The organism is Micromonospora sp. BL1 (assembly GCF_003667485.1).
Taxonomy (GTDB): domain Bacteria; phylum Actinomycetota; class Actinomycetes; order Mycobacteriales; family Micromonosporaceae; genus Micromonospora; species Micromonospora tulbaghiae.
Genome location: NZ_RCVK01000155.1, coordinates 1 through 56,184 on the forward strand (window position 1 = coordinate 1; position 56,184 = coordinate 56,184).

The window sequence follows — 56,184 nt, forward strand, 5'->3', positions numbered from 1 at the left end:
GGTGGGGTGGCCCCGGGTGTGGGGCGCGGTGGGCGCTGCGTCAGGATGAGACCGATACGCAGGCACAGCCGAGGAGCTCACGATCGCCAGAAAGCCTCAACCCGAGGGCGGCCAGGCCCCCGTCGTCCAGCGGATCCGTATCCGGTACGCCAAGCGTGGGCCGCTGCGGTTCACCTCGCACCGGGACTTCGCCCGGGCCTTTGAGCGTGCGCTGCGCCGGGCGGGCGTACCGATCGCCTTCTCCCAGGGGTTCACTCCGCACCCGAAGATCTCGTACGCCTCGGCCGCGCCGACGGGTGTGGCGAGCGAGGCCGAGTACCTGGAGATCGGGCTCCGTGAGCCGGTCGACCCGGGGCGGCTGCGTGAGTCGCTCGACGCCGCGCTCTCGCCCGGGCTCGACGTGCTCGAGGCGGTGGAGGCCGCCGGCGGCAGCCTGGCGGACCGGATCGAGGCGTCGTACTGGCGGATCGAGCTGCCCGAGGTCGATCCGAAGGTGCTCGCGGAGGCGGTGGCCGCCTTCACCGCCGCCGAGGAGATCCAGGTCGAGCGGATGACCAAGCAGGGGCGGCGTACGTTCGACGCCCGAGCGGCAGTGGTATCGATCGATGCCATGGCTCCGGCTGAGACGCCTTCCGGGGCGGCGGCCGTACCGTGTGCGATACTCGAACTGGTCGTGCGGCAGGTCACCCCGTCCGTTCGGCCCGATGACGTCCTGTCCGGCCTCCGCGCGGTGGCCGCCTTGGAGCCGCCGGTCACCCCGAAGGTGATCCGGCTGGCGCAGGGCACGCTGACCGCGCAGGGCGAGATCGTCGATCCGTTGGACGCGGATCGCGACGGGGCAACCATCGGAGAGCGCTGACCGTCGGTCAACGCTCTGGCAGGCAGACTTCGGCGGTCGCGCGTTTGCGTGCCCGGCGGAAACACCTTTGCGGCAACCCTGCGTGGCAGCGCTCACCCGCGCCCGGGGCGGCCAGAACTGGAGAACGTCCATGCTCGAGAACGAGCCCGAGGGCGGCGAACGGACCGGCGCAGAGCCGGCCGGGACGACCGCCGACAGTGCCGCCACCGCCTCCGGCAGCGCTGACACAACCGCCTCCGCCCGCACGGAGGGTGCCTCCTCCGGCAGCGCCGACGGCGCCACCGCGGAAGGTGTCGCCACCGGGGAAGCTGGCGCCACCGTGGAAGGCGGCACCACCGCGGAAGGTGTCGCCGAGACCAAGCCGCCGGCCCGTAAGCGGGCCAGCCGCCGCAAGGCCGCTCCGCTGAACCAGCCGGAGCAGACCGACGCGCCGGTCGAGGCGTCCACGACGGTGACCGGCAGCGGCGAGTCGCCGCAGGCCGAGGTGCTCGCGCCGGTGGCCGGCGAGTTGGACACCGCGCCGAAGACCACCCGGCGGCGTCGTAAGGCGACGCCGGCGAAGGCGGTCGAGGAGCCGGTGGCCGCGGCCGGGGTGGAGGCCGCCTCGGAGGAGGTCGTGCCGCCGGTCAAGGTGACCCGGACCCGTCGCCGCAAGGCCACGCCGCCGGCCGCCGAGACGGTCGCGCCGGACGAGACCGCCGCAGGGCAGGCCCCCGCGGACGGGGTGATCGACGGGCCGGTCTCCGCGCCCGGGGGCGACCTGATCGCCGAGGGACGCGCCGACATCGACGGCGGCGAGACCACCACGGGCGAGACCACCACGGGCGGAGCCGTCACGGGCGGAGCCGCCACCGGGGAGACTGCAGGGCAGGCCCCCACCGGCGAGCGCACCGCCGGCCGACGCACCGCCAGGGGCAACCGGACCGCCGCCGGCGACCAGGCCACCGCCGGCGACCGGACCGCTACCGGAGACAAGGCTGCCACCAGCGAAAACAAGGCCGCGCGCGGCGGCAAGGTGAGCACGGGCGGCGCGGCGGTCACCGGCGGCACGGCCGGCATCGATGAGACCACCGGCGAGGACGTCGAGGACGCCGAGGCCGAGAGCGTTGCGGACGCGAGCGCCTCGGCTGCGCGTACCGAAGAGGTCAACCTGGCCCGCAGCGGCGGCCCGGCGGACGCGACGGGCGTGGTGTCGACGGGCGCCGCAGTGCCGCGCGCGGCCGAGGAGCCGGCCGAGACGCCGCCGGCCACCGGCCGCCGGCGTCGTGCCGCGCTCTCCGCGCCGACCGTCCTGTTCATGGCGCCGCAGCCCGACGAGGCACCGGCCGTCCAGGTGACGTACCCGGCGGCGGAGGAGCCGATCGAGGAAGCCGTCGAGACCGGCCGGCGCCGCCGTCGCGGCCGCCGTGAGGTCGAGCCGGTCGAGGCCGAGGTCGAGCCGGAGGTCGCCGAGGAGGAGCCGGCCGCCGAGGCCGAGGAGGCAGCCGAGGCGGACGAGGACGACGAGACGGCCGCGGGCCGGCGTCGCCGCCGCCGGGGCCGCCGGGGTCGTGGCCGGGGCAAGGGCGGCGCGGACGACGCCGACGACGAGGACATCGACGAGTCCGGCGCGGCCGAGACCGCCGAGGGCGAGGCCGAGGAGTCCGCGGAGGACGAGGAGGCCGAGGGCGAGGGGATGACCCGCCGCCGTCGCCGTCGTCGCCGCCGGGGCGCCGGCGAGGCGGACACCGCCGCCGAGGACGGCGTGCCGACCGTCGTCAAGATCCGTGAGCCGCGCAAGCCGGTCGACGAGGTGCAGGGTGTCTCCGGTTCGACCCGGCTGGAGGCCAAGCGGCAGCGCCGCCGGGACGGCCGCGAGCAGCGGCGTACGCGGCCGCCGATCCTGAGCGAGTCGGAGTTCCTGGCCCGTCGCGAGGCGGTGGACCGGGTGATGGTGGTCCGCCAGCGCGGCGACCGCACCCAGATCGCCGTGCTCGAGGACGGCGTGCTCGTGGAGCACTACGTCACGCGGAACTCGTCCGGCACCATGGCCGGCAACGTCTACCTGGGCAAGGTCCAGAACGTGCTGCCGAGCATGGAGGCGGCCTTCGTCGACATCGGGCGCGGGCGCAACGCGGTCCTGTACGCCGGTGAGGTCAACTGGGACGCCACCGGCCTGGAGGGCCGGGCCCGCTCGATCGAGCAGGCGCTGCGCTCTGGCGACTCGGTGCTGGTGCAGGTGACCAAGGACCCGATCGGGCACAAGGGCGCGCGGCTGACCAGCCACATCGCGCTCTCCGGCCGGCACCTGGTCTACGTGCCGAACGGTAACGCCTCCGGGATCAGCCGCAAGCTGCCCGACACCGAGCGCAAGCGCCTGCGGGACGTGCTGAAGAAGCTGGTGCCGGACGGCGCCGGGGTGATCGTCCGGACCGCGGCCGAGGGCGCCAGCGAGGACGAGCTGGCGCGCGACGTCAAGCGGCTCCAGGCGCAGTGGGAGGACATCCAGGCCAAGTCGACCGAGGGTGGCGCCCCGGTGCTGCTCTACGAGGAGCCGGACCTGGTCATCCGCGTGGTCCGGGATCTCTTCAACGAGGACTTCCGCGAGCTGGTCATCGAGGGCGAGTCCGCGTACGGCGAGGTCGAGTCGTACCTGTCGCACGTGTCCCCGGACCTGGTGGCGCGGCTGCGCCGGCACGCCGGGGTGGCGGACGTGTTCGCCGAGTACCGGATCGACGAGCAGATCCTCAAGGGGCTGGACCGGAAGGTCTTCCTCCCCTCGGGCGGCTCGCTGGTGATCGACCGCACCGAGGCGATGACGGTCATCGACGTCAACACCGGCAAGTACACCGGCTCCGGGGGCAACCTGGAGGAGACGGTCACCCGCAACAACCTGGAGGCGGCCGAGGAGATCGTGCGCCAGCTCCGGCTGCGCGACCTCGGCGGCATCGTGGTGATCGACTTCATCGACATGGTGCTGGAGTCGAACCGGGAGCTGGTGCTGCGCCGGCTCACCGAGTGCCTCGGCCGGGACCGGACGAAGCACCAGGTCACCGAGATCACCTCGCTCGGCCTGGTGCAGATGACCCGCAAGCGCATCGGCGCGGGCCTGCTGGAGGCGTTCAGCGAGACCTGCGAGTGCTGCAAGGGCCGGGGCGTGATCATCCACACCGAGCCGGTGCCGGAGAAGCCGCGCGGCGGGGCGGGGGAGAAGGTCAAGGCGGTCGCCTCGGCGGTCGCCGCGCCGGCCGAGGAGAAGGGCCGCCGCCGGGGCCGCAAGGCCGCCGCGGAGAAGCCCGCGGTGGAGGCCGCGCCGGAGCAGCCGGCCGCGCAGGCCGCCGCCGAGCCGCCGGCCGCACCGGTCGCGCCGGAGCGGACCGTCGCCGAGGTGGTCGAGAACGACGACGACTACTACGACACCCAGGGCTACGACCTGTCCCGGTTCGAGACGGGCACGCCGGCCGCCCCGGCGGTCGCGGACAGCCAGGAGGGCGACTCGGCCCGGCTGGCCGCCGCCGACGACCCGGACGCGATCGGTGACGGTGACAGCGACGACGACAGCGGCGCCCCGCGTCGGCGGGCGCGTCGTGGTGGCGCCCGGCGGCGTACCCGGCCGTAAGGCCTTACGGCGCTGACCTGCGCGAACAGGGCCCCCGATCCGCCGGGAGAAGGCGGGGCGGGGGCCCTGTCGTGCCCGCCGGGCCGGGCGGGGAGGCGCCGACCGGCAGCCCGGTTTGGGCGGCGGCCCGGGTATGGCGTAGGCTTGCCTGCGGCGCACTTTGGTGTGCCGAGTTCCCGCGTGCCCGCGCCGCCGGTGTCACGGCTCCCGGCGAGACGCCGTGGGAACGACCGTCGACGGTGTGACAGCCGGCAACGGTGCAATAGACGCCAGCAGCCTCAACGACAGGGAGTCCGCCTCCGATGTACGCGATCGTCAAGACCGGCGGCAAGCAGTACAAGGTCGCCGAGGGCGACGTGATCGAGGTCGAGAAGCTCGCCGGTGCCCCCGGCGACGCGGTGAAGCTCACCGCGGTGCTCCTCGTCGACGGTGACGACCTGGTGACCGACGCGGCGAAGCTCGCCAAGGTCGCGGTGTCCGGCGAGATCGCCGCGCACACCAAGGGCCCGAAGATCCGGATCCACAAGTTCAAGAACAAGACCGGCTACCACAAGCGCCAGGGTCACCGCCAGCCGCTGACCCAGGTCAAGGTGACCGGCATCTCCAGCGGGAAGTAGGTCGTCCTCCAATGGCTCACAAAAAGGGTGCGTCCAGCTCGCGTAACGGCCGTGACTCCGCGGCCCAGCGACTCGGCGTGAAGCGCTTCGGTGGTCAGGTCGTCAGCGCGGGTGAGATCCTCATCCGTCAGCGTGGCACCAAGTTCCACCCCGGTGACCTGGTCGGCCGTGGCGGCGACGACACGCTGTTCGCGCTGGCCGCCGGTTCGGTGCAGTTCGGCACCAAGCGCGGTCGCAAGACCGTCAGCATCGTGCCGCAGCAGTAGTTTTCCGGCGAAGCGGGCCGCGGACCTCTGAGTCCCGGCCCGCTTCGCCTTTTCACGCGCGGGGCGGACCCCGCTGGAAGGATTGGCGTCGTGACGACGTTCGTTGACCGGGTCGTCCTGCACATGCAGGCCGGCGACGGCGGGCACGGCTGTGTCTCGATCCACCGGGAGAAGTTCAAGCCGTTCGGCGGGCCGGACGGCGGCAACGGCGGCCACGGCGGCAGCGTGTCCCTGGTGGTCGACGCGCAGGTCACCACGCTGCTCGACTTCCACTTCCGGCCGCACCTGAAGGCCGAGAACGGCAAGGGCGGCGCCGGCTCGAACCGGGACGGCGCCAACGGCCGTGACCTGGTCATCAAGGTGCCGAACGGCACAGTGGTGCAGAGCCTCGACGGTGAGGTGCTGGCCGACCTGGTCGGCGTCGGCACCACGTTCGAGGCGGCCCGGGGCGGCCGGGGCGGGCGCGGCAACGCCTCGCTGGCCAACGCCCGCCGCAAGGCGCCCGGCTTCGCGGAGCTGGGTGAGCCCGGCGACCGGCTCGACGTGGTGCTGGAGCTCAAGAGCGTCGCCGACGTGGGCCTGGTCGGCTTCCCGTCGGCCGGCAAGTCGTCGCTGATCTCGGTGATCTCCGCGGCCAAGCCGAAGATCGCCGACTACCCGTTCACCACGCTGGTGCCGAACCTGGGCGTGGTCCGGGTGGACAACCACACCTTCACCGTCGCCGACGTGCCGGGCCTGATCCCGGGTGCGGCCAGCGGAAAGGGCCTGGGCCTGGAGTTCCTCCGCCACGTCGAGCGCTGCGCCGTGCTGGTGCACGTGATCGACACCGCGACGCTGGAGCCCGGCCGCGACCCGCTCGCCGACATCGACGCCATCGAGTCGGAGTTGTCCCAGTACGGCGGCCTGACCGACCGGCCCCGGCTGGTCGCGCTCAACAAGGTCGACGTGCCGGACGGCAAGGACCTGGCCGACATCGTCCGCCCCGACCTGGAGGCCCGCGGCCTGCGCGTCTTCGACATCTCGACCGCCACCCGCGAGGGTCTGCGCGAGCTGACGTACGCGATGGCGGAGCTGGTCGACCAGGGCCGCCGCGCCGCCCCGCCGGCCGAGCCGACCCGGATCGTGATCCGCCCGAAGGCGGTCGACGACGCCGGCTTCACCATCGAGGCCGAACCGGACGGCTCGTACACGGTGCGCGGCAGCCGGCCGGAGCGCTGGGTCAAGCAGACCAACTTCGACAACGACGAGGCAGTGGGCTACCTGGCCGACCGGTTGGCCCGCCTCGGCGTCGAGGAGAAGCTCGCCAAGGCCGGCGCGCAGGCCGGTGACCTGGTGCGCATCGGCGACCGGGAGTTCGACTGGCAGCCGACGCTCTACGCCGGCGTCGACTTCGTGCCCGGCAACCGGGGCACCGACGTGCGGCTGGAGGAGAAGTCGAACCGTCCGTCGGCGTCGGACCGGCTGGCGGCCCGCAAGGCCCGCCGGGTCCGGCCGGAGGACGAGGTCGAGGCCGCGCCCGCGGCGGAAGCGGACGCCGAGTAGCCGTTTCCGGGTCGGTGGCGGGAAACCTGCGCGAAATCCGGCCGATCTAGCGTACGGGCATGTTGATCGAGTCCCGTCCCGCCACCGATCCGGAGATCGCCGCGCTCGTCGTCGCCCAGCAGCGTGAGCTGCGTGACGCGGACGGCGGGCTGGACGGGCAGGTCACTGTCGTGCACACCGACATCCGCTACCTGGCGGCCGTGATCGGCGGCCGGGCGGTCGGCTGCGGCGGGCTCCAGGCGCTCGACGCGGACACCGGCGAGCTGAAGCGGATGTACGTGCGGCCGGCGTACCGGGGTCGGGGCATCGCCCGGCAGTTGCTCGTGGCGCTGGAGGAGCTGGCGTTCCGGCAGGGGCACCGCACGGTGTGCCTGGAGACCGGCACCTACCTGCCGGCCGCGATCGGGCTCTACCGGTCCAGCGGGTACGAGCCGATCCCCGTCTACGGCGAGTACGTGGACAACCCGTACAGCGTCTGCTTCGCCAAGCGGCTGCCGGTCGCGGCCTGATCGGCGGCCGGGCGCTCAGGCGCTGGTCTGCGCGTGCGGCGCGGTGACCGGCTTGGACTCCGGGCTGGCGTGCTGGCGCAGCACGATGCTGAGCAGGATCAGCACGCCCACGGCGAGGAACTCGCTCTGCCAGTTCTGCATGGACTGGAACCAGAAGTCGCTGGTGCCGAGGAACTGCCACGCGCTGATCGGGGCGGCGCCGCTCTCCAGAGCCTGCTCCTGGTTGTAGGCGGCCACGCCGCCGAACAGGTGCCCCAGGAACGCACCCCCGAAGATCATCAGAAGCGCGATGGCCAGGCTGTTGCGGTAGACCACGAGCGGCAGCCCGCCGACGCGTACCGGCCACGGCGAATCGGGGCGGGCGTGGTCGCGGTTGTCCTCCGGCCGGTCCGTCTGGTCCTCCGGCTTCGACTCGGCCGAGCCCTTCTGCACCAGGTACGCGGTGAGCAGCACGTAGCCGCCCATCTGGAGGAACTCCGACTCCCAGTTCTCGAACACCGCCTCGGCGAAGTGCCCGGTGCCGAGATAGGCCCACCAGCTCAGCGGCTCGGCGCCGTACTGGCTCAGCTCCTCGTTGTGCACCTGCCAGCCGAAGACGCTCTGCAGCAGCAGGAAGACCAGGAACGCGCCGAGCATGGCTATCGAGAGCATGTTGTCGCGCAACCACCGTGGCATCGCCGGACCTCCTCGACCCGCTCGCGGTTGCCCTCCTGCCCGGCGCCGGGCCGGGGCAAACGCCCGCTCGGCGTGTCGCGCCTGGTCAGGGGCGGTCGAAGGGTGCCTCCACCCGGCTGCCGGTGCCGAGGTTGTTGTTGAGCAGCAGGCCGGCGGCGAGCATGCCGAAGCCGAGGGCCAGGTGCAGCCAGTTGTCGGCGTCGTTCACCGGCACGAAGTTCACCGCGGTGTCCCGGTCGATGGCGAAGCCGTACAGCCACAGCACCAGGTAGAGCGCGCCGCCACCGGCGAGGAACACCCGCGCGCCGCCCAGCCGCCGGGCCATCAGCAGACCGACCAGCCCGAACGACAGGTGCAGCAGGTTGTGCAGCACCGACACCTGGAACACCCCGAGCAGTTTCGCCTCGGAGTGGTGCCCGGCGAACGTCATGTCGCCGTAGTGGGTGGTGATGCCGGGCACGAAACCGAGCACGCCGATCAGCGCGAAGAGGGCTGCCGCCGCGAGCGCGACCTTCTGCACCGCAGGCCGGGCGGACGCGTGTTCGCGCAGGTCACGTGCCATCCCTGTCACCCCCGTGGGACTCGCCGCCGCCCGGGTGGGCAGGCACCTCATTGTCTGACCGGGGTGGGGCGCTCCCGCAGAGAATTCACGAATCAGGCATGGACCCGTCGACCTGGGGTAGGGCGATTGTCACGCGGAAACAATCCGCGTACCCCCCGAAGACACCCGCTGGGAACACACGAGCGGAAGGGACACCATGACTCAGGATCTTTCTCCCAGTTCGGCCACGTACCAGTCGACGAACGGTGGCGGCGTGCGTGACCAGGCCCGCCAGGTCGGCTCCGACGCCGCAAGCGCGGGCGGCGCGGTCGCGCAGACCGCCAAGGAGCAGGGCCGGGAGGTGGTGGGCGAGGCCAAGCGGCAGGCCCGCGACCTCTACGGCGAGGCCCGCGGTCAGGTCACCGCGCAGGCCGGTCAGCAGCAGCAGCGCGCCGCCAGCGGACTGCGGTCGCTGGCCGACGAGATGCGCACCATGGCGCAGCAGGGCGGCGGCTCCGGGCCGGTGACCGAGCTGGCCCACCAGGCGGCCGAGCGCGTGCAGGGCGTGGCCGGCTGGCTGGAGCAGCGCGAGCCGGGCGACCTGCTCAACGAGGTGAAGAGCTACGCCCGCCGCAACCCGGGCACGTTCCTCGTCGGCGCGGCGCTGCTGGGCGTGGTCGCCGGGCGGCTCACCCGCAACATCACCGCGCTCGGCGACGACAGCACGGCGCGGCCGGCGTACGACCCGGACCGCACCGCCGTCATCCCGACCGCGCGCGAGGTGCCGGACCAGGTGCCGCCGGGCGGCTACCTCGACCCGACGCCGGGCAGCTACGCCGAGCCGGACCCGGGCTACTCCGCGCCGGGTGCGACCTACCCGACCGGCGGCGCCCCGAACACCTGGGCCGACCCGGCCGGTGGCACCGGCCAGCCGCTGCCGCCGCCGGAGCGCACCGACCCGCTGCCGGGTGTCCCGTCGACCGGCGCTCCCCGCCCGTGACCGGCCGCACCGGCAGAAGGGAGGCGACGGCATGACCGTACCCACGCAGGACCCCGGCTATCAGGCGGCGGGCGCCCCGCCCCACGCCGACGAGGTGCGCAGCAGCTCGATCGGCGACCTGATGCGTCAGGTCACCACGGACCTGTCGACGCTGATGCGCCAGGAGGTCGAGCTGGCCAAGGCCGAGATCCGCCAGGAGGGCAAGAAGGCGGGCAAGGCCGCCGGCCTGTTCGGCGGCGCCGGTTTCGGCGGCTACATGGTGGCGCTCTTCGTCTCGATCGCGATCTGGCAGTTCCTCGACAACGTCATGGACTCCGGGCTGGCCGCGCTGATCGTGGCCGTCATCTGGGCCGCGGTCGCCGCGGTCCTGTACTCGATGGGCAAGAAGAACGCCGAGCGGATCCGCGGCCTGAAGCAGACCAACGACAGCGTGCAGCGCATCCCCGACGCGCTCAAGCCGCACCCGGAGGGAGTCACCCGATGAGCACCGATCCCGAGCAGATCCGCCGCGAGATCGAAGCCACCCGCAACAACCTCAGCTCGGACGTGGACGCCCTGGCGTACAAGGTCAGCCCGAGCCGCATCGTCGACGACCGCAAGCAGCGCGTGCGCAGCGCGCTGACGAACGTGAAGGACAAGGTGATGGGAACCGCATCGGACCTCGGCCACAGCACCGGCCACGCCGCCCACTCGGTGGGCGACCACGCCTCCTCGATGGCCTCCACGGTGGGCGACAAGGCGCAGTCCGCCGCCGCCACGGTGAGCGACGCCGCCCACCGGGCGCCGCAGGTGGTGCGGCAGAAGTCCGAGGGCAACCCGATCGCCGCCGGCGTGATCGCCTTCGGCGTCGGCATGCTGGTCTCCTCGCTGATCCCGGCCACCCGCCGCGAGCAGCAGGTCGCCGCGCAGGTCAAGGAGAAGGCCGCCGAGCACGGCGGCGTCGTCAAGGAGAAGCTGGGCGAGGTCGCCACCGAGCTGAAGGAGGAGCTGCGCGAGCCGGCGCAGCACGCCGCCGAGTCGGTGAAGGCCACCGCGCAGGACGCCGCGCACACGGTCAAGGACGACGGCCGCGCCGCCGCCCAGGACGTCCGGCACAGCGCCGAGCACGCCCGCGACGAGGTGCGGTCCTGACGGTCCGCTCCCGCGTCCGGAAAGGGCCCGTCCGATCGACGATCGGAGGGGCCCTTTCCGTGCCGGTGACCGTTCAGCGTGCCGCCCGCTCGGCGTGCAACGGTGGGGGCAGCGCGCCGGTCTCCACCCACAGCACCAGATCGTCGGGGCGGCGCCGTGCCGTCCGTCGGCGCAGGAGGCGGGTGGGGTTGGCCGCCGTCCGCAACCGGACGCCCGCGTAGGGCACCCCGCCGCGCAGCCGCCGGCCCACCGCCAGCCAGGCGCACAGGCCGCGTTCCAGCACCCAGGCGGGCGCGGCCAGGCTCGTGTGCGCCGGGAAGACCCGGGTGCCGCCGGCCCGTCGCCGGCCCAGCTCCGCCACTGCCACGGTCGCCAGTCCGGCGCGCAGCAGCAGCCCGGGCCGGCGGGTGGCGAGCGCGACCGCCGTCGCCGGCAGCACCGCCAGCGCGGCCAGCAGCCACACCGGCCGGGCCGTCTCGTCGTACGCCTGGCGGACGCGCTGCCCGAGGAAGTGCGCGGCGGTCGGCGGCAGCCGCCGCACGTACAGCCACGCCGGGGTGGCGGTGCTGCCGCCGTACGCGCGCACGGTCCGGACCAGCTCCAGGTTCTCGAAGAGCACGTCGGGGTCGTAGCCGCCCATGGCCAGGAACGTGCTCCGCCGCACCGCGAGCGTGCCCGGCCAGTCGCCGCCGAACACGCGGGCCAGCAGCGTCCGGCCGGTGTCCCACCAGGCGTGCCAGGGCAGCGGGTCGAAGTGGTTCTGCGGCCGGACCAGGTCCACCCCGTCCAGCATCTGGTGCACGGCGCACAGGGCCGCCCGGTCGTACCGGACGTCGTCGTCGGCGATCACCACGTGCTCGTGCCGGGCCAGCGCTACGCCGGTGAGCACGCCGAGCACCTTGCCGTTGCGCCCGCGCAGCGCCGGATCCGGCGGTACGTGCCGCACCAGAGCGTGCCAGGCGGCGGCGTGCCGGGCGAACAGCTCCGGCGCCGATCCGTCGACCACCACCACGTCGACCCAGCGGCTCAGCTCGCGCAGGTACCCGGTCAGCTCGTCCAGGCCGCTGTCGTCGTGGGCGCGCAACGGCAGGACGTACGCCATCGGCAGCCGGACCGGCGCGGACGCGGCGCCCTCGTCGCGCGGCTGCGCGGCGGTCGGTCGGGTCACGTCGCCTCCTTCGGGTCGGGTGACGCGACTTGCCCGGAATGCGGCTGCTGAAACCGTTTCGGGCGCGCTGCGCCGGGTAGCGCACCCGGATACGGACGGTCCGAGTCGGGAGGAGACGTGATGCCCAGCAACGCGACGAGATGGGCGCTGGCCGGCGCCGCCGCGGTGACCGCGCTCGGGGTCACCCGGACGGTGGCCCGGCGGCGGCACCGGCACCAGCCCGACCGGGAGGACGGCTGGTACGTGGTGCGCCGCGGGATCACCGTGAACCGGCCGGTGGACGAGGTCATCGGCTTCTGGACCGACCGGGAACGGCTCGACCGGGGCCTGGCCGAGTGGGCGACGCTGGAGCAGCTCGACGCGAACCGGTGGCGCTGCGTGGCGGCCGACCCGGCCGGCGGCGGCACCGAGTGGCGGGCCGAGATCACCGTCGACGGCCCGGGCCGGTTGAGCTGGCGGGTCACCGACGGGCCGGTGGCCCAGCGCGGCCGGATCGAGCTGGCCGCCGCCCCGCAGGACCGGGGCACCGAGATCCGGGCCGAGCTGCGGTGGCGCTCCGGTCCGATCCGGCGGGCGGTCGGCCTCGTCGGCGGCAGCGACCCGGACCTGGGGCTGCGCACCACGCTGCGCCGGATCAAGTCGCTGATCGAGACCGGGCAGGTGCTCGACACCCGGCACGATCCGTCCGGGCGCAGTCCGCGGCAGGAACGGGCGACGGACAAGGTACGCGAGAAGCTGATGGCGGGAGGACGACCGTGAGGGCGTTGTGCTGGGAGGGCGTCGGCAAACTGGCCGTGCGGGACGTGCCGGAGCCGACCATCAGGTCCGGCGGTGACATCATCGTCAAGGTCCGCGCGAGCAGCGTCTGCGGCTCCGACCTGCACCTGATCAACGGCTACCTGCCGGCGATGCGCGAGGGTGACATCCTCGGCCACGAGTTCATGGGCGAGGTGGTCGAGACCGGCCCGGACGTGCGGCGCATCTCAGTCGGTGACCGGGTGGTGGTCGGGTCGGTGGTGGCCTGCGGCTCGTGCTGGTACTGCCGCACCGAGCAGTTCTCGCTGTGCGACAACTCCAACCCGCAGCCGGTCTTCACCGAGAAGTTGTGGGGCCACTCGCCCGCGGGCATCCTCGGCTACTCGCACGCGGCCGGCGGCTACTCGGGCAGCCACGCCGAGTACATCCGGGTGCCGTTCGGCGACGTCGGCGCGTTCACCGTGCCGGACGGGGTGCCGGACGACTCGGTCGTGTTCGCCTCCGACGCCATGCCGACCGGCTGGATGGCCGCCGACTTCTGCGACCTCAAGGGCGGCGAGGTGGTGGCGGTCTGGGGCGCCGGCGGTGTCGGCCAGATGGCGGCCCGGTCCGCGCAGATCCTCGGCGCCGAGCGGGTCGTGGTCATCGACCGGCTGCCGGAGCGGCTCGCCACCGCTTCGCAGCGTCTCGGCGTGGAGACGATCAACTACGCCGAGACCGACGTGCTGGAGGCGCTGCGCGAGATGACCGCCGGGCGCGGCCCGGACGCCTGCATCGAGGCCGTCGGCATGGAGTCGCACGACGTCGGCCCGGCGTACGCGTACGACAAGGCCAAGCAGACGGTACGCGCGCAGACCGACCGCCCCACCTCGGTCCGGCAGGCGATCATGGCGGCTCGCAAGGGCGGCACGGTGAGCATCGTCGGCGTGTACGGCGGCCTGGTGGACAAGTTCCCGCTCGGCGCGGCCATGAACAAGGCCCTGGTGCTGCGGATGGGGCAGATGCACGCCCAGCGCTACATCCCGATGCTGCTGGACCGGGTCGCGGCCGGCGAGATCGACCCGGGCTACCTGGCCACCCACCCGATGTCGCTGGAGCAGGGCGCCCGGGGCTACGAGATCTTCGAGAAGAAGGAGGACGGCTGCCTGCGTACGGTGCTGCACCCGCAGGCCGCCTGACCGCCCGCCCGTCGGCGGGGGATGGAGTGAGCGATGGTGGACCGGATAGCCGACCCGTGGGGGCCGCGTACGCCGTACGGGCCGGGGGAGCGCTGGCCGGTGCGGGTCGACACGTTCCTCGCCGACGGGCACACCGAGGCGGACGTGCAGCGCTGGGTGCCGAGCGCCTCGATCCTGCACTCCAACGGCGACGCGCTCGACATCGCGGTGGTCGACGACCGGATCGTCGGCGTACGCGGGCGCGCCGGGGACCGGGTCAACCACGGCCGGGTCGACCCGAAGGACCTGTACGGCTGGCAGGCCAACCACAGCCCGGACCGGCTGCGCCGGCCGCTGGTCCGTGAGGGCGACCGGCTGGTCGAGACGGCCTGGGACACCGCGATGGGGCGCGTCGTGGCCCGGTCGAAGGAGCTGTGGGAGGGGCCGGGCGGCTGGGGGCACTTCGGCTTCTACACCAGCGGCCAGCTGTTCCTGGAGGAGTACTACGCACTCGGCGTGATCGGCAAGGCCGGGCTCGGCACGCCGCACATGGACGGCAACACCCGGCTGTGCACGGCGACCGCCGCGGCGGCGCTGAAGGCGTCCTTCGGCGCCGACGGACAGCCCGGCTCGTACACCGACGTGGACCACTGCGACGCCATCGCGCTCTGGGGACACAACGTCGCGGAGACCCAGACCGTGCTCTGGATGCGGATGCTGGACCGGCGGCGCGGGCCGAACCCGCCGGCGGTGCTCGCGGTCGACCCGCGCGCCACGCCGGTGGCCCGGGAGGCCGACGTGCACCTGGCCCCGCGCAACGGCACGAACGTGGCGCTGCTCAACGGCCTGCTCCGCGAGCTGATCCACCGCGGCCGGTACGACGAGGCGTACGTCGGCGCGCACACGCTCGGCTTCGACGAGCTGTGCCGGGTGGTCGAGGACTACCCGGTCGCGAAGGTCGCCGAACTCTGCGACCTGCGGCCCGCCGACATCGAGCGGGCCGCCGAGCTGCTCGGGGAGTCCGAGCGGCTGGTGTCCACCGTGCTGCAGGGCTTCTACCAGTCCAACCAGGCCACCGCGGCGGCCTGCCAGGTGAACAACCTGCACCTGATCCGGGGCATGCTGGGCCGCCCCGGCGCCGGGATCTACCAGATGAACGGCCAGCCCACCGCGCAGAACACCCGGGAGACCGGCGCCGACGGAGACCTGCCGGGCCTGCGCAACTGGGAGAACCCGGCGCACATCGCCGAGCTGGCCCGGCTCTGGAACGTCGACGTGGACACCATCCCGCACTGGTCGCCGCCGACACACGCCATGCAGATCTTCCGGTACGCCGAGCAGGGCTCGATCAAGCTGCTCTGGATCTCCGCCACCAACCCGGCGGTGTCCCTGCCCGACCTGGCCCGGATCCGCCGCATCCTGAGCAAGCCGGACCTTTTCGTGGTGGTGCAGGACATCTTCCGCACCGAGACCGCCGAGCTGGCCGACGTGGTGCTGCCGGCCGCCACCTGGGGCGAGAAGACCGGCACGTTCACCAGCGTGGACCGCACCGTGCACATCTCCGAGAAGGCCGTCGAGCCGCCCGGCGAGGCGCGCGCCGACCTGGACATCTTCCTCGACTACGCGCGCCGGATGGACTTCCGGGACCGCGACGGCAACCCGCTGATCCGGTGGACCGGGCCGGAGGAGGTGTTCGAGGCGTGGAAGGAGTGCAGCCGGGGCCGGCCCTGCGACTACACGGGCATCACGTACGAGCGGCTGCGCGGCGGCGGCATCCAGTGGCCGTGCGACGAGGCGCACCCGGACGGCACCGAACGTCTCTACACCGACGGCGTCTTCCACACCGACCCGGACGACTGCGAGACGTACGGCCACGACCTGACGACCGGCGCGGAACTGCTGGCCGACGAGTACCGGGCGAAGGAGCCGCGCGGCCGGGCGTTCCTGCACGCCGCGCCGTACCAGTCGTCGCCGGAGGTGCCCAGCGACGACTATCCGCTGCTGCTCACCACCGGCCGGACCGTCTACCAGTTCCACACCCGTACCAAGACCGGCCGGTCCACCCAGCTCGACCACGCCGCGCCGGAGTCGTGGCTGGAGCTGAACCCGTCCGACGCGGAGCGGCTCGGCGTCGGCGAGGGCGACCTGTGCCGGATCGAGTCGCCGCGCGGCGTGGTCCGTGCCCGCGCCCGGCTCTGCGGGGTCCGCCCCGGCGTGGTGTTCCTGCCGTTCCACTACGGCTACTGGGACACCGGCGACGGCGCCGCGCCCGGCGAGGGGCGGCACGACCGGGCGGCCAACGAGCTGACTGTCACCGCGTGGGACGCGGTCTCCAAGCAGCCGATCTTCAAGGTCGCAGCGGTCCGCGTGGTCAAGGAGGCCGGCTCCGACGGGCGGCCGGCGCCCGCGCCCACCGTCGGCGCGGCCGCGCCACCCGCCGGATCCGGCATCCCGGCCACCGTCGGCGGTCCCGCCGCCGAGGCGTCGTCGAGGGAGGAGTGACATGCAGCTCGCGCACTACCTGGGGTTGCTGCACCGGGCACAGGACCGCCTCGGCGACGCGTTCACCGAGGTCGGCGCCGCGCACCGGGACGAGCCGGACGTCTTCCACACCTGTGAGCGGCTGGCCGAACGGTGTCACGCGCACGCGGCGGCGCTCGCCCCGTTCGCCCGCCGGTACGCCGAGGACGCGCCGGCCGAGCCGGACCGGCTGCACTCCGAGCTGTTCTCCGGCACCCGTACCGGGCCGATCGGGCTGCTGCGCGACCTCCAGGACCTCTACCTGATGGCCGCCGAGTGCGACATCTGCTGGACCGTGGTGGGCCAGGCGGCGTACGGCGCCCGGGACACCGAGCTGCTCGCCGTGGTGCGCTCGTGCGAGCAGGAGACCGCGATCCAGCTCAAGTGGCTGCGGACCCGGATGAAGCAGGCCGCGCCGCAGGCGCTCGTGGTCGCGTCCTGATCAGACGGCCCGGCGTACCCCCTCGGCCGGGCGCACCCCGTCGAGCACCAGCCCGCCGGGCGGCAACGCCGGCATGGCGCCGAGGTCGAGCGCCAGGTCCTGCGGCGGTACGCGGTAGGTCATCGCGCCGGTCAGGTTCGTCACCGCCCGCTTCATCAGCTCGATCGTGATCCACTCACCGGCGCAGCGGTGGCCGGTGTAGTGGTCGCCGCCGCCCTGCGGGACCAGGCCGAACGGGTCGTCGCGCCACCCGGCGAAGCGCTCCGGGCGGAACCGTTCCGGCTCCGGCCACACGTCGGGGTGGTGGTTCGTGCCGTACAGGTCGAGCAGCACGCGCCGGCCCTGCGGGAACGAGTACCCGCGCCACTGGAACGAGCGGCGGACCCGGGCCGCGGCGACCGGGAAGAACGGGTAGTAGCGGCGTACCTCCTGCACGAACTGCTCGGTCGCGGCGTCGTCGCCGGGTAGCCGGTCCCGCCAGTGCGGGTGGTCGTGCAGCGCCAGCGCGGCGAAGACCACGTACCGGTCCACGGCGACGGTGGGGCGCAGCACGTTCAGCAGCTCAACGGCGGCGATCCGGCGCGGCAGCGGCAGGCCCCGTTCGTCCCGGTGCCCGGCCACGACCGCCAGCGCGCTGCCCTCCGGGGCGGGCACCGCGCCCGCGCGTACCCGCTCGATCAGCTCGCCGGCCCAGCGTTGCGCGTGCCGGCGGCCGAGCCGTCCGCGCCAGTGCCGGGGGCCCAGCGCGGCCGGCGCCTCGATCATCGCGTGCATCTCGGCGGTGCGGCGCGGCACGTCGGCCTCGGCCAGCGGCACGCCGGCCCAGGCCCAGACCGTACGGGTCAGGATCTTTCCCACCTCGTCGTAGAGCACCACCGGGCCGCCCTCGGCCCAGTCGGGGATCCGGGCCCGCCACTGCTCGTCGAAGGTCTCCCCGAGGCGGCGGATCGCGGCCGGCGTCATGATCGACATGAACATCGCCTTGCGGACCAGGTGGGCCTGCCCGTCGAGGCCCTGCACGCCGCCGACGCCGGTGAGCGTGCGCTGCCCGCGCATCGGCATGGCGCCGCGCCGGACGAACCGCTCCTCGTCGTAGAACAGCTCGGCGGCCTCCCGGCCGCGCAGGCAGATCGTCGGCTCCAGCAGCAGCCGGGTCTGGAAGACGTCGGTGCCGAGGCGGTCGCAGCGGTCGCCGACGAAGCGGTAGCCCTCCCGCAGGAACGCAATCGTGCTGTCCGGGCTCCGGTCGCTCGGCATGGTGCTCATCTGGGCTGCTCCTGACGCGGTTCGGCGACCCTGCCTACCTACCCGGGCCGACGCGGCCGAACCCTCCATTCCAGCAGCTCCGGCCCTTCGGGGGAGGGGCCGGCCACGAGGGCGGGTGCTGGCCCCTCCCCGGGCGCGGAAAAGCTGGTTGGCTCGGGTTCGCGGGCCGGCGGCGACCGGTCCGCCACCCGCCGGCGCGACGTCCGGCGGGCGTCACCGGCGACGGGGGAGGGCACGGATGCGTGACGACAGGGCGGCACGACGGCACTTCGAGGCGTCGGCCCGGCTGCGCGGCGACGGCCGCGACGGGCCGCTGATCGGGGCGCTCCGGCGCTCCGCACCCCGCCCGCCGCGCCACTTCACCGTGCACCTGGGCTTCGCCGCCGCCGATCCCGCCGTCGCGCGGGAGCACGCCGTGGCGTACGCCGAAGCGCTCGGCCTGCTCCGCCCGGAGCTGGCGCTCGGGGCGGCGGCGCTGTCCCCGGCGGACGCCTGGCACCGCGCCGAGCGGCTGTTCTGCGACGCCGTCGGGCCCGACGGCGAGCGCTGCGCCGACGTGGCCGGTCACCCCGGCTTCCACCACGCGCCCGGTCCGGGCGGCCTCGGCTGGGGCGACGGTGACTGAGGCGCGCTCAGTCCAGGTCGAACTCGCCGTCCTGGGCGCCCGCGACGAACGCGTCCCACTCGGCCTGCGTGAAGACCAGCACCGGCCCGTCCGGCTCGGCGGAGTTGCGCATGCCGATCAGGTCGTCGACGAATGCCACTTCGACCGCTCCCTCGGAGGTGTCGCCCTCTGCCCGCTGCCAAACCGCCCGGGAGAGGTCGAAATCGCCCTTGGGGTGCTGACCCATCGCTGCTCCTCCATCGCCATGCGTAACGAGAAGGCCCGAGCGGACCTCATCGGGCAGGATAAGCGGATGCCGAGCCTCACCCGTGCAGAGGCGACCGCGCGCCGCGCGTCGATCGCTGTCGAGTCCTACGATGTGGACCTCGACCTGACCGGCGACGCCGAGCGGTTCCGCTCCGCCGTCACCATCCGGTTCCGGGCCACCCCCGGCGCCGAGACCTTCGTCGACGTCAAGCCGCGCCGACTCCTCGCCGCCCGCCTCAACGACCGCGACCTCGACCCGGCCCTGCTGGCCGGCGACCGGCTCCCGCTGACCGGCCTGGCCGCGACCAACACGCTCACCGTCGAGGCCGAGATGGCCTACTCCAACACCGGCGAAGGCCTGCACCGCTTCGTCGACCCGGCCGACGGCGAGACGTACCTCTACGCGATGTCCTTCCTGGACGACGGGCCGCGCATCTTCGCCGCGTTCGACCAGCCCGACCTGAAGGCACCGGTGACGCTGACCGTCACCGCGCCGCCGGAGTGGACTGTCGCCGCCAACGGGCCACTCGCCGACCGGCCCGCACCCGGGCGCTGGGAGTTCGCCCCCACCGAGCCGCTGGCCACGTACTTCGTCTCGCTGATCGCCGGCCCCTGGCACGTGCTGCGCGCCGAGCACGACGGCATCCCGCTCGGCCTCTACTGCCGGCGTTCGCTCGCCGCCCACCTGGACGCCGACGCCGAAGAGATCTTCACCGTCACCCGGCAGTGCCTCGACCGCTTCCACCAGCTCTTCGCCGAGCGCTACCCGTTCGGCAAGTACGACCAGGCGTTCGTGCCCGAGTTCAACGCCGGCGCGATGGAGAACCCGGGCCTGGTCACGATCCGCGACGACTACGTCTTCCGCTCCGCTGTCACCGACACCCAGCGGGAGCTGCGCGCCACCACCATCGCCCACGAGATGGCGCACATGTGGTTCGGTGACCTGGTCACCATGAGCTGGTGGGACGACCTCTGGCTCAACGAGTCCTTCGCCGAATACCTCGGCACCCGGGTCACCGCCGAGGCGACCCGGTTCGACCGGGCGTGGACCACGTTCGCGAGCCGTCGCAAGGCGTGGGGCTACACCGCCGACCAGCGCCCCTCCACCCATCCGGTGGCACCGGAGGAGGTCGCCGACGCCGCGCAGGCGCTGCTGAACTTCGACGGCATCTCGTACGCCAAGGGCGCCAGCGTGCTGCGCCAGCTCGTCGCCTGGCTCGGCGACGAGGCGTTCCTGGCCGGGCTGAACGCGCACTTCGCCGCGCACCGGTTCGGCAACGCGACGCTCGCCGACCTGCTGGCCGCTCTGGGCGCGGCGAGCGGTCGCGACCTGGACGGCTGGGCGGAACGCTGGCTGCGCCGTGCCCAGGTGAACACGCTGCGGGTCGACACCGCCGTGGACGCCGACGGCCGGTGGACCGACGTGGCGATCGTGCAGACCGCCCCGGCGAGCCACCCGGTGCTGCGGCCGCACCGCATCGGCGTGGCCCAGCACACCGCGGACGGCCCGGCGTACCGGTTCGAGGCCGACCTCGACCCGGACGCCGACGGCGGCCGTACGCCCCTGCCCGAGCTGGTCGGGCGGCCCGCCACCGGGCTCGTGCTGCCGAACGCCGGTGACCTGACGTTCGCGAAGATCCGGCTCGATCCGGCCTCGGCGGACGCGGTGCCGCTGCTGCTTCCCGCGATCGACGATTCGCTGGCCCGGGCGCTGCTCTGGACCGAGACGCTGGACGCGGTCACCGACGGGGAACGGCCGGCCGGCGCGCTCGCCGAGCTGATCGGGGCGGCGCTTCCGGCCGAGACCGAGGTGACGATCGTCGAGGACGTGCTGCTGCTCAGCCGCCGGCTGATCGACCGCTACCTCGATCCGCTCGCCCGTGACGCGGCGCTGCTGCGGGTGGCGAACGCCTGCGCGGCGCTGCTCGACTCGGCACCCGGGGGCGGCTCGTTGCAGCTCGCCGCCGCGCGCGGTCTGATCGGCGCCACCACCGACACCGCGATGCTGACCGGCTGGCTGGCCGGGGAGGGCGTTCCGCCGGGGCTGGCGATCGACGCCGACCTGCGCTGGGCGGTGCTGCGCCGGCTCGTGGTGCTCGGCGCGGCCGGGACGCCGGAGATCGACGCCGAGGCCGACGCCGACCGCAGCGCCACCGGCGCCGAGCAGGCCGCCGCGTGCCGGGCCGCGCTGCCCGACGCCGACGCGAAGCGCGCCGCCTGGGAGATCGTCACCCGCAGCACCGAGCTGTCCAACCGCCTGGTCGAGGCGACCGCAGAGGGCTTCTGGCAGCCCGAGCAGGCCGAGCTGACCGCCGGCTACGTGGAGCGCTACTTCGCCGACATGCCGGCGGCGGCGCGTCTGCGTACCGCGTGGGTGGCCGACGCGGTCACCGTCGCCGCGTACCCCCGCTACGCCGTGGCGCAGACCACCCGGGAGACGGCCGCGGCGCTGCTGGCCCGCGACGACCTGACGCCCGGCCTGCGGCGGTGGGTGACCGACCTGGACGACGACATGCGCCGGGCGCTCGTGGCCCGGACGGCGGTGGCCGCCGCGTCGGCCTGACCGGAGCCACGCCGGGCGGGCTCATCCGCCCGGCGTGGCCGACCCCGCCCGGGCCCGTGCGGGGCGCGGCCTACGATCGCTGGGTGGAGGAAGACATCCGGCGGGTCGGCATCATGGGCGGCACGTTCGACCCGATCCACCACGGGCACCTGGTGGCGGCGAGCGAGGTGGCCGACCGGTTCGGTCTGGACGAGGTCGTGTTCGTGCCGACCGGGCAACCATGGCAGAAGGCGGAGGAAGCGGTCACCCCGGCCGAGGACCGCTACCTCATGACGGTGATCGCCACCGCCTCCAACCCGCGTTTCCAGGTGAGCCGGGTCGACATCGACCGGGGCGGTCCCACCTACACCGTCGACACGCTGCGCGACCTGCGCGCCGAGTACGGCCCGAAGGCGCAGCTGTTCTTCATCACCGGCGCGGACGCCCTGGAGCGCATCCTCTCCTGGAAGGACCTGGACGAGGCGCTCGAACTGGCCCACTTCATCGGCGTGACCCGGCCCGGTTTCGAACTCACCGACAAGCACCTGCCGGCCGACTCGGTGAGCCTGGTGCAGGTGCCCGCGATGGCCATCTCCTCGACCGACTGCCGCGCGCGCGTCGCCCGCGGGGAGCCGGTGTGGTACCTGGTGCCCGACGGTGTGGTGCAGTACATCGCGAAACGGCGCCTCTACCAGCGGTGATTCGCCCCCGTACGTCCCGGTTCATGCCTGAAATCGACCAGAACTGACAAGTCGGCACACCGCCGGGTGTGAGAGGCTTGGAGGGTCGCACGGTTGATCGAAGGAGAACGGTGACAGTTTCCGAACGCGCGCACGAGCTGGCGATGGCCGCCGCCCAGGCCGCGGCCGACAAGAAGGCACAGGACATCGTCATCATCGACGTGGGCGACCAGCTCGCGATCACCGACGCGTTCCTGCTGGCCGCCGCTCCGAACGAGCGTCAGGTGCTCGCCATCGTCGACGCCATCGAGGAGCGCCTGCTGGAGCTGCCGGAGAAGGCCAAGCCGGTGCGCCGCGAGGGCGAGCGGGGCGGCCGCTGGGTGCTGCTCGACTACGTCGACATCGTGGTCCACGTCCAGCACACCGAGGAGCGCGAGTTCTACGCGCTCGACCGGCTCTGGAAGGACTGCCCGCAGATCCCGTTCACCGATCGCGACCTGGCCGACTCGGCCGCCGGCACCGCCACCGCCGAATGACCCGCCTGATCGTCTGGCGGCACGGCAACACCGACTGGAACGCCGCGAGCCGGGTCCAGGGCCAGACCGACGTGCCGCTCAACGACCTCGGCCGGGAGCAGGCCCGCGCCGCCGCGCCGGTGCTGGCCGCGCTGCGCCCGGACGCGATCGTCGCCAGCGACCTGCGCCGGGCCGCCGACACCGCCGCCGCGCTCGCGGCGCTGACCGGGCTGCCGGTACGCTCCGACGCCCGGCTGCGCGAACGGCACTTCGGCACCTGGCAGGGCCTCACCCTCACCGAGGTGGCCGAGCGCTACCCCGACGAGTACGCCCGCTGGCGAGCCGGTGACCCCGACCCCGGCGCCGGCATCGAGCCCCTGGGCGACCTGGGCGCCCGGCTCGGCGCCGGGTTCCAGGACGCGGCCGACCTGGCCGTCGGTGGCACCGTCGTGGTGACCACCCACGGCGGTGGCGCCCGGCAGGGCGTCGGCCACCTGCTCGGCTGGGACCACACGGTGCTGCGCAGCCTCGGCTCGCTGGCCAACTGCCACTGGACCGAACTGCGCCACGACGACGTCCGGGGCTGGCACCTGCGCGCGCACAACGTCGGCCTGATCACCCAGCCGGCGCTCACCGACGCGGTCTGACACCTCCGGCCCCGGCACGTCACAGCGCCATCGGCTAGCGTGCCGGTCATGCCCGTCGCGGTCGTCACCGACTCCACCGCCTACCTGCCGCCCGACCTGGTCCGCGCACGCGGACTCACAGTCGTCCCGCTCACAGTCGTCCTCAACGGCGCGGAAGGGCTGGAGGGCGTCGAGACCTCCCCGGCCGACGCCACCCGCGCGCTGAGCGGCCGGCGGGTCTCGGTGAGCACGTCCCGGCCCGCGCCGGAACAGTTCGCGCAGGTCTACCGCGCGCTGCTCGCCGAGGGCGCCGACGGGGTCGTGTCGGTGCACCTGTCCGCCGAACTGTCCGGCACCGTCGAGGCCGCCCGGCTGGCCGCCGCCGAGGTCGGCGACGACCGGGTCACAGTGGTCGACAGCCGATCCACCGGCATGGGCCTCGGCTTCCCGGCGCTCGCCGCCGCCGCGGCCGCCGCGCAGGGAGCAGACCTGACCGGGGTACGCGACGCGGCGCTGGACGCGGTCGCCCGTACCACCATCTACTTCTACGTCGACACGCTGGAGTTCCTGCGCCGGGGCGGCCGGATCAACGCGGCCGAGGCGCTGCTCGGCACCGCCCTCTCGGTCAAGCCGATCATGCACATGCCGGACGGCGCGATCGTGGTGAAGGACAAGGTCCGTACCGCCAGCCGGGGCGTGGCACGCCTGATCGACCTGGCAGTCGAGGCAGCGGACGACGCCGAGGTGGACCTGGCCGTGCACCACCTCGCCGCGCCGCAACGGGCCGAGCAACTGCTGGCGGCGCTGACCGAGCGGCTGGGCGACCGCCTGCACGACACGTACGTCACCGAGGCCGGAGCGGTGGTCGCCGCGCACGCCGGACCCGGGCTGGCATGCGTGGTGGTGCACCGCCGCACGTCCTAGGGTGGCCGGATGAGCCCACTGTCGTACGTCGTCACCGGCGGCGGGCGCGGCGTCGGACGGGCCATCGTCGAACGGCTGGCCGCCGACGGGGGCACAGTGGTCGTGGTCGAGCGGGACACCGGCGCGCTGGACTGGCTGGCCCGGCATCCGCTGGCCGACCGGCTGCACGCCGTGACCGGCGACGCCGGCGACGAGGCGGTCACCGGCCGGGCCGCCGACCGCGCCGAGGCGTACGCGCCGCTGGCCGGCTGGGTCAACAACGCCGCCGTCTTCCGCGACGCCGACCTGCACCGCGCGCCCGCGAGCGAGGTCGTCGACCTGATCGCGCTCAACCTGCGCCCCGCCGTCGCGGGAGCCGGCACCGCCGTACGCCGGTTCCTGGCCGCCGGGTCCGGCGGCGCGATCGTCAACGTCTCCTCCCACCAGGCCCGCCGGGCGGTGCCCGGTGCGCTGCCGTACGCCACCGCGAAGGCCGCGTTGGAGGGGCTGACCCGGGCGCTCGCCGTCGACTACGGTCCGCGCGGCATCCGCGCCAACGCCGTCGCGCTCGGCTCGATCCACACCGAACGGCACGCCGCCTACCTGGCCGGACTCGACCCGGCCGGGGTGGCGCACGTCGACGCGGAGATGGCCCGGCTGCACCCGCTCGGCCGGATCGGGCGTACCGACGAGGTGGCCGAGGTGGTCGCGTTCCTGCTCTCCGAACGCGCCTCGTTCGTCAACGGTGCGACGGTGCCGGTGGACGGGGGACGGGCCGCGCTGGGCCTGGACCCGGAGGCGCGCTGAGCTTCGCCTCCCGGCTGCCCTAGCACAGTCAGGGTTTGATCGGGTTGTTGTCCACAGTGCTCCCGTCGTCCACAGGTGAGAGTTCACCGGCCGACGGTTGACGAGCCGTCGCCGTAGCGTCCCGAGCCGTGCCAGACGACGACGAGACGACGGTACGGCGGCGGCTCGCCCGGCTGTTCGGCGGCGCTGATGCGGCAGGTGCCGCCCCGCCGGCTCTTGTCGGCCGTCCGCGCCGGCCCATCGGCGCGATGATGCCGGAGGCGCTGTCTCCGCCCGAGCCCTGGCGGTCCTTCGAGCCGGGTCTCGAACCTGGGCCAGGTGGGACCGGGCTGGATTCCGCCCCTGGGCGCGGCCCTGGTGCGTTCGGGCCGGACTCCGAGGATCGGTCCGGCTCTGCGCGCGGGCCTGGTGGGGCCGGTCTGGAATCCAGGGCTCGGCCTGGTTCGGGATCCGGCGGTGGGCTGGGCTCGGAGGATCGGCCCGGTTCGGGTTCCGGGCGTGTGACAGGTGCGGGCGAGCCGGGCTACGGGCTGCGACCAGCTCTCCCGGAGCCTGACGGCGTGTGGGAGCAGCCATTCGGCGATCCCGCGTCCGTTGCGACGGACGCCGAGATGGACCGTCCATCGGCGTCCGTGCGCGGTCTGGTGTCCCGGCTGCCCGGCCCAGGGGCGTTCGACCCCGGCCGGCGGGGTGTGCGGGCGCTCGCGGCCGTGGCGGCAGTGGTGGTCGTGGTGGCCGCCGTCTGGGCGTGGCGCTCACGTCCCAGCGCCGAGCCCGTCCAGCCGGTAGCGGCGTCCGCCGAGGCACCGGTGAGCGCGGCGACCGAAGCCGTTCCCGGGGTGCCCGCGCCGGCCGGCTCACCCGGTCAGGTGGTCGTCGCGCTGGCCGGCAAGGTCCGGCGTCCCGGCCTCGTCCGCCTCCCGGCCGGCGCGCGGGTGGCCGACGCGATCGAGGCGGCCGGTGGCGCGCTGCCCGGTGTCGACGTTGCGCTGCTCAACCCGGCTCGCAAGGTCACCGACGGGGAGCTGATCCTGGTCGGCGTCACCGCCCCGCCGGGGCAGGCCGGACCCGCCACAGCGGGCGGCGGTGCGCCGGGCGGCTCGGCGGCGCCCGCCGGCCCGGTCAACCTCAACACCGCGACGCTGGCCCAGCTCGACGCGCTGCCGGGCGTCGGGCCGGTCCTCGCCCAGCGGATCCTCGACCACCGGGACCGCAACGGCGGGTTCCGGTCCGTGTCCGATCTGCGCCAGGTCGACGGCATCGGCGACGCCCGGTACGAGCAGCTCAAGGAACTGGTGACGGTGTGAACCGCCGACGCCCCCTCGATGGTGCCGCGGCCGACCGCGACGTGCCCGATCTGCGGCTGGCCGGGTTGGCGGTTGCGGCCTGGCTCGCCGCGCTGGCCGGGCTGCACCTCACGGTCCGGGTGACGGTGTGGATGGCCGTCGTCGCCGCCGCGCTCGCCCTGCTCGCGGGCCTGCACCTGTGCGGCGTGCTGGGCCGGCCGGGTGCAACGGTCCGCCGCTACGGCTGGATCGCGGTCGCCGTACTGCTCGGCGTGCTCTGCGGCGCGGCCGCCACCGGCGCCCGGGTCGCGGTCCGCGACGCCGCCCCGGTCCGCGCGCTCGTCACCGATCGTGCCCCGGTCACCGCCGAGCTGGTGCTCCGCGACGACCCCCGTCCGGTACGCGGTGCGCCCGGCCGTCCACCGATGCTGCTGGTCCGCGTGGATCTGATCCGGCTCACCGGACCCGACGGCGCTCGCGTCACCGGTCCCGTCCGCGCGCTTGTGCTCGCCACCGATCCGGCCTGGCGTCCATTGCTGCCCGGGCAGCGGGTCACCAGCCGGGGACGGCTGTCCGCCCCGCGTGGCGGCGACCTCACCGCCGCCGTGCTCTCCACCGCCGACCCGCCCACGCTGCGCGGCGACGCGTCGTGGCCGCAACGGGCGGCAGGCGTGCTGCGCGCGGGGCTGCAACGGGCCTGCGAGCCGCTGCCCGACGCGCCGGGCGGGCTGCTGCCGGGGCTCGTGGTGGGTGACACCAGCCGGCTGCTTCCGGAGGTGGAGGAGGACTTCCGGGCCACCGGGATGACGCACCTCAACGCGGTGTCCGGTGCGAACGTTCGCTAGGGGTAGTGCTACGGTACCACGTCATGGGGGAGACGAGACCGGGTCTGCGGGCCGCAGTTATCGCCGTCATCTACGCGCGGGTGAGCGACGACGACAAGAAGCGGCGCAGGTCGGTCGGCGAGCAAGAGCAGGAGTGCCGGCAAGACGCAGACGACCAGTCATGGACGGTTGCTCGGGTCTTCGTTGACAACGACCGTTCGGCCAGCCGCTACGCCCGCAAGCAGCGGGAAGAGTACGTCAAGTTGCTCGACTACCTCGCCGCTGAGCACGTCGATGTGCTGATCCTGTGGGAGTCGTCGCGTGGTGGGCGGGAGCTTGAGGGTTGGGCTGGCTTGCTCAACCTGTGCCGTCGCCATCAAGTCCGCATCCATGTCGTTACCCATCGGCGGACGTACGACCTTGAGAATCCTCGGGACTGGCGCACCCTCGCAGAGGACGGCGTTGATTCGGCGTACGAGAGTGAGAAGACGCGAGAGCGAATCTTGCGATCTGTGCGCGCCAAGGCTGCCAGCGGGAAGCCGCACGGCAAGCTGCTCTACGGCTACCGGCGGACCTATGACGACCGGGGTAACTTCATCGCTCAGGTCATCCATGAGGAGCAGGCCGAGGTGATCCGGGAGGCTGCTCGGCGGGTGGCCAGCGGGGAGCCTTGCCGGTCGATCGCACTGGACTTCAACCGTCGAGGTATCCCTACGCCGAGGACCGGCGAGAAGGGGTGGCAGCTCAGTCAGATCGGCCGGATGTTGCAGAACCCTGGGTACATCGGCAAGCGGGTCCACCTCGGCAAGATCGTGGGTGACGCCGACTGGCCACCCCTGCTCGATGCGGAGACGTATGCCGTGTGCCGGTCGATCCTGACCGATCCGCGGCGGAAGACGCAGCGGGATACCGCCGTGCGCCATCTGCTCTCAGGGCCCGCACTCTGCGACGTATGCGGTTCTCGGCTGCGGGTGCAGAAGAACCGGACGCACTACGGCTATGTGTGCGCCGCGCAGTTCTGCGTCTCGGTGAAGACCACCGTGCTTGAGCAGTTCGTGGTGGCTGTACTCATGGCCCGCTTGGCACGGCCGGATGCGCTCGACCTGCTCAACCCTGAGCGTGAGGCAGGCAGCCGCCAGCGGGCAGAGGACGAGGCCAAGCGCAAGAGAGCGAGGCTTGAAGAGTGGTACGAGGCGGCTGCACGCGATGAGATCAGCCCTGCCGGTCTCGCCTCGATCGAACGGACGTTGCTCGCTGAGATCGAGGATGCCGAGCGTCGGGCGGAACACGTCGATGTGCCGCCCTTGCTGCGGGATCTGGTAGGCCCCGGCGTTGAGCAGAGATGGGAACGGCTGACGATTGGTCAGCAACGCGAGGTGGTGACGCTCCTGCTCGACCTTCGGGTGGGGAAGACGTACAAGGGCGCACGGACGCTCGACCCCCGCAGGTTGGACAACTCCCGATGGCGAGGCAGTAGCAAGACGTGGGGTGAAGGCGCGCTGTAGTCAGCGCCCCGTTAGCCCTGCTGCCTGCGGCGCGCGGTTGCGAGTTGGGTCCGAACCGTGTTCTTGGGCAACTTCAACCTCTCGGCGAGCCAGTTGATGGGTTCGCCGATCCCTGCGTCCTCCAACCTCTTGAAGGTGGCGAGCAGCCCTGCGTAGTAGGCACCAGGGTCTTCACGGGGGGAGGCCGGCATGCTCTTCAGCGTGCCTTCAAGGGCGCGTGCGCTGATGCCGGACAGGCGGGGCGGTTGCTGCTCGCCGCGTACTTCCTGCTGCATCTCAAGGATGTGCCGCTCGATCCGGCGCATGATGCCCGACGTCATCCCGCGCACTCGCGTCCTCATGTCGGCGTCCTCGGTCAGCCGTAGAAGCACCTCGCTCGGCCCCTGGGAGATCGGCTGGCCTTCGTCGAGGAGCCAGCGAGCCGTCACGCTCCAACCTGCCTCGGTGCGGCTGCGCTCGATCGCGTGCTTGTCAGTCATGGTCCCATCGTTTCAGTCGCCGTAGATATGGTCAAGTCCAGGTCTGACAGTCTGGACTTGACAGACTGGGACTGAGTTGCCTAATCTCTCCTCGCGCCGCTGAACGCGGCGGCTGCTACCTGGCGGTAGGTCGGCGGCGAACGACGGCAGGAAGGACGCGATGAGGAGCCCGACCGGCGGGCTCGTGTCACCGAAGGGGGATGGTCACCATCTCCAGCGAAACCAAGAACGCTTGCCCGGAAGCGTGGCGGGAGTACATCGACAGGATCGTTGCCCAAGCGCCTCCGTTCTCGCCGGAGGTGCGTGCACGACTGCGCCGGCTGCTTGCAGCGGCATGAAGGCGTTACCTCTACCTGGCAACCCAGCCGGTGAAGGCTGATGTCCCGCAAGCTCTGGGGTGACGGCGAACAGTTCCTCATGCTCAGCATCGACATGTGCGAAGAACTGGCCGCGAACGTGGCGGTCAGGCCCCTCTATGTGCGCCTCGTCTTCGCGGCGTACGCGAGGGTGAACGACATCGGGCATGCCGAGTTCGAGCCGGGGGAGATGTTGCACGTCCTGGGCGACGTCGACCATGACCGCGTCCTAACCCCTGCCAGCCGGCAGACCTTGTACTCCGCGCTTCAGCAGGCTGAGGCGTTCGGCATGGTCCTGCCTGGCTCGGGTGTCCGGTGCGTGCTTCTTCCGGTTGGTGTCCGCAGAGGCGGCACCGGTCGAGACTGCCACTGGCACAAGGTCGGCCTTGATCGTCGTCGTCGGCGGGTACGTCGCCCCGCTGTATGACGACGACAGGCAGAACTAGGCCAGTTAGTACGACGTAGCCCTACATCTCACCGTCACTTGTATGAGGCCAGGGAACAACGCGGCTCGCTGACCTGCAACGGTGCCACCTCCTCTTGATCTATCTCACGAGGGGCGGCACTTCGGAGCGGCACCAGCAGCGGCGGCTGAGAGCCAACGAGGGCCCTCCTTCAACGATCTGGCGAATCCGGCCGAAGGCCGAGCCATCACCTCTCTCTTGACGAACCAGCGATAGCCGGCCGGAGGCCGGCACCCTTCTCATGCCCTGAGGAGCATCACCAGTGGAGACCCTTACCCGTGCCGGCGCTCGCGTGGCTCGGTGTATCGCCGAACAGCGCTACGCCTTGGCCTTCGACCTGAAGGCTTCTGCCGCTGCCGATGTCGCACGACTGCGGGCGGCGGATGCCGAACCTGACCTACTCGTCGAAGCGGTCAACGAGCTGATGCGAGCAACTGCTCTGGTCGCTGAGGCCCGAGCGGCGCTCGACGAGGTCACCACCGTTCATCGGATCGCCTGGCGAGACGCGCGCCCGTAGAGGGCGACCGCTTCCGCCCTTGACTCCTGATCGCCGCCAGGCCGTATCAGGAACTCCAACCCATCATGTGCGGCCAACCGGCCGCCTGTTCACCCTGCACGGAAGAAGGTTCATCACCCGTGGCTACTGCCAAGAAGAACACCATCCCCACGCCCGTTGAGGCTCTGGCTCAGGCCCGCGCCCTGGTCGCCGAGCGGGAGGCCGAGCACGAGCAGGCCGAGCACTCTGCCGCCGAGCTGTTCGCCCGGCTCGACAGTGGCGACGCCTCGGTGACTGGGCTCGACCTGGCCACCGCTGAGGCGGAGATCAAGCGCACCGCGCACCTGCTCGGCATGGCGCGTAAGCGCATCCCGGCGGCGGAGCGTGCCGTCAAGCTGTTCGAGGGTCAGACCAACCCGGTGCTCGCCGAGTACCTGCGGTCGGTCATCGAGGTCAACCGCTTCAACTTCGGCATGTTCGGCGTGCCGGTCGAGGTGGTGTCGCAGCGGCCGGAGAAGCTGACCGCTCCGGCGGCGTACCTGTACCAGACCGAGGGAGTGGACTACGACACCGCCACCGGCCGGATGACCGGCACGGTGCACCTGTTGGTGACTGTGCCCGCCGATGGTCTGGACACGATCAAGGAAGCCTGCGTGGCTGGCATCTACAAGCTGGTGCACCACGCCGGGCACGCTGAGGTGCGAGACAGTGTCACCACCGGTCCGGACCACTTCGTGCTGTCGGTCTTCCTCAAGAACCTTGAGCCGCTGATGCCGGTTATCGAGGAGCAGTCGAGTGCCACCGGGATCGGACTGGCGCAGCAGCTCGGCGGGCTTGCTGCGACGCGAAGCAAGGAGTACGTCGTCGACCCGCGTACCGACCGGTTGGCGAACATCCACACCATCATGTATCGCCGAGCCTCCGGCGAGGTGGTATCGCAGACCCGCGACGGCGACACGGTACGGCGCAAGGTCCGGGTGCAGTTCATCGTGCACGGCATCGACCGGCACGTCGACATCCCCGAGCTGTCCCAGTTCGTGGCAGCCGGCGTCGCGGACGCCGATGGCATCTTCTCGCCCGGCCTCGGTCGGGTGGAGTCGGTCAAGGTGGTCGACCAGAAGGCGACCATCTTCGGTGACCGCCAGGCGCTCGCCATCACGGCGGAAGCGATCATGATCAGCAAGGCTGCGGCCTGACGGTGGCGTTGGGTAGGGCGCTCCGCGGAGTGCCCTGCCCGCTCGCCGAGAGCACCCACACATGAAGACTCGACCTCGGAACCATGGGCGCGTCTGCCGGCTGCTGCACTGCCCCCGGCCGCACTGGGCGCGTGGTCTGTGCGCCACGCACTATGCCCGGTGGAGGCGCAACGGCCACACCCGGTTGACGGTGGGCCAGGAGCTACATCAGGCCGAGCCGTGCGCCGGCTGCGGCAGCGCCGTCCCGGTCAACAGTGGCCGAGCTTCCCTCTACTGCCGGGAGGCGTGCCGCGTCAGCCACAAGCGACTGAAGCGGCGCGAGAAGCCGTAGGCGCCACCCCCGTTCCCATCCATCCCTGATCAACGACAGGCGCTCTCCGTGGCTCTCAGCGGGCTACGGAGAGCGCCCTATCTCTGTAGGGAGATCAACCTCCGTGAGCATGACCATCGAGCAACAGCGGGCACTCAACGGCGAGTGCATCCAGTGCGCCACGCCGCTACCCGAGGAACGCAGCGGCAAGCGCGCCTACTGCGATGAAGGCTGCCGACGCCGGCACGATCGAGCAGAACGCCGGGCCGAGACGGCCACCGCCGACCGGCGGGCGTGCGAGCACTGCGGCGGCGCGATGACCGGTAAGCGGTCGGGAGCCCGCTACTGCACCAAGCGGTGCGCCTCTGCGGCAGCGCGGCTGCGGCGGCTGGCGGCCGGGCCGGCGGGAGCGTGCCGGCACTGCGGCGGGGCGCTGCCACCCAAGCCGCAGGGCAGGCGCGGGCCGGCATCCCCCTACTGCGGAGACAGGTGCAAGGCCAAGGCCAAGCACGCGCGCACCTACACCCCGAGGCCACGGCAGAGCAGCCGGCCGACGCAGCAGAAGTACAAGCCGGGGCACCGCTTCGGCGACCTGGTGCTCATCGAGCGCCAGGATTCGGTCAACGGCACTCAGTACGTTCTCTGCCGATGCGACTGCGGCAACGACAAGCGGGCAGGGCTTCAGAACCTCGCTCGCGGCCTGGTCGTCAACTGCGCCGACCGCAGCCGGCACCCCGATCCCAGAGGCCGGCAAGAGCAGCCGACCGACTACGACTCAGCACACAAGCTGGTCAACAAGGTCAAGGGCAGCGCCACCGCCCACCGCTGCCGGTGCGGGAAGCAGGCCGAGCAGTGGGCGTACTCCCACGCCGATCCTGACGTACTCCGCGATGGCGACGGCAGAGAGCAGGGCAGGCCCTTCAGCCCGAACCCCGCCCACTACTCGCCGATGTGCCGAAGCTGCCACGCCCGATTCGACCGGGCGCACGTCCGGATCTTCGGTGACCGGCTCTCCCTGTTCCATCACGTGCTCTGGATGGCTACCACCCCGGACGACGAACCGACGATGAGCTGATCGAAGTGCGCCTATCGACCTTGAAACCGTGGCACCGCATATTCCGGGGATGCATCCCGGTAGCGCCAGGGATGGAGGGTCGATAGGCGTCCTGATCACTGCTGCACCGTGGCAAGATGGCCGCTGCTATCACTGGGCGGTGGGAGGGATCAGCCACAAGGGTCATACCCCCACCCCCTAGTCACCTGCGGCGTGCCGGCGTTCCGGCTGATCCCTCAGGATCATCGGGTGTATCACGTCTGATCTCACTACTGTCCGGCATCTGCGAGAAGGTGTCTTGTATGTGCACGGCTGACTTCTTCAGATCGTCGCGCTGCGGCGTGATGAATTCATGCGCCAATATTGCCTGCGCACGCTCGCCGAACTGCCTCAGTGCTTCGGCCGCGCCTCCAGCGATCAGTGCATCAGAAAATTTGTTATAGGAGTTGTAGGTTTTGACTTCGATCTGGATGTCATCCAGGGCATCTCGCGCCAGCGATAGTTCTGCTGATGTGGCCCGCGCGCTATCCAGTGCTCGGGGCAGGTTCACCGCCTCAGCCTCCTTACTGGCGGCCGCGTCGAGCTTGCTGCGCAGCTCTTCGATCTCCCCTTCAGCCTTGGCTAGCGCCGCCTGAACACGACTAAGTTCAGCGTCCATCCGACTCATCATGGCGTTAGCAATCTGAACGGACTTGTCGGCAATCGTGACTTCCTTCTCGGCGATTGTCGCCTTCTTCTCAGGGCGAGACAGGAAGTGATCGAACAGAGACTTTAGCAGCGCGCCGACTCCCAAGGCCGTAGCGATGGACACGCCTAACGTGATCTTCTCCGCGGTGGTCACAGTGCCCGCCCTGGTATCGATGGTTGTCTGCCAAGCGCGCAGGCTATCAACCCGACGCCCTGCTCATATGCCGACCCCTCGGCCAGAATCGCCTGTCGACCTGGTGGAAGTCGAGCCTCGGCCATCTGCTCATGGGGGTGGGCAGGGGTTGCGTCTCTCTAGAGCGATGCCTTGCCGTGATGCCGGATGGCGTTGGCCTCCACCGGCCGCTCCCAGGTCAACGGAGGGGCCTCCGCCAGTTGGCGCTGAACCCACGCCTCCGTAGCTGCTTCCTCGGCTGCCGTGCGCTCCTCGCGGCGATTCCTCTCGATGCGCTCATCGCACCGTCTCCATCAGCCGTTTGAGCGGTGCCGCCCGATCACTGGCTCAGCGAGGATAGCTGACCGCTCCTGTTAGTGATGATCACCTGTCCGTTGTTCCTTGATCTTGCTCTGGCGCTCGCGCGATCTCGCGTATCCCGTTGATAGCCTCAACCAGTCGAGCAGTGTCATGCGGGCCGGCCCACGCTACGGCCTCGATCGGAAGCGATATCTCTTGTGTGGCGAGGATGAACTTCACAAGCGCTGTCGGCTCGACGCTACTAAGGGCTAATCCCCCAATCGCCGGGGGTGACGTCGCCGTCACATAGTCACTTAGGGTGCGTATGTCTTCGAACTCGATACTCTGGCCGGCCTGCTTCAGCATGACCGGGATATCGCCTTCAGGTGCACGAACCACAAGGCTGATCGGTCCCGCAGCAGCAGGTAACGGGCGAGTCTGGATCGCACAATCTGGCACCGCGTGGATCAGCACGTCTCGGACCATATTGTTCCAAGCAACCGCCAGTGTAAGTGCTGGTGCGATGTCGGGGGCTAGGATGCTTGCACCCCTCATCATCCCACTCACCCAATCGGGATTATTGCCTGCCTCTTGTGCGGCGGTCTCGACAAACCGCTCTTGCCGGAGCCGCCGTTCAAACTCTGCCGCGTTTGATCCGCCGCTCACCCGTACCAGCGACGTGCCTTGAATACCGATCAGCAAGAACACACCCGCGGCAAGAAGAAGCGCCGTTGTGCCAGCCTGATTAGTCGTCTTGAAGACGGCAACGCAGCCAACCCCGGCGAGGGTGATACCTGTTGTAAGCGCGGCAATCCGTTCCCACAGTCTCATCGGCTCAGCAGCCAGACGGTGGTCCGTCGCAGCCTGCTCGGGCTCGGTGGGCACGGTCACGCGATCCCCCAATCATCACCGGCTATGCAGTGTGGCATGAGGGTCCACGTCGAGCGGTCTGTGCGAGTGAGGCGGCGAGTCGTAACGCCGACATGTGCACCTAATCGCGAACACCAAGGGCCCCAAGCAGAAGGCGAAGCGATCAGCCCTGGTGCGCCGGCCGGGTCCTAGTGACCTAGGCGCAGACGAGGTTCACCGACTACATCCGCACCCGTGACCCGGGGGGCGCTGCGTCGGCTTCAGCCTGGACCTGTTGTGCCACGGCACACCTCAACCCGAACAACGCCTTCGACGTCGACAACCTGTTGATGCTCAACTTCATCGCCAGAGATGCCTCCAGTGTCGCTGAAGGACGCCATCTACGCCTGTGACCTGCTGCTGGGCAAGTTCATCTGGGGACGACAGCCGTACACAACAAGTTCTCCGACTCCGAGCTCGGTACGTCGCCATATACCTGCGCTTAGCCAATCCGCCGGCACTGCTCCACCGTTTTCCCTGGTCAGCGCCCTGTCTAGCTGCCAAGGCTCCACTTAGTACGCACGTACGAAGATGTAGTGCGACACGCAGGTCACCCGGACCGGTCGCTATGGTGTCTTCGGCGCAAGACACGAACCGAACTGGTCTCCGAGATTAAGGCCGGCAAGCCCGCCCTGGCGCGCGCGGGGGACGGACCCCGGCCTCTGAGTCTCGGAAGGATGGCGAGTGACGAAGCGCCGCAAGGGGCCCTCAGGCCCAAGGAAGTGCCGGCAGCCCAACACCAACCGGTGGCGGGACGTCGGGGAGTGGGTAGCACTGACACTCAAGGTGCTCACCTACGCCGCCGGTCTAGCGATTGCCTTGACCGGAAACGGATGCGGGCCCAACTGACGACCGTCAGCTAGGCCCACATCGAGCGGGAAGGTCCTCCGCCTCGCGGGCCGCGAAACCAGGGGCGGGGGTCTTCCTCCATCCAACGTTACTGACGAGTTGTTCAGTAGCGTTGAACGTCCAACGATCCGCAGAGTACCCGGGTCCCGATAGTCTCCGTCAGGGTGTCGGGGATTATCGGGCCAAGACCTTCAGCTTGAGCTACCGGACCAGGTCTCCAGGTCCCGCCTCGCGAATAAGTCGGCGTTTCCGTCCTTGCCACGCGCCTCGGGCACCTCGCCCACGCGCCGCTGTAGCCGCTTCTTGGCTGCTTCGTAGGACCAGGGCAGCACTCCGGCCTCTACCGCTTGGCGCAGCGTCAGGAAGTCCCCGGCAGGGCTTGATAGGCCCTTGACCTGCGATGTCTCCGGGGACCGGGGACACGCAAGCTCCCGAGCCTCGCTCGCGGTCAGGTAGGCAACCTGTGTCTCGGTGGCTTGTCCGCCGATGACGATCTGCCACCGGCCGAGGGTGCGGGAGGCGCGCGGCATGGCCGCTTCGGGGACGAGCATCTTCCAGTTGTTGGCGGTGTAGCGGGCGAGGCAGCGGATGCCGAAGTTCTCCCGTGCCTCGGGTCCGCCGATGGCGCGGGCGGTGAGCATCTGGGCGATGGCCAGCACGTTGACCTTGGCGGACCGACCCATGAAGAGCAGGTCAGCCAGAGCCGACACGGCGGGGGAGCGCTTCGGGTCTCCCTTGCCGCGCGCTTCGGCCCAGAAGTTGACGAGTTGCCCGATGGTGGCGTTCAACTCTTCGCAGATGACCAGCACCCGGGGGCCTGGGTTCCAGTCTTCGGCCTCGTGCATGGCCAGGGTGTTGCGCTCGTCGGCGAGCGCGGCTAGGCGCACCAGGGCGTCATGCATCTGTGCCGGCTTGGTGCAGTAGTCGACGCCGGCCAGGCCGAGGGCCCAGCGGTGCGAGCCCTTGCGGTCGAGGATGACCACCCGGCCGCCTCGGTTGAGTACCTGCACGGCGACCAGCTCGGCGAGCACGCTCTTGCCCGCGCCCGTGCCGGCAGACACGGCGATGTGCGGGGAGTCGTCGCGCAGCGAGAGCGTGACGGGCCGGTCGCCTGCGCCCTGCCCGATGTAGAACTCCCACTCCGCCAGCCGGGGCAGGTGGGCGGCGACCTGGTCGACGCCGACGCGAGCCGGTGGACGCTTACGTACGGTCCAGACGGCACGCACGCGCGGGCCCACCTGGTGCCAGGTCTCGACCAGGTCGGCAACAGGGATCTTGCTGCCGACGATGGACGAGACGAGCTGCCGTTGCTCCTTGGTTAGGTACGGCGTGTCCGCCTCCAGCTCGATACGCGGGCCCTGGTCGCCATCGACCGGCCGGCGGAACACCTCCAGCCGGGACGTGACCGGCTGCGCCTTGCGCTGCACCGCCCACGCTGCCCGCTGCGCGCGCTCAGGAAGCCACCGGATCACCGGCTCTACGTGCTCGCCATACCAGGCCCGTACTGCCTTCTCCGCTGGGCTCAGCGGCTTGGCCAGCCGGGGCGTGAGGTTGCCCAACGACGGGTCAACGTGCAGGCGCACCCCGGTCTGCAAGCCCATCGCCGGAGCGAGCGCGGCCAGGGTCGGGGCGATGTACTCCCGGTGGAAACGGCGGCGCACCAGCCGTTGCCGGCCGCGCCACGCCGCAGCCAGAGCCGCGCCGCTGGCCGTAGTCAGCGAGGGATCGGGGAAGGCCACGGCCAGGCCGGCGGCGGCCGGCACGCCGAGGCGGTACGCCTGACGCTGCCAGCCGGCCAGCCGGCCCGGACCGCGGTGGCGGTATGGGTAGCCGGGCTTGCCGCTGAGCGGCCTACCGGAGATGTACCGGTAGGCCACCCGCGGCACGGTGTGGTTGCGCCGCAGCTTGCGGAGAGCCCGCTCCAGCTCGGTCACTGGTCGCTCCCCTCGTGCATCAGGTGAGCCAGAGCGGCGGCCATCCCGAGCACCGCCACGGGCAGGCAGGCAACGGCGGTGGTGATCTGCCACGGGGCGGAGGTGATGCCGGCGGCGACCAGGAGGTGATAGGCCACCTGGCCGAGCGCACCGATGATCAGCGACCCGATGCCGGACCACTTGGCGAACCGGCGAGCCCGGGGCGGAACCTGCCCGGAGAGCCAGGCTCGCAGCGAGTACGCGGCGTAGACCTCCACCCCGATCGGCAGCGTGATGGCGGTGTTGATGCTGAACCCGTCCGCGATACCGGGCAGCGGGTGCACCACCCCGAACCCGGTGAGTCCGCCGAGCCCGACCCACCCGGACCAGATGGCGACGAACGCGGGCAGCGCGATCAGCACCACCGGCCACGCGGACAGCCGGCGGACCGGCGAAGTCTGAGCCTTGACCGGGGCAGGCTCGACCGAGGCCGGCGGGTGTCCGTTGCGCTCGACCAGCGGCGACGGCTCGGTGACCTTGGCAGTCGGCAGGATCAGCGGAACCGGGGTGGTCTCGACCGGGGTAGCCGGCGGAACCGGGGCGGGCTCGGCGTACTCCCACGGGTCCGAGGTGGGCTCGGTCTCGGTCTCGTCGGGCAGGGTGATGGGCTCGGCGATCAGAGCCAGGCGCGCGGCCTGAGCCTTGGGCGCACCCACCTTGAACTCACGCATGATCCGGTTGCGCGACGGGATCTCACCGAGCCTGTCGGCCAGGTCCCGCACGGCGGGGAGCAGATCCGCGACGGCGCGCGGGTAGGCGCTGGGAGCGGTGGCGGTGGTCATCGGCTCATCAGCTCCCGGCGGGTAGCGGCGGTGTCGAGGCGGGGAAGGCGGGCGATGTCGTCGGCAACCCGGTGCGCGTGCCGCTCGACCAGTCGGCGGGCGATGGCGAGCGGGGCGAGCATCGAGACCGGACCGCCGATGAGGACCAGGCCGAGCGCGTAGGCGGCGGTTGCGTTCATCGGTCACCCGCCAGCGCCTCAGAGCGGCAGGGGATGCACCCGCCAGCAGGCTGACCAGCGTGCCCCGGCTTGTGGCAGCGCTCGCCCCCGGCGGTCATCGGCAGGGCAGCACCTCGCCGCTCCGGATACGGGTAGCCGCTGGTGCCGGGGTTGGTGTTCTTGTTCTTGGGAAGGAATCGACGCCAGTCACGCGCGCTTGCGCGCGTCTTCAACTTCCCTTGGTCTTCAACACTTCGGGTGTCACCCTGGCTGTCACCCCCGGCGGCGCGATTCGTCACCCCCTCCGGCTGATTCGTCACCCCCGGGCCGTTGTTCGTCACCCCCTGGCCGGTGACCAGTCGGTAGACGCGGGTGGCGATGCCGGCAACCTTGGTGACGACCAGGCGACCGAGCTGTACCAGCTTGGCCAGCGCCCGCTGTACGGTCCGCTCAGAGCAGCCGGCGTAGTCGGCGAGGGTGGCCACAGACGGCCAAGCGTTGCCCTCGTTGTTGGCGTGAGCAGCGATGGCGATAGCCACGGCACGCTCGTTCTTGCCGAGATCCTTCGTCGCAAGCAGGGCCTGCTTCACAGCTACACTCATGGCCGGGCGGACCTCCGTTGTCCGTCAAGGCCCCGGGTAACAGGTGTTCCAGCACCTGCCGGGGCCGTTCTATATGCACCTCCCTAACTCACGTTCACTGGCTCCAACGTGGCGATCGTCGTCGGGGCGGTACTGCTGCTGGCCCGCTGGGCGCGCGCCGGTCCGCGTACCGCCGCCACGCTCTGCGTACTCGCGCTCGTCGGGTTCGTCATCCTGGTCCGGCCTTCGCCGAGCGTGGTGCGCGCCGCGGCGATGGGCGCGATCGGGCTCGCCGCGCTCGCCGCCGGGCGGTCCCGATCGGCGCTGCCCGCGCTCGCCGCGGCGGTCACCGGGCTGGTCCTGTACGCCCCGGACCTCGCGGGCGACCCGGGTTTCGCGTTGTCGGTGTGTGCCACCGGGGGACTGCTGCTGCTCGCGCCGGGCTGGCGGGATGCGCTGCGGCGGCGGGGCGTACCGGCCGGGCTGGCCGAGGCGCTGGCGGTGCCGGCTGCCGCGCAGCTGGCCTGCGGCCCGGTGGTCGCCGGGCTGTCCGCCACGGTCAGCCTGGTGGCCGTGCCGGCGAACCTGCTGGCGGTGCCGGCCGTCGCGCCCGCCACTGTGCTCGGAGTGCTGGCGGCGGTGCTGTCGCCGGTGTGGCCGGGCGGCGCGGAGTTCCTGGCCTGGCTGGCGAGTTGGCCGGCGCGCTGGCTGGTGGCGGTGGCCGCGTACGGGGCGGACCTGCCGGCCGGGAACCTGCCGTGGGCGGGCGGGGTGGCCGGCGCCCTGCTGCTGGCGGCGGTGAGCGTGGCGCTGCTGCTCGCCTTCCGCCGACGCCGGGCGCGCCGGCTGATCGCTGTCGTCGCGGTGGCGGTGGTGCTGGGCGCGGTGCCGGTCCGGCTGCTCGCCTCCGGCTGGCCGCCGCGCGGCTGGGTGGTGGTGGCGTGCGCGGTGGGGCAGGGGGACGCGGTGGTGCTGCCGGTCGACGCCGGCCGGGCCGTGGTGGTCGACGCCGGCCCGGAGCCGTCCGGCGTGGATGCCTGCCTGCGCCGCCTCCGCGTACGCGAGGTGCCGCTGCTGGTGGTCAGCCACTTCCACGTCGACCACGTCGGCGGCGTGGCCGGGGTGTTCCGCGGCCGTCGGGTGGGTGCGGTGGTGGGTCCGTCCTGGTCCGAGCCGCCCTACGGCGCAGCCCAGGTACGCGATGCGGCCCGCCGGGCCGGTGCGCCGGTCGCTCCGGTGCAGGCGGGGTGGCGGTGGCGGGCGGGCGCGGTGGACCTGGTCGCCGTCGGGCCGCCGTACCCGCTGCGGGGCAGCCGGTCCGATCCGAACAACAACTCGCTGGTGCTGGCCGCCACTGTGGGCGGGGTACGGATCCTGCTCACCGGGGACGCCGAGACGGAGGAGCAGCGGGCGATGCTGGAGACGACGCCGGCCGCCCAGATCCGGGCCGACGTGCTGAAGGTGGCCCACCACGGGTCGGCGTACCAGGCGCCGGAGTTCCTGGCCGCGGTGCGCCCGGCGGTGGCGCTGGTGTGCGTGGGGGTCGACAACGACTACGGGCATCCCAACGCCGGGCTGCTGGACCGGCTGACCCGGGGCGGTGCGCGGGTGCTGCGTACCGACACCGACGGGGACGTGGCGGCGGTCCGGGCGGGCGCCGGTCTCGCGGTGGTGAGACGTGGGGCCGAGTCGGGGCCGGCTCGATAACCGGGGGATCTTGTCGCAGTAGATAGGGGATCAAGGCAAATGTCTGGATTTGCGCTGTGTGCGGGCTGCGCCGTCACAGTCCCCGATGAGCAGGCCCGGCCGGGTCGGAGGGCGTGCGAGTATGGGCGACGTGACCCCCGCCGACCTGCCTCCTATTGTGCTCGTCCTCGGCGACGAGGAGCTGCTCGCCACGCGAGCGGTCACCGAAGCCGTCGCCCGGGCCCGCGAGGTCGACCCCGACGTGGACGTGCGGGAATACCAGGCCGGCACGCTCACCGTCGGCGAGATCGCCGAGATGCTGAGCCCGTCGCTGTTCGGCGGTCGCCGGGTGCTCGTGCTCCGCTCCGGTCAGGACGCCCGCAAGGACCTGTCGACCGCGCTGCTCGCGTACGCGAAGAATCCCGACCCGGACGTGCAGCTCGTCGTGCTGCACCTGGGCGGGGCCAAGGGCAAGGCGTTCGCCGACGGCCTGCGGGCGGCCGGTGCCGCTATGGTGCCGGCGGTGAAGCTCAAGGGGGACCGGGAGCGGGCCGCGTTCGTGCGGGACGAGATCCGCCGCATCGGCGGCAAGTGCACGCCCGACGCGGCCGACGCCCTGGTCGCGGCCGTCGGCAACGACATGCGTGAGCTGGCCGCCGCCTGCTCGCAGCTGGTCGCCGACACCGACGGGCGGATCGGCGCGGACACGGTCGCCCGGTACTACCGGGGACGGGCCGAGGTGACCGGCTTCACCGTCGCCGACGCGACGATGGTGGGTGACGTGCCCGGCGCGTTGGAGGCGCTGCGGTGGGCGCTGCACGTCGGCGTCGACCCGGTGCCGATCGCCGACGCGCTGGCCGACGGCGTACGAACCGTGGCCCGGGTCGCCGCCGCCGGCCGGGGTAATGCGTTCCAGCTGGCCAAGACGCTCGGCATGCCGGCCTGGAAGATCGAGAAGGCCCAGGTGCGTGCCCGGGGCTGGACGCCCGAGGGCCTGGTCGAGGCGATGCGGGTGGCCGCCGAGTGCAACGCGGCCGTCAAGGGCGGCGCCGACGACCGGGCGTACGCGCTGGAGCGGGCCGTTTTCTCGGTGGCGGCGGCCCGGCAGGGCGGCGCCCGGTGACCCGAGCGTGGTCGACGGTGGCCACGGACGAGGAGCGGTACCGCCCGCTCTACGCCCGGGTGCTGGGACTGCGCTTCGTCAACCCGGGTGGGGTGCTCTGCTTCCTCTTCTTCGAGGGCGCGGTGGCGCTGGCCGTGCTGCTCGCGCTCGCCGAACTGGTGAGCTGGTGGGCGGTGCTGGTGCTGCCGGTCGCGGTGGCCGCGATGGTCAAGCTCAACGACGTGGTGGCCGAGATGGTCGTCCGCACCGCCGCGCAGGTGCCCGAGCAGGAGCGGGACCGCTTCCGCCGGCAGATGGAGCCGGTGATCGGGCGGGCCCGGGTGCCCACCGGCGCCCGCGCGCTGCCGGGCGCACCGACATCGGCGAGCGCCCGCGCGTTGTCAGGCGGCGCGACGCCGGCGAGCGGGCGGTCGTTGCCGGGCGGTCCGACGCCGGTTGCCGACCCTCGGGGCATCCGCTACCACCATCCGCGACGCTCGACGTTCGACCGCCCCGGCGAGCGGTGACCACGGCGTCCCCGGTGTGCGCCGACCCCCGGCTCACCTCGGCCGCGGCGGGCACCGATCACGCCGCAGATCTTGGTACGAAAGGGCCCCTATAGGGGCCGAAATGCTCCAAGATCGCCGAGCCGTCCCTCAGCGCGCAGCGCTGCGGGGGAGTGCGGACAGGCGGAAGCCCCGCGGGCACAATGGCCCCGGGGCTTCCGGTGGGTCTGTAGCGCTGGTCAGGCAGAGAACGAGGCGACGCGCTTGGCGATCGCCGACTTCCGGTTGGCCGCCTGGTTCGAGTGGATGACACCCTTGCTGGCAGCCTTGTCCAGCTTGCGGGTGGCCTCACGCATGAGCACGGTGGCCTTCTCGGTGTCGCCCGCCTCGGCAGCCTCGTGGAACTTCCGGATGGCGGTCTTCAGCGACGACTTGACCGACTTGTTACGCAGCCGGCGCTTCTCGTTCTGCCGGTTGCGCTTGATCTGGGACTTGATGTTCGCCACGCGACAGCCTCGTCTTGATAGCTCGGGTTGGTCTGCTTTCGCGCACGACGAGCATGCGTCATCGCCGCGCGAAAAGCCAGGCTACCAGGTCGGCCCCGTACGAGCCAAAACGCCTCTCCCGGCCCATCCGATCCCACCACCTCCCCGAGCGGCGCGCCACTTCGGGGAGGTGGTGGGGTCAGGGCCCGTGGGATGCCGCCATCTCGCCGAACTGGTGTGGATCAAGGGGAAGAAGGGGAAGGGGTGGGGCGTGCCCGGGACCAGCCCTGGCGCTCGGCCAGCCAGCCGAGTGCCTGCTCCCCGCTCCAGCGCTGGTGGGCGCGCAGGTGCGGGGAGGCGTTGGACGGTCCGGCCTCGGCGCCGGTCAGGAAGTACCCGGCCAGCGCGGCGAGCGTCACGTCCAGCGCGTCGGCGGGCGCCCCGGCTGCCGCCGGGTGACCCGCGAATGCGGCGTCCGCGTCCAGGCCGCTGGCGTACGCGGTGAGCAGCAGCCCGGCCAGGTCGAACCAGGCCGGCCCGTGGCACAGCCAGGGCCAGTCGCACAGCCAGGCCCGTCCGCCGGAGTCGATCAGGAGGTTGTCCACCCGCAGGTCGCCGTGGGCCAGCCCGGGTGCGGCGTCGGCGTACGTGGGCAGGCGCGACTCCAGCGCGACCAGCTCGGCCAGCGGCGCACCGGCCGCCGGCCCGGGCAGCGGCTCGCGTCCGGCGGCCACCTCGCCCCACCAGAGGATGTCGTCGCGGGCCAGGTCCGCGAGGCGGGGAAGCCGGAGCGCGGCCAGCTCCGCGGGCGGTTCGGCGAGCGCGGCGGCGACGTCGGCGTACGTGGCGAGGGCGGCGTGCAGCTCGGCCGGCTCCCAGGGCAGCCGGGGGGTGTGCCCGTCGATCGCGTCGAGCGCGAGCGCGTACCAGCCGGACTCGGTGAGCGCCCAGCGCGGCCGGGGCACCGGCAGGCCGGCCGGGAGCCGGGAAAGGATCGCCGCCTCGTGGGCGTACCAGTCGACCAGGTGCCGTTGCCCGTGCAGCGCCGCCGCCTTGACGAACACGCGCTCCCCGGCGGGGCCGGTCAGCACGGCGGCGAAGCCGCTGGTGAACCCGCCGGCCGTCACCCGGACCGCCGCCGGTTCGCCGCCGATCCGGGCGGCCAGCGCGTCCCGCAGCCCAGGGGGCAGGTCGGCCCAGCCGGGCCGGACGGCTGTCGACCCGTACGGAACCGGCGGTAGGGAGATCGCGCGCACCGCTCCATGCTGCCGCACCGGCGGCGCGCGGCGAACCGGCGCGTCGGTGGGCTCTGCCAGACTGCCCGTCATGAGGACCGACGAGTTCTGGCAGTTGATCGACGACGCCCGCGCGGGTGCCGGGGGAGAGCCCGACGCGGTGGCCGCCCGGGCGGTCGCGCTGCTGGCCGAGCGCGACCCGGAGGAGATCGTCGGGTACGCCCACCACCAGCGGCGGGTGCTCGCCGCCTCCTACAAGGTCGACCTCTGGGGCGCGGCCTACCTCATCAACGGGGGCGCCTCGGACGACGGCTTCGAATACTTCCGGGGCTGGCTGATGACCCAGGGGCGGGCGGTGTTCGCGCGGGCGGTCGGCGACCCCGACGCGCTGGCCGAGCTGCCGCAGGTGCGTGCCGCGGCGCTCAGCGGCGAGGAGTTCGAGTGCGAGGAGATGCTGGCGGTGCCGTGGGACGCGTACCGGAAGGCCACCGCGTCCGACCTGCCGGCCGAGCGTGAACCGGTTCCGGTGCCCGACCTGAACGACTTCTGGGACTTCGACGACGAGGAGGAGGCCCGCCGCCGCCTGCCGAGGCTGGCCGCCCTGTTCGTCGAGCCACCCGTGGAATAGCGGAGCCACCCGTGGAATAGCGGTGGAGTGAAGGGGGAGTCCGGGCGCGCCCCGGGCGACGTGGGACCATGGAGGGGGCCGGCGGCGCGCCGGCCGCTCACGTCAGCCGACCAGAACGGACCGCTGTGCCACCGACGCTCGATCCCGGCGCGAACGCTCCTGGTGCCACCGACCCGGCGCGCATCCGGAACTTCTGCATCATCGCCCACATCGACCACGGGAAGTCGACCCTGGCCGACCGGATGTTGCAGCTCACCGGTGTGGTCGACCCGCGGCAGATGCGCGCGCAGTACCTGGACCGGATGGACATCGAGCGCGAGCGCGGCATCACCATCAAGAGCCAGGCCGTGCGGATGCCGTGGACGATCCGCGAGGGCGACCGGGCCGGCGAGACCGCCGTGCTCAACATGATCGACACCCCGGGCCACGTGGACTTCACCTACGAGGTGTCCCGTTCGCTTGCCGCCTGCGAGGGCGCGATCCTGCTCGTCGACGCCGCGCAGGGCATCGAGGCGCAGACGCTGGCCAACCTCTACCTGGCGCTCGAGAACGATCTGCACATCATCCCGGTGCTCAACAAGATCGACCTGCCGGCGGCCCAGCCGGAGAAGTACGCCGAGGAGCTGGCCCACCTGATCGGCGGCGACCCGGCGGACTGCATCAAGGTCTCCGGCAAGACCGGCGAGGGCGTGCCCTACCTGCTGGACGAGATCGTCCGCCAGTTCGTGCCGCCGGTGGGTGACGCCGAGGCTCCGGCCCGCGCGATGATCTTCGACTCGGTGTACGACGTCTACCGGGGCGTGGTCACGTACGTCCGGGTGATCGACGGCCGGATCTCGGCCCGGGACCGGATCAAGATGATGTCCACCGGCGCGGTCCACGAGCTGCTGGAGATCGGCGTCATCTCGCCGGAGATGGTGAAGGCCGACGCGCTCGGCGTCGGCGAGGTGGGTTACCTGATCACCGGCGTGAAGGACGTGCGCCAGTCCCGGGTGGGTGACACCGTCACCATCAACAACAACCCGGCCAAGGAGGCGCTCGGCGGCTACAAGGACCCGAAGCCGATGGTCTACTCGGGTCTCTATCCGATCGACGGCTCGGACTACCCGAACCTGCGCGAGGCGCTGGACAAGCTCAAGCTCAACGACGCGGCGCTCACGTACGAGCCGGAGACCTCCGGCGCGCTGGGCTTCGGCTTCCGTTGCGGCTTCCTCGGCCTGCTGCACCTGGAGATCATCCGGGAGCGGCTGGAGCGGGAGTTCAACCTCGACCTGATCTCCACCGCTCCGAACGTGGTCTACCGGGCCATCCAGGAGGACGGCGAGGAGATCGTGGTCACCAACCCGAGCGAGTACCCGACCGGCAAGATCGCCGAGGTGTACGAGCCGACCGTGCGGGCGACGGTGCTGACCCCGAACGACTACGTCGGCGCGGTGATGGAGCTGTGCCAGGGCCGCCGGGGCAGCCTGCTCGGCATGGACTACCTCTCCGCCGACCGGGTGGAGCTGCGCTACACGCTGCCGCTGGCCGAGATCATCTTCGACTTCTTCGACCAGCTCAAGAGCCGCACCAAGGGTTACGCCTCGCTGGACTACGAGCCCTCCGGCGAGCAGGCGTCCGACCTGGTCAAGGTCGACATCCTGCTGCACGGCGAGCCGGTCGACGCGTTCAGCGCGATCGTGCACAAGGACAAGGCGTACACGTACGGCACGACGATCGCGGCGAAACTGCGCTCGCTGATCCCGCGCCAGCAGTTCGAGGTGCCGATCCAGGCGGCCATCGGCAGCCGGGTCATCGCCCGGGAGACCATCCGCGCGATCCGCAAGGACGTGCTCGCCAAGTGCTACGGCGGTGACATCAGCCGGAAGCGCAAGCTGCTGGAGAAGCAGAAGGAGGGCAAGAAGCGGATGAAGATGGTGGGCCGGGTGGAGGTCCCCCAGGAGGCGTTCATCGCGGCGCTGTCGTCCGACTCCGGCGACGGCAAGCCCGCCGGCAAGAAGTAACGGTCAGGCTCCACGAACCGGCCGGCGTCCTGTCCCCAGGGCGCCGGCCGGTTCGCGTACCCAGGAAATTTTCAGCCTCTGGCAGCGCTCCCACCTGCGGGTTCGTCCCGGTCGGGGGAGCGGCGGTCGATGCCGCCGGTTTCGGTTTTCGATGCGTCGGGCACTTAGCGGGCACGACAGCAAACGCACACAGAACGTGCGAAATCGCTTTTAGGAGGACCGACCGTGGAGTTCACCGTCTGGGGCATCATCACCGCGCTCGTCGTGGGTCTGATCGTCGGCGCGCTGGGCCGGCTGGTCGTGCCGGGCCGGCAGAACATGCCGATGTGGCTGCACATGGTGATCGGCGTCGGCGCGGCGCTGCTGGGCACCGTCCTGGCCCGCGCGCTCGGCATCGCCACGCAGACCGCCGGCATCGACTGGGCCGAGCTGGCCGTGCAGGTCGTGCTCGCCGCCATCGCCGTTGCCCTGGTGGCCGGCGTCGGCCGCCGCCGCGCCGTCTCGCGTTACTGATTCACGCACCACGCGCCTCGACGGGCGCCCGGCCGACCCGGCCGGGCGCCCGTCGGCGTATTCGGCGCATTGAACCCCGTCGGTGCGCCGGGCCCGCCCGCCGCGCCGGGTTTCGGCGAGAAGTAGCAGGTCAGAGTACATCTGAACAATTCGTCATCGGAGTCGGTTTGGATTTCCGGGCGGTCGGGAACTTAGCGATCACGACAGTAACCACACGAAAAAGTGTGACCCGATCTTAAGGAGGAGGGCGACCATGGAGCTCACCGTTTGGGGCATCATCACGGCGCTGGTCGTTGGTCTGATCGTCGGCGCGCTGGGCCGGCTGGTCGTGCCGGGCCGGCAGAACATGCCGATGTGGCTGCACATGCTGATCGGCGTCGGCGCCGCGCTTCTGGGCACGATCGTGGCCCGGGCCTCCGGCTTCGCCGAGACCGCCGGCATCGACTGGCGCGAGCTGATGCTGCAGGTGCTGTTCGCCGCGATCGGCGTGGCCCTGGTGGCCGGTGTCGGCCGTCGCCGCGGCGTCTCGCGCTACTGACCCCGCACCACGCGCCTCGACGGGCGCCCGGCCTCACCGGCCGGGCGCCCGTCGGCGTACGTGGGCCCTGAACTGCCCGGACGGCATCGATGTCGGCCGGGCCTCCGGCTGCGATACGGTCGCCTGTGCCCTCCGTCACGAACACCCCCTGTTGTAAAGGAAATTTTCCTACTAAGGTGCGGCGGAGAAGGTTAGTGCCAAACGGCCCTGAGGGAGATATGGCGTGAACAGGTGGAAGCGGCTGGCTCCGGTCACCGCCATCGTGGCGTCGGCCGCGTTGGTGCTGACCGCGTGCGGTGGCTCCGGCGACGACGACAAGGCCGCCGACAACAGCAAGCTCACTGTGTGGATGATGGGTGAGGGCGGCGACGCCCAGACCAAGTTCCTCGACAGCGTCGAGGCGGAGTTCAAGAAGAAGCACCCCGAGACCGACGTCGTGGTGCAGTACATCCCCTGGCTCGAGGCGCCGAAGAAGTTCCAGGCCGCGCTCGCCGGTGGCGAGGGCCCGGACGTCACCGAGCTGGGCAACACCGAGACCCAGGGCTGGGCCGCGCAGGAGGCCCTGGCCGACGTCTCGGACAAGTTCAACGGCTGGTCCGAGGGCAAGGACATCCTGCCCGACCTGGTCAAGAACGCCCAGCTCGACGGCAAGCAGTACGGCGTGCCGTGGTACGCCGGCGTGCGCGCCGTCTACTACCGCACCGACTGGTTCGCCGAGGCCGGCGTGAAGCCGCCGACGAACTGGGACGAGATGGTCGCCGCCGCGAAGGCCGTGCAGGCCAAGAAGCCGGGCACCTACGGCATCGCCCTGCCCGGCAACTCCGAGCTGCCGTTCTACTCCTTCCTCTGGGGTGCCGGCGGGGAGATCGCCACCAAGGAGGGCGACAGCTGGAAGTCCGGGTACAACACCCCCGAGGCGCAGAAGGCGGTCAAGTTCTGGACCGACCTGGTGACCGTGCACAAGGTCGCCCCGCCGGCCGCGGCCGGGTGGAACGAGGTCGACGCCCGCACCCAGTTCGCCACCGGCAAGGCCGCCATGGCGTTCGCCGGTAGCTGGCAGGGCGGCGCGATGAAGAAGGACAACCCCGACATCGAGAAGGTGTGGGGCACGTTCCCGATCCCCGGCCCGGACGGCAAGCCCGCCCCGGCGTTCGCCGGCGGCTCCGACATCGCCATCTGGAAGGACAGCGAGCGACAGGCGCTGGCCTGGGACTACATGACCGTGCTGCTGAGCAAGCAGAAGGACAAGGAGTTCGCCAGCAGCCTCGGCTTCTTCCCGGTCTACCAGGACCTGGTCAGCAGCGGCGACTACGCCAACGACAAGGTGATGGCCGCGTTCGCCACCGCCATCCAGAACACCAAGCTGACCCCGCTCACCCCGAAGTGGGTCGAGGTCAGCCGCACCAAGACGGTGACCCAGGCGATGAACAGCTCGGTCATCAAGGGCCAGAAGACGGTCGAGAAGGCCACCGCCGACGCGGCCACCGAGATGGAAAGCATCCTCAACGCCAAGTGACCACGCTGACCGAGGCCACCGGCGAGGCCGCCGCGCGGGAGACCCCCGCGCGGCGGCGCCGTCGCCGGGTGGACCACCTTCCGTACCTGCTCCTGCTGCCCTGCCTGGCGATCATCGCCGTGTTGCTGCTCTGGCCGCTCGGCCAGGTCGTGTGGATGTCCTTCCACAAGCTGGACAGCGTCCGGCAGCTACGCGGCGACCGCGAGTGGCCGTGGGTCGGCCTGGCCAACTACGCGCAGATCCTCGGCGACCCGTTCTTCCGTACGGTGCTGCGCAACACCGTGCTGTTCGCGCTCGCCAACGTGGCGCTCACGATGATCCTCGGCACCCTGGTCGGGCTGCTGCTCAACCGCCTGGGCAAGAAGATGGCCACGTTCGTGGCGAGCTGCGTGATGCTCGCCTGGGCCACCCCGGCGCTGACCGGCACGATCGTCTGGAAGTGGATCTTCGACGACACCAGCGGCCTGGTCACCTGGCTGTTCAACAAGCTCCCGGACGGGCTGTCCACGGCGCTGTTCGGGCGCAGCGACTGGACCGGGTACGGCTGGTTCAACGACCCGCTGCTGTTCTTCGCCATCCTGACGCTCGTGGTGGTCTGGCACTCGTTCCCGTTCATCGCGGTGAGCGTCCTGGCCGGGCTCAAGAGCGTGCCGACGGAGTTGCAGGAGGCGGCCCGCGTCGACGGCGCCGGGCCGTGGAAGGTGTTCTGGTCGGTCACGTTCCCCGTGCTGCGGCCGGTCTTCGGCATCCTCGTGGTGCTCTCCACGATCTGGGACTTCAAGGTCTTCACCCAGCAGTTCGTGCTGGCCGGCGGTACCCAGGACCGGTCCACGTTCATGCTGTCGATCTACTCGTACGCGGAGGCGTTCTCGCCGCCGCCCAAGTACGGCCTCGGCTCCGCCATCGCCGTCATCCTCACCGTGATCCTGCTCGTGGTGACCGCCCTGTACGTCCGCATGGTGCTGCGGCAGGAGGACGAATGATGAAGAAGATCGCCCTCAACGGCGCGGGCCTGCTGGTCGCGCTCTTCGCCGCGTTCCCGGTCTACTGGATGGTGGCGACCTCGCTGAAGCCCAACCGGGAGATCTTCTCGTCCACCCCCCGGCCGGTGCCGGCGGAGCCGACGCTGGAGCACTACCGGGAGATCCTCACCGGCAACCTGATCCCGGGCGTCACGTTCGCCGACTTCTTCCTCAACAGCGCGCTCGTCGCGCTGGCGACGGTGCTGCTGAGCGGGCTGGTCGCGCTGCTCGCCGCGACCGCCGTGGCCCGGTTCCGGTTCAAGCTGCGCACCACGTTCCTGATCATGCTGCTGGTGGTGCAGATGATCCCGCTGGAGGCGCTGGTCATCCCGCTGTTCCTGATGATCCAGCGGCTCGGCCTCTACAACACGCTGCCCAGCCTGATCCTCACGTACCTCGGTTTCTCGCTGCCGTTCGCGGTCTGGATGCTGCGCGGCTTCGTCGCCGCGGTGCCCAAGGAACTGGAGGAGGCCGCCGCCATCGACGGCGCCAGCCGGGCCCAGACGTTCCGCAAGGTGCTGTTCCCACTCGTCGCGCCCGGCCTGGTCGCCACCAGCATCTTCTCGTTCATCACCGCGTGGAACGAGCTGATCTTCGCGCTGACGTTCATCAACGACCAGCAGAAGTACACGCTGCCGGTCGCGATGACGTTCTTCTTCGGCCGGGACGACACCGCCTGGGGCTCGGTCATGGCCGCGTCCACGCTGTTCACCCTGCCGGTGATCGTCTTCTTCCTGCTGGTGCAGCGCCGGATGGTCTCCGGCCTGGTGGCGGGAGCGGTCAAGGGCTGACCCGGCGGCGCCGGTCAGGCCGCGGCGAACACCTCGGCGCGCACCTCGGTGGTCGGATCGCCCTTCACCCGGGCCCAGGAGCCCTGCTCGGCGGTCCACTCCAGGTTGCCGAAGCGGACCTTCTTCACGCCGTGGTCGTCGGCGTGCGAGACGAGCCAGTGCGCGTACCGCCAGCCGTTGCGGTCGTCGCCGGCCGGCACGGTGAGCGCGGTCAGGTCGGTCGCCGTGGCCAGCCGGGGCAGCCCCCAGTCCAGCGACAGGCTCTCCAGCACGGCGCTGGCGGCGGCCGGGCCGCGCATCGTCGGCGGCGACCCGACGGTGCAGGCCACCGCGCCGGTCGCGTGGCCGAGCAACGCGCGGGTGAGGACCTCCGACTCGTCCGCCCACTTCTGGTACGCCTCGGGGAACGCCGAGCGCTGCACCCGCTGGGCGGCGTCGGTGATCCGCATCCGCTCCCAGCCCTTGACCTTCTTCAGCGCGGCGTAGAACTTGTTCGCCGCGTACCGCGGGTCCTGGATCTCCTCCGGGGTGCCCCAGCCCTGGCTCGGGCGCTGCTGGAACAGGCCGAGCGAGTCGCGGTCGCCGTGGGCGATGTTGCGCAGGTGCGACTCCTGGTACGCGGTCGCCAGCGCCACCACCACCGCCCGCTCGGGCATCCGGCGCTGCATCCCGATGGCCGCGATGGTGGCCGCGTTCGCCATCTGGTCGGCGCCGAGCACCACCTCGCCGTCCGCCTTCACGGTGCAGGTCCGGCTGGCCAGGGGCAGCCGCAGGTGCTCGCCGAACTGCTTGGTGACGACGTAGACCGCGAGCAGTGCCAGCACGCACACCGCCACCCCAGATGCCACGATCGCCGCTCGCGTCCGCACCCGCACCCCCTGTCCCGACAGTCCGACAAGCGTACGTCCCACCCGCCACGGCGGCTCTCGGCCGACCGGCGGGCCCCACGTCGGCCGCAGTGGCTCACGCGGGGCCCGCCGCGAACCTCAGTCTTCGGCGGGTACCCAGGCGGCGGGACGCTTCTCCCGGAACGCCATCACGCCCTCGCGCCCCTCGTCGGAGAGGAAGTACCCGGTCGACAGCGCGGCCAACTCGGCGATGTCGGCCCGCAGGTCCGGCCCGGCGGGCCGGCGCAGCAGCTCCTTCGCCCCGGCCAGCGCGCCGGGGGCGCCCTTGACCAGCGAGGCGCAGTAGCGCTCGACGGCGGCGTCCAGCTCGTCGCCCGGCACCGCGGCGGTGACCAGGCCGATCTCGGCGGCCCGGCGGCCGTCGAACGTGTCGCCGGTCAGGTACAGCTCGGCGGCGGCCCGCTGACCCAGCCGGGGCAGCACGGTCGCCGAGATCACCGCCGGGATCACCCCGATCCGCACCTCGGTGAACGCGAACGTCGCCTCCTGAGCGCAGACCGCCAGGTCGGCGGCGGCGATCAGGCCCAGCCCGCCGGCCCGGGCCGGCCCGGCCACCTTCGCCACCACCGGCTTCGGGCACTCGCGCACCGCGACGAGCACGTCGCCGAGCATCCCGGCGGGCACCGTCCCGCTGGCGTACGCGGCGGCTGTCTCCTTCAGGTCGGCGCCGGAGCAGAAGACGGGGCCGGTGTGGTCGAGCACGATCGCGCGTACCGCGTCGTCGGCGACCGCGCCGGCCAGCCCGGCCAGCAGCTCGGTCATCAGGGGCGTGGAGAGCGCGTTGCGATTGTGCGGGCTGTCCAGGGTGAGGGTGGTCACCCCACGGGCCGTGGCGACTCGCACGAGAGCGTCCGGAGAGGTCATGCCGGGCACACTAGTGGCCATGCCCGGCGTCCTTCCAGAAGGCGAACCCGTCCCGCGCGACGGATCGCTGCCCGCCACCGCCACTCGCGCCGTCGGCGCGCGCGGCTTCGGCGTGTACGTCCACGTGCCGTTCTGCGCCAGCCGGTGCGGTTACTGCGACTTCAACACGTACACCGCGTCGGAGCTGGGCGGCGGGGCGAGCCGGGAGGCGTACGCCGACTCCGTGCTGGCCGAGCTGGAGCTGGCCGCCCGGGTGCTGGGCGACTCGCCGCCGCCCCGGGTCGACACCGTCTTCGTCGGCGGCGGCACGCCCACCCTGCTGCCCGCCGACGACCTGGCCCGGATCCTCGACGGCATCGACCGCGTCTGGGGGCTGGCCGCCGACGCCGAGGTGACCACCGAGGCCAACCCCGAGTCGGTGAGCCCGGAGTCGCTCAAGACGCTGCGGGCGGCCGGGTACACCCGGATCTCGCTGGGCATGCAGTCCGCCGCGCCGGGCGTGCTCGCGGTGCTCGACCGGCGGCACAGCGCGGGCCGGGCCACCGCCGCCGCGCTGGAGGCACGCGACGCCGGGTTCGAGCACGTGAACCTGGACCTGATCTACGGCACGCCGGGCGAGACGGCCGAGGACTTCGCCGCCTCGCTGGCCCAGGTGGTCGACGCGGGCGTGGACCACGTCAGCGCGTACGCCCTGATCGTGGAGGACGGCACCCGGCTGGCCGCGCGGATGCGCCGCGGCGAGCTGCCGTACCCCTCCGACGACGTGGCGGCGGACCGCTACCTGGCCGCGGAGGCCGCGCTCGGCGAGGCCGGATTCTCCTGGTACGAGGTGTCGAACTGGGCCCGCTCGGCGGCGGCCCGGTGCCGGCACAACCTGCTCTACTGGGCCGGCGCCGACTGGTGGGGCCTGGGCCCGGGAGCGCACAGCCACGTCGGCGGCGTGCGCTGGTGGAACGTCAAGCACCCGAGCGCGTACGCGGCGCGGCTGGCCGAGGGCGCCTCGCCCGCGCTGGCCCGGGAACAGCTCACCGCTGACGAGCAGCACATGGAGGACGTGATGCTGCGGGTGCGGCTCGCCTCCGGCCTGCCGCTGGACGTGCTGGACGCCGCCGGCCGGGCGGGCGCCGAGCGGGCCCGGGACGCCGGACTGCTCGACGCCGGGGCGTACGCGCGGGGGCTGGTGGTGCTGACGCTGCGCGGCCGGCTGCTGGCCGACGCGGTGGTACGCGACCTGCTGCCGTGACCGGGGCCGGCCGGCCGCCCCCTCGGCCGGCCGGCGGCGTCACTTGGTGAAGCTGTAGCTCATCGGGTAGCGGTAGAGCACGCCGTCGTTGGCCTTGACCCCGCCGATGATCCCGAAGATCAGCGGCACCAGCCAGACCAGCATCGGGACGAAGAACAGGATCCCGCAGGTGATGATCGTGATCACCCAGGCGAGCACGCCGGCGATGGCCCAGGTGATCTGGAAGTTCAGCGCCGCGACGGCGTGCGCGCGGACCGTCGGCGACTGCTGGCCCCGGCTCATCAGCGCGATGAGCGGAGCGACCCAGCCGAGCAGGCCGCCGCCGACGATGACGCCCACGGCGCCACCGAAGTGCGACACCAGCGCCCAGGTCTTCTCGTCGTTGTTTGCGTACGCGGCGGGGCCGTATCCGCCACCGGCGGGGTAGCCGGCGCCGTAGCCGGGCGTGCCGCCCGGCGGAGGGTAGCCGCCCGGGGGCGGGTAGTCGCCCGGCGGAGGTTGGCCGCCCGGAGGCGGGTAGCCACCCGGGGGCGGATAGTCACCGGGCGGGGGATAGCCGCCCGCGCCCGGCGCGCCGGACAGTGGAGCGGTGGGCGGTTCACCGGCCGGCGAGCCGTAGGGCGCCGACGGGTCGGGCTGGGGGCCGGAGTCCCCTGCCCCGGGAGGGCGAGGAGGTTCTGTCATGGTCGCCACGGTAGGTGCACCGGGCAACCCGCACCAGAGCGACACAGACCGACGATGACCAGCTTTTCGGCCCTGGTGGGCGGTGCTGTGTGGCGGGCCGCACCGCAGGTCCGTCAGGCGATCATCGCATCGGCGGGGGTGCCGACGTAGACTGGCACTCGCTACAGTCGAGTGCCAGCCGCCCGGCGGATGCCGCGCGCCGGCCGGACCGAGGTGCGTCAGGAGGTGGGGAATGGGTCTCGACGACCGCAAACTCGCCGTGCTGCGCGCCATCGTCGAGGACTACGTCGCCACGCAGGAGCCGGTCGGCAGCAAGGCCCTGGTCGAGCGGCACCAGCTCGGCGTCTCGCCGGCCACGGTGCGCAACGACATGGCGGTGCTGGAGGAGGAGGGCTACATCCGGCAGCCGCACACCAGCGCCGGCCGGGTGCCCACCGACCGCGGCTACCGCCTCTTCGTCGACCGGCTCTCCCGGGTCAAGCCGCTCAGCCCGGCCGAGCGCCGGGCGATCGAACGCTTCCTGGTCGGCGCCGTCGACCTGGACGACGTGGTGCACCGTACGGTCCGGCTGCTCGCCCAGCTCACCCGGCAGGTCGCCGTGGTGCAGTACCCGAGCCTGGCCCGCTCCAAGGTGCGCCACCTGGAGCTGGTGCCGATCTCCACCACCCGGCTGATGGTCGTCATGATCGCCGACACCGGCCGGGTCGAGCAGCGGCTGGTGGAGCTGCCCGCCCCTGTGCCCGCCGACGACGTGACCGACCTGCGCCGGCTGGTGAACGAGAAGCTCGTCGGCAGCCAGCTCGCCGAGACGCCGCCGCTGGTGCAGGCGCTCGTCGACGAGTCGGCGCCGCATCTGCGCCCGGCCATGACCACGCTCTCCACCGTGCTGCTGGAGACGCTCGTGGAACGGCACGAGGAGCGCCTCGCGCTGGCCGGCCAGGCCAACCTCACCCGGGGTGGCCTGCTCGACTTCCAGGGTTCGCTGCGGCCCATCCTGGAGGCGCTCGAAGAAGAGGTCGTGCTGCTCAAGCTGATCGGCGAGACCGAGCCGAGCACCACCCGGGTGCTCATCGGCGACGAGAACGAAT

Annotated in this window: 54 protein-coding genes and 2 pseudogenes (1 of these 56 only partly in view); 39 read left to right on the forward strand and 17 right to left on the reverse strand. The window is 71.9% G+C overall.

Annotated elements, in window-relative coordinates; genetic code table 11:
* Positions 1–133 precede the first annotated feature (133 nt).
* The 6 genes from EAD96_RS05035 (at position 134) to EAD96_RS05060 (ending at position 7,391) form a co-directional block, all read left to right on the forward strand.
* Positions 134–859 (forward strand): TIGR03936 family radical SAM-associated protein, encoded by a 726-nt coding sequence (locus EAD96_RS05035; RefSeq protein ID WP_199733071.1) that lies wholly within the window; start codon positions 134–136, stop codon positions 857–859.
* A gap of 130 nt (positions 860–989) precedes the next feature.
* Entirely contained in the window at positions 990–4,457 is a 3,468-nt protein-coding gene (locus EAD96_RS05040; RefSeq protein WP_121683451.1) for an Rne/Rng family ribonuclease, read from the forward strand.
* Between the two features lie 302 nt (positions 4,458–4,759).
* Positions 4,760–5,074: a 50S ribosomal protein L21 gene (gene rplU, locus EAD96_RS05045; protein ID WP_018787289.1), complete on the forward strand. Its 315-nt coding sequence runs from the start codon at positions 4,760–4,762 to the stop codon at positions 5,072–5,074.
* An 11-nt stretch (positions 5,075–5,085) separates the two neighbouring features.
* Positions 5,086–5,340, forward strand: coding sequence for a 50S ribosomal protein L27 (gene rpmA, locus EAD96_RS05050; protein WP_013288010.1), 255 nt, complete (start codon positions 5,086–5,088; stop codon positions 5,338–5,340).
* A gap of 90 nt (positions 5,341–5,430) precedes the next feature.
* The gene (gene obgE, locus EAD96_RS05055; RefSeq protein WP_120568481.1) at positions 5,431–6,882 is read left to right on the forward strand and encodes a GTPase ObgE; all 1,452 of its coding nucleotides are present in this window, start codon (positions 5,431–5,433) and stop codon (positions 6,880–6,882) included.
* Positions 6,883–6,941: 59 nt separating this feature from the next.
* On the forward strand, positions 6,942–7,391 hold the full coding sequence (locus tag EAD96_RS05060) for a GNAT family N-acetyltransferase (protein WP_121683452.1): 450 nt from the start codon (positions 6,942–6,944) through the stop codon (positions 7,389–7,391).
* A gap of 15 nt (positions 7,392–7,406) precedes the next feature.
* Here the strand turns inward: EAD96_RS05060 and EAD96_RS05065 are convergent, their stop codons facing one another.
* Positions 7,407–8,066, reverse strand: coding sequence for a DUF6766 family protein (locus EAD96_RS05065; RefSeq protein ID WP_091421843.1), 660 nt, complete (start codon positions 8,064–8,066; stop codon positions 7,407–7,409).
* An 85-nt stretch (positions 8,067–8,151) separates the two neighbouring features.
* The gene (locus EAD96_RS05070) at positions 8,152–8,616 is read right to left on the reverse strand and encodes a DUF4383 domain-containing protein (protein WP_181726627.1); all 465 of its coding nucleotides are present in this window, start codon (positions 8,614–8,616) and stop codon (positions 8,152–8,154) included.
* A gap of 265 nt (positions 8,617–8,881) precedes the next feature.
* On the opposite strand from EAD96_RS05070, the gene EAD96_RS05075 reads away from it, so the two are divergent.
* Genes EAD96_RS05075 through EAD96_RS05085 form a run of 3 tightly spaced genes read left to right on the forward strand, consistent with a single transcriptional unit; the run spans position 8,882 to position 10,738 of the window.
* Positions 8,882–9,607, forward strand: coding sequence for a hypothetical protein (locus tag EAD96_RS05075; protein WP_233585458.1), 726 nt, complete (start codon positions 8,882–8,884; stop codon positions 9,605–9,607).
* Positions 9,608–9,638: 31 nt separating this feature from the next.
* The gene (locus tag EAD96_RS05080) at positions 9,639–10,091 is read left to right on the forward strand and encodes a phage holin family protein (protein WP_120573620.1); all 453 of its coding nucleotides are present in this window, start codon (positions 9,639–9,641) and stop codon (positions 10,089–10,091) included.
* A complete protein-coding gene (locus EAD96_RS05085) occupies positions 10,088–10,738 on the forward strand; it encodes a DUF3618 domain-containing protein (protein ID WP_121683454.1) in 651 nt (216 codons plus the stop codon). Before EAD96_RS05080 ends, EAD96_RS05085 begins: the two co-directional genes overlap by 4 nt.
* A 73-nt stretch (positions 10,739–10,811) precedes the next feature.
* Here EAD96_RS05085 and EAD96_RS05090 read toward each other — a convergent pair whose 3' ends face one another.
* A complete protein-coding gene (locus tag EAD96_RS05090) occupies positions 10,812–11,906 on the reverse strand; it encodes a glycosyltransferase family 2 protein (protein WP_121683455.1) in 1,095 nt (364 codons plus the stop codon).
* A gap of 120 nt (positions 11,907–12,026) precedes the next feature.
* On the opposite strand from EAD96_RS05090, the gene EAD96_RS05095 reads away from it, so the two are divergent.
* The 4 genes from EAD96_RS05095 to EAD96_RS05110 are packed head-to-tail and all read left to right on the forward strand — an operon-like array spanning position 12,027 to position 16,781.
* Complete coding sequence (locus EAD96_RS05095) at positions 12,027–12,665, forward strand: cyclase (RefSeq protein ID WP_121683456.1); 639 nt, start codon at positions 12,027–12,029, stop codon at positions 12,663–12,665.
* Positions 12,662–13,840: a zinc-dependent alcohol dehydrogenase gene (locus EAD96_RS05100; RefSeq protein ID WP_120568488.1), complete on the forward strand. Its 1,179-nt coding sequence runs from the start codon at positions 12,662–12,664 to the stop codon at positions 13,838–13,840. The genes EAD96_RS05095 and EAD96_RS05100 overlap by 4 nt, the downstream gene beginning before the upstream one ends.
* Positions 13,841–13,873: 33 nt before the next feature.
* Positions 13,874–16,321 carry a molybdopterin oxidoreductase family protein gene (locus EAD96_RS05105; protein ID WP_121683457.1) on the forward strand — a complete coding sequence of 816 codons (2,448 nt, stop codon included), beginning with the start codon at positions 13,874–13,876 and terminating at the stop codon, positions 16,319–16,321.
* A gap of 1 nt (position 16,322) precedes the next feature.
* The gene (locus tag EAD96_RS05110) at positions 16,323–16,781 is read left to right on the forward strand and encodes a hypothetical protein (RefSeq protein WP_120568490.1); all 459 of its coding nucleotides are present in this window, start codon (positions 16,323–16,325) and stop codon (positions 16,779–16,781) included.
* Here the strand turns inward: EAD96_RS05110 and EAD96_RS05115 are convergent, their stop codons facing one another.
* Positions 16,782–18,047, reverse strand: coding sequence for a cytochrome P450 (locus EAD96_RS05115; RefSeq protein WP_121683458.1), 1,266 nt, complete (start codon positions 18,045–18,047; stop codon positions 16,782–16,784).
* A 238-nt stretch (positions 18,048–18,285) separates the two neighbouring features.
* On the opposite strand from EAD96_RS05115, the gene EAD96_RS05120 reads away from it, so the two are divergent.
* Positions 18,286–18,672, forward strand: a complete 387-nt coding sequence (locus EAD96_RS05120) for a hypothetical protein (RefSeq protein ID WP_121683459.1) — start codon at positions 18,286–18,288, stop codon at positions 18,670–18,672.
* A gap of 7 nt (positions 18,673–18,679) precedes the next feature.
* On the opposite strand, the gene EAD96_RS05125 is transcribed toward EAD96_RS05120, so the two are convergent.
* Complete coding sequence (locus EAD96_RS05125) at positions 18,680–18,898, reverse strand: DUF397 domain-containing protein (protein WP_013287999.1); 219 nt, start codon at positions 18,896–18,898, stop codon at positions 18,680–18,682.
* A 66-nt stretch (positions 18,899–18,964) separates the two neighbouring features.
* Between EAD96_RS05125 and pepN the strand changes: the two genes are divergently transcribed.
* From pepN to EAD96_RS05170, 9 genes and pseudogenes are all read left to right on the forward strand, one after another.
* Positions 18,965–21,481: an aminopeptidase N gene (pepN, locus tag EAD96_RS05130; RefSeq protein ID WP_121683460.1), complete on the forward strand. Its 2,517-nt coding sequence runs from the start codon at positions 18,965–18,967 to the stop codon at positions 21,479–21,481.
* Between the two features lie 83 nt (positions 21,482–21,564).
* Positions 21,565–22,161 (forward strand): nicotinate-nucleotide adenylyltransferase, encoded by a 597-nt coding sequence (gene nadD / locus EAD96_RS05135; protein WP_121683480.1) that lies wholly within the window; start codon positions 21,565–21,567, stop codon positions 22,159–22,161.
* A gap of 110 nt (positions 22,162–22,271) precedes the next feature.
* The gene (rsfS, locus tag EAD96_RS05140; protein WP_013287996.1) at positions 22,272–22,676 is read left to right on the forward strand and encodes a ribosome silencing factor; all 405 of its coding nucleotides are present in this window, start codon (positions 22,272–22,274) and stop codon (positions 22,674–22,676) included.
* Positions 22,673–23,302 carry a histidine phosphatase family protein gene (locus EAD96_RS05145; protein WP_121683461.1) on the forward strand — a complete coding sequence of 210 codons (630 nt, stop codon included), beginning with the start codon at positions 22,673–22,675 and terminating at the stop codon, positions 23,300–23,302. The genes rsfS and EAD96_RS05145 overlap by 4 nt, the downstream gene beginning before the upstream one ends.
* Before the next feature lie 48 nt (positions 23,303–23,350).
* The gene (locus tag EAD96_RS05150) at positions 23,351–24,205 is read left to right on the forward strand and encodes a DegV family protein (protein ID WP_121683481.1); all 855 of its coding nucleotides are present in this window, start codon (positions 23,351–23,353) and stop codon (positions 24,203–24,205) included.
* Positions 24,206–24,214: 9 nt separating this feature from the next.
* Entirely contained in the window at positions 24,215–24,991 is a 777-nt protein-coding gene (locus EAD96_RS05155; protein WP_120568496.1) for an SDR family NAD(P)-dependent oxidoreductase, read from the forward strand.
* A gap of 611 nt (positions 24,992–25,602) precedes the next feature.
* Positions 25,603–26,298 (forward strand): ComEA family DNA-binding protein, encoded by a 696-nt coding sequence (locus tag EAD96_RS05160; protein ID WP_233585460.1) that lies wholly within the window; start codon positions 25,603–25,605, stop codon positions 26,296–26,298.
* Positions 26,295–27,116 (forward strand): annotated as a pseudogene (locus tag EAD96_RS05165) (ComEC/Rec2 family competence protein); the annotation flags it as partial. The gene EAD96_RS05160 and the pseudogene EAD96_RS05165, both read left to right, overlap by 4 nt.
* Before the next feature lie 29 nt (positions 27,117–27,145).
* Complete coding sequence (locus EAD96_RS05170) at positions 27,146–28,606, forward strand: recombinase family protein (RefSeq protein WP_147457841.1); 1,461 nt, start codon at positions 27,146–27,148, stop codon at positions 28,604–28,606.
* An 11-nt stretch (positions 28,607–28,617) separates the two neighbouring features.
* On the opposite strand, the gene EAD96_RS05175 is transcribed toward EAD96_RS05170, so the two are convergent.
* Positions 28,618–29,085 carry a hypothetical protein gene (locus EAD96_RS05175; protein ID WP_121683463.1) on the reverse strand — a complete coding sequence of 156 codons (468 nt, stop codon included), beginning with the start codon at positions 29,083–29,085 and terminating at the stop codon, positions 28,618–28,620.
* A 378-nt stretch (positions 29,086–29,463) separates the two neighbouring features.
* Between EAD96_RS05175 and EAD96_RS05180 the strand changes: the two genes are divergently transcribed.
* From EAD96_RS05180 to EAD96_RS30795, 4 genes are all read left to right on the forward strand, one after another.
* Positions 29,464–29,868, forward strand: coding sequence for a hypothetical protein (locus tag EAD96_RS05180; protein ID WP_121683464.1), 405 nt, complete (start codon positions 29,464–29,466; stop codon positions 29,866–29,868).
* A 299-nt stretch (positions 29,869–30,167) separates the two neighbouring features.
* Complete coding sequence (locus tag EAD96_RS05185) at positions 30,168–30,422, forward strand: hypothetical protein (protein WP_121683465.1); 255 nt, start codon at positions 30,168–30,170, stop codon at positions 30,420–30,422.
* 119 nt (positions 30,423–30,541) lie between these two features.
* Positions 30,542–31,597, forward strand: coding sequence for a hypothetical protein (locus EAD96_RS05190; protein WP_121683466.1), 1,056 nt, complete (start codon positions 30,542–30,544; stop codon positions 31,595–31,597).
* Positions 31,598–32,031: 434 nt separating this feature from the next.
* Positions 32,032–32,982: a hypothetical protein gene (locus EAD96_RS30795; protein ID WP_147457842.1), complete on the forward strand. Its 951-nt coding sequence runs from the start codon at positions 32,032–32,034 to the stop codon at positions 32,980–32,982.
* 181 nt (positions 32,983–33,163) lie between these two features.
* On the opposite strand, the gene EAD96_RS05200 is transcribed toward EAD96_RS30795, so the two are convergent.
* From EAD96_RS05200 to EAD96_RS05220, 6 genes are all read right to left on the reverse strand, one after another.
* Entirely contained in the window at positions 33,164–33,802 is a 639-nt protein-coding gene (locus tag EAD96_RS05200) for a hypothetical protein (RefSeq protein WP_121683468.1), read from the reverse strand.
* 402 nt (positions 33,803–34,204) lie between these two features.
* Entirely contained in the window at positions 34,205–35,011 is an 807-nt protein-coding gene (locus tag EAD96_RS30800) for a hypothetical protein (RefSeq protein ID WP_147457843.1), read from the reverse strand.
* A 1,058-nt stretch (positions 35,012–36,069) separates the two neighbouring features.
* Entirely contained in the window at positions 36,070–37,812 is a 1,743-nt protein-coding gene (locus EAD96_RS05205) for a type IV secretory system conjugative DNA transfer family protein (RefSeq protein ID WP_121683469.1), read from the reverse strand.
* On the reverse strand, positions 37,809–38,633 hold the full coding sequence (locus EAD96_RS05210; protein ID WP_121683470.1) for an ABC transporter permease: 825 nt from the start codon (positions 38,631–38,633) through the stop codon (positions 37,809–37,811). The genes EAD96_RS05205 and EAD96_RS05210 overlap by 4 nt, the downstream gene beginning before the upstream one ends.
* Positions 38,630–38,812, reverse strand: coding sequence for a hypothetical protein (locus EAD96_RS05215; RefSeq protein ID WP_121683471.1), 183 nt, complete (start codon positions 38,810–38,812; stop codon positions 38,630–38,632). Before EAD96_RS05215 ends, EAD96_RS05210 begins: the two co-directional genes overlap by 4 nt.
* The gene (locus tag EAD96_RS05220; RefSeq protein WP_158614779.1) at positions 38,809–39,381 is read right to left on the reverse strand and encodes a helix-turn-helix domain-containing protein; all 573 of its coding nucleotides are present in this window, start codon (positions 39,379–39,381) and stop codon (positions 38,809–38,811) included. The genes EAD96_RS05215 and EAD96_RS05220 overlap by 4 nt, the downstream gene beginning before the upstream one ends.
* Before the next feature lie 83 nt (positions 39,382–39,464).
* Here EAD96_RS05220 and EAD96_RS05225 point away from each other — a divergent pair.
* From EAD96_RS05225 to EAD96_RS05235, 3 genes and pseudogenes are all read left to right on the forward strand, one after another.
* Positions 39,465–41,079: pseudogene (locus EAD96_RS05225) on the forward strand (ComEC/Rec2 family competence protein); the annotation flags it as partial.
* A gap of 121 nt (positions 41,080–41,200) precedes the next feature.
* On the forward strand, positions 41,201–42,181 hold the full coding sequence (gene holA / locus EAD96_RS05230) for a DNA polymerase III subunit delta (RefSeq protein WP_121683473.1): 981 nt from the start codon (positions 41,201–41,203) through the stop codon (positions 42,179–42,181).
* Positions 42,178–42,687, forward strand: coding sequence for a hypothetical protein (locus EAD96_RS05235; protein ID WP_121683474.1), 510 nt, complete (start codon positions 42,178–42,180; stop codon positions 42,685–42,687). The genes holA and EAD96_RS05235 overlap by 4 nt, the downstream gene beginning before the upstream one ends.
* Positions 42,688–42,905: 218 nt before the next feature.
* Here EAD96_RS05235 and rpsT read toward each other — a convergent pair whose 3' ends face one another.
* Entirely contained in the window at positions 42,906–43,172 is a 267-nt protein-coding gene (gene rpsT / locus EAD96_RS05240) for a 30S ribosomal protein S20 (protein ID WP_013287988.1), read from the reverse strand.
* 221 nt (positions 43,173–43,393) lie between these two features.
* Positions 43,394–44,479, reverse strand: coding sequence for a phosphotransferase family protein (locus EAD96_RS05245; protein WP_233585462.1), 1,086 nt, complete (start codon positions 44,477–44,479; stop codon positions 43,394–43,396).
* Here EAD96_RS05245 and EAD96_RS05250 point away from each other — a divergent pair.
* From EAD96_RS05250 to EAD96_RS05280, 7 genes are all read left to right on the forward strand, one after another.
* Positions 44,478–45,014 (forward strand): DUF4240 domain-containing protein, encoded by a 537-nt coding sequence (locus EAD96_RS05250; protein ID WP_121683476.1) that lies wholly within the window; start codon positions 44,478–44,480, stop codon positions 45,012–45,014. The genes EAD96_RS05245 and EAD96_RS05250 overlap by 2 nt on opposite strands.
* A 125-nt stretch (positions 45,015–45,139) precedes the next feature.
* Positions 45,140–47,017 (forward strand): translation elongation factor 4, encoded by a 1,878-nt coding sequence (gene lepA, locus EAD96_RS05255; RefSeq protein ID WP_120568500.1) that lies wholly within the window; start codon positions 45,140–45,142, stop codon positions 47,015–47,017.
* Positions 47,018–47,242: 225 nt separating this feature from the next.
* Entirely contained in the window at positions 47,243–47,530 is a 288-nt protein-coding gene (locus EAD96_RS05260) for a GlsB/YeaQ/YmgE family stress response membrane protein (RefSeq protein ID WP_120568501.1), read from the forward strand.
* 253 nt (positions 47,531–47,783) lie between these two features.
* On the forward strand, positions 47,784–48,068 hold the full coding sequence (locus tag EAD96_RS05265; protein WP_030503112.1) for a GlsB/YeaQ/YmgE family stress response membrane protein: 285 nt from the start codon (positions 47,784–47,786) through the stop codon (positions 48,066–48,068).
* Positions 48,069–48,291: 223 nt separating this feature from the next.
* Positions 48,292–49,584 carry a sugar ABC transporter substrate-binding protein gene (locus EAD96_RS05270; RefSeq protein ID WP_121683477.1) on the forward strand — a complete coding sequence of 431 codons (1,293 nt, stop codon included), beginning with the start codon at positions 48,292–48,294 and terminating at the stop codon, positions 49,582–49,584.
* Positions 49,581–50,567: a carbohydrate ABC transporter permease gene (locus EAD96_RS05275; RefSeq protein WP_013287981.1), complete on the forward strand. Its 987-nt coding sequence runs from the start codon at positions 49,581–49,583 to the stop codon at positions 50,565–50,567. Before EAD96_RS05270 ends, EAD96_RS05275 begins: the two co-directional genes overlap by 4 nt.
* Entirely contained in the window at positions 50,564–51,397 is an 834-nt protein-coding gene (locus EAD96_RS05280; RefSeq protein WP_013287980.1) for a carbohydrate ABC transporter permease, read from the forward strand. The genes EAD96_RS05275 and EAD96_RS05280 overlap by 4 nt, the downstream gene beginning before the upstream one ends.
* Before the next feature lie 14 nt (positions 51,398–51,411).
* Here EAD96_RS05280 and EAD96_RS05285 read toward each other — a convergent pair whose 3' ends face one another.
* Complete coding sequence (locus EAD96_RS05285) at positions 51,412–52,272, reverse strand: hypothetical protein (protein ID WP_199733070.1); 861 nt, start codon at positions 52,270–52,272, stop codon at positions 51,412–51,414.
* 111 nt (positions 52,273–52,383) lie between these two features.
* Positions 52,384–53,169 carry an enoyl-CoA hydratase-related protein gene (locus tag EAD96_RS05290; RefSeq protein ID WP_121683483.1) on the reverse strand — a complete coding sequence of 262 codons (786 nt, stop codon included), beginning with the start codon at positions 53,167–53,169 and terminating at the stop codon, positions 52,384–52,386.
* 19 nt (positions 53,170–53,188) lie between these two features.
* Here EAD96_RS05290 and hemW point away from each other — a divergent pair, with 19 nt between their 5' ends.
* Positions 53,189–54,412: a radical SAM family heme chaperone HemW gene (gene hemW / locus EAD96_RS05295; RefSeq protein WP_199733073.1), complete on the forward strand. Its 1,224-nt coding sequence runs from the start codon at positions 53,189–53,191 to the stop codon at positions 54,410–54,412.
* Positions 54,413–54,451: 39 nt separating this feature from the next.
* Here hemW and EAD96_RS05300 read toward each other — a convergent pair whose 3' ends face one another.
* The gene (locus EAD96_RS05300; protein WP_120573625.1) at positions 54,452–55,096 is read right to left on the reverse strand and encodes a DUF4870 domain-containing protein; all 645 of its coding nucleotides are present in this window, start codon (positions 55,094–55,096) and stop codon (positions 54,452–54,454) included.
* A gap of 232 nt (positions 55,097–55,328) precedes the next feature.
* On the opposite strand from EAD96_RS05300, the gene hrcA reads away from it, so the two are divergent.
* On the forward strand, positions 55,329–56,184 hold the 5' portion of the coding sequence (gene hrcA, locus EAD96_RS05305; protein WP_091572036.1) for a heat-inducible transcriptional repressor HrcA. The gene runs 167 nt beyond the window's last position; 856 of the gene's 1,023 nt are visible here — the first part of the coding sequence; it begins with the start codon at positions 55,329–55,331; its stop codon lies off the right edge, out of view.

Excerpts from the sequence above, each read along its gene's own strand:
- EAD96_RS05040 (WP_121683451.1), top strand. The coding sequence starts at position 990 with ATGCTCGAGAACGAGCCCGAGGGCGGCGAACGGACCGGCGCAGAGCCG.
- rplU (WP_018787289.1), top strand. The coding sequence starts at position 4,760 with ATGTACGCGATCGTCAAGACCGGCGGCAAGCAGTACAAGGTCGCCGAG.
- rpmA (WP_013288010.1), top strand. The coding sequence starts at position 5,086 with ATGGCTCACAAAAAGGGTGCGTCCAGCTCGCGTAACGGCCGTGACTCC.
- EAD96_RS05060 (WP_121683452.1), top strand. The coding sequence starts at position 6,942 with ATGTTGATCGAGTCCCGTCCCGCCACCGATCCGGAGATCGCCGCGCTC.
- EAD96_RS05065 (WP_091421843.1), bottom strand. The coding sequence starts at position 8,066 with ATGCCACGGTGGTTGCGCGACAACATGCTCTCGATAGCCATGCTCGGC.
- EAD96_RS05080 (WP_120573620.1), top strand. The coding sequence starts at position 9,639 with ATGACCGTACCCACGCAGGACCCCGGCTATCAGGCGGCGGGCGCCCCG.
- EAD96_RS05085 (WP_121683454.1), top strand. The coding sequence starts at position 10,088 with ATGAGCACCGATCCCGAGCAGATCCGCCGCGAGATCGAAGCCACCCGC.
- EAD96_RS05095 (WP_121683456.1), top strand. The coding sequence starts at position 12,027 with ATGCCCAGCAACGCGACGAGATGGGCGCTGGCCGGCGCCGCCGCGGTG.
- EAD96_RS05105 (WP_121683457.1), top strand. The coding sequence starts at position 13,874 with ATGGTGGACCGGATAGCCGACCCGTGGGGGCCGCGTACGCCGTACGGG.
- EAD96_RS05110 (WP_120568490.1), top strand. The coding sequence starts at position 16,323 with ATGCAGCTCGCGCACTACCTGGGGTTGCTGCACCGGGCACAGGACCGC.
- EAD96_RS05115 (WP_121683458.1), bottom strand. The coding sequence starts at position 18,047 with ATGAGCACCATGCCGAGCGACCGGAGCCCGGACAGCACGATTGCGTTC.
- EAD96_RS05120 (WP_121683459.1), top strand. The coding sequence starts at position 18,286 with ATGCGTGACGACAGGGCGGCACGACGGCACTTCGAGGCGTCGGCCCGG.
- EAD96_RS05125 (WP_013287999.1), bottom strand. The coding sequence starts at position 18,898 with ATGGGTCAGCACCCCAAGGGCGATTTCGACCTCTCCCGGGCGGTTTGG.
- pepN (WP_121683460.1), top strand. The coding sequence starts at position 18,965 with ATGCCGAGCCTCACCCGTGCAGAGGCGACCGCGCGCCGCGCGTCGATC.
- EAD96_RS05145 (WP_121683461.1), top strand. The coding sequence starts at position 22,673 with ATGACCCGCCTGATCGTCTGGCGGCACGGCAACACCGACTGGAACGCC.
- EAD96_RS05150 (WP_121683481.1), top strand. The coding sequence starts at position 23,351 with ATGCCCGTCGCGGTCGTCACCGACTCCACCGCCTACCTGCCGCCCGAC.
- EAD96_RS05155 (WP_120568496.1), top strand. The coding sequence starts at position 24,215 with ATGAGCCCACTGTCGTACGTCGTCACCGGCGGCGGGCGCGGCGTCGGA.
- EAD96_RS05160 (WP_233585460.1), top strand. The coding sequence starts at position 25,603 with ATGGACCGTCCATCGGCGTCCGTGCGCGGTCTGGTGTCCCGGCTGCCC.
- EAD96_RS05170 (WP_147457841.1), top strand. The coding sequence starts at position 27,146 with ATGGGGGAGACGAGACCGGGTCTGCGGGCCGCAGTTATCGCCGTCATC.
- EAD96_RS05175 (WP_121683463.1), bottom strand. The coding sequence starts at position 29,085 with ATGACTGACAAGCACGCGATCGAGCGCAGCCGCACCGAGGCAGGTTGG.
- EAD96_RS05180 (WP_121683464.1), top strand. The coding sequence starts at position 29,464 with ATGTCCCGCAAGCTCTGGGGTGACGGCGAACAGTTCCTCATGCTCAGC.
- EAD96_RS05210 (WP_121683470.1), bottom strand. The coding sequence starts at position 38,633 with ATGACCACCGCCACCGCTCCCAGCGCCTACCCGCGCGCCGTCGCGGAT.
- EAD96_RS05215 (WP_121683471.1), bottom strand. The coding sequence starts at position 38,812 with ATGAACGCAACCGCCGCCTACGCGCTCGGCCTGGTCCTCATCGGCGGT.
- holA (WP_121683473.1), top strand. The coding sequence starts at position 41,201 with ATGGGCGACGTGACCCCCGCCGACCTGCCTCCTATTGTGCTCGTCCTC.
- EAD96_RS05250 (WP_121683476.1), top strand. The coding sequence starts at position 44,478 with ATGAGGACCGACGAGTTCTGGCAGTTGATCGACGACGCCCGCGCGGGT.
- EAD96_RS05245 (WP_233585462.1), bottom strand. The coding sequence starts at position 44,479 with ATGACGGGCAGTCTGGCAGAGCCCACCGACGCGCCGGTTCGCCGCGCG.
- EAD96_RS05265 (WP_030503112.1), top strand. The coding sequence starts at position 47,784 with ATGGAGCTCACCGTTTGGGGCATCATCACGGCGCTGGTCGTTGGTCTG.
- EAD96_RS05280 (WP_013287980.1), top strand. The coding sequence starts at position 50,564 with ATGATGAAGAAGATCGCCCTCAACGGCGCGGGCCTGCTGGTCGCGCTC.
- EAD96_RS05290 (WP_121683483.1), bottom strand. The coding sequence starts at position 53,169 with ATGACCTCTCCGGACGCTCTCGTGCGAGTCGCCACGGCCCGTGGGGTG.
- hemW (WP_199733073.1), top strand. The coding sequence starts at position 53,189 with ATGCCCGGCGTCCTTCCAGAAGGCGAACCCGTCCCGCGCGACGGATCG.
- EAD96_RS05300 (WP_120573625.1), bottom strand. The coding sequence starts at position 55,096 with ATGACAGAACCTCCTCGCCCTCCCGGGGCAGGGGACTCCGGCCCCCAG.